General features: G+C 44.8%; 54 protein-coding genes and 1 tRNA gene (2 of these 55 running past the window's edge). 20 read left to right on the forward strand and 35 right to left on the reverse strand.

The annotated features are described in order from the left end of the window. Positions 1–421, forward strand: the end of a protein-coding gene (locus NWE92_07300; protein ID MCW4029436.1) for a right-handed parallel beta-helix repeat-containing protein. It extends 1,400 nt beyond the left edge of the window; the window shows 421 of its 1,821 coding nt (coding positions 1,401–1,821); the start codon falls outside the window, past its left edge; the stop codon is at positions 419–421. Next, entirely contained in the window at positions 418–1,464 is a 1,047-nt protein-coding gene (locus NWE92_07305) for a hypothetical protein (GenBank protein ID MCW4029437.1), read from the forward strand. The genes NWE92_07300 and NWE92_07305 overlap by 4 nt, the downstream gene beginning before the upstream one ends. A gap of 335 nt (positions 1,465–1,799) precedes the next feature. On the opposite strand, the gene NWE92_07310 is transcribed toward NWE92_07305, so the two are convergent. The 3 genes from NWE92_07310 to NWE92_07320 are packed head-to-tail and all read right to left on the reverse strand — an operon-like array spanning position 1,800 to position 5,169. Further along, positions 1,800–2,429, reverse strand: coding sequence for a hypothetical protein (locus tag NWE92_07310; GenBank protein ID MCW4029438.1), 630 nt, complete (start codon positions 2,427–2,429; stop codon positions 1,800–1,802). Beyond that, positions 2,426–3,253, reverse strand: a complete 828-nt coding sequence (locus NWE92_07315) for a hypothetical protein (GenBank protein MCW4029439.1) — start codon at positions 3,251–3,253, stop codon at positions 2,426–2,428. Before NWE92_07315 ends, NWE92_07310 begins: the two co-directional genes overlap by 4 nt. Next, positions 3,250–5,169, reverse strand: coding sequence for a hypothetical protein (locus tag NWE92_07320; GenBank protein MCW4029440.1), 1,920 nt, complete (start codon positions 5,167–5,169; stop codon positions 3,250–3,252). Before NWE92_07320 ends, NWE92_07315 begins: the two co-directional genes overlap by 4 nt. Before the next feature lie 225 nt (positions 5,170–5,394). Between NWE92_07320 and NWE92_07325 the strand changes: the two genes are divergently transcribed. From NWE92_07325 to NWE92_07340, 4 genes are all read left to right on the forward strand, one after another. Then, on the forward strand, positions 5,395–6,909 hold the full coding sequence (locus NWE92_07325; protein MCW4029441.1) for a LamG domain-containing protein: 1,515 nt from the start codon (positions 5,395–5,397) through the stop codon (positions 6,907–6,909). A 141-nt stretch (positions 6,910–7,050) separates the two neighbouring features. Continuing rightward, complete coding sequence (locus NWE92_07330) at positions 7,051–7,914, forward strand: glycosyltransferase family 2 protein (protein ID MCW4029442.1); 864 nt, start codon at positions 7,051–7,053, stop codon at positions 7,912–7,914. A 191-nt stretch (positions 7,915–8,105) separates the two neighbouring features. After that, positions 8,106–9,320: a glycosyltransferase gene (locus tag NWE92_07335; protein ID MCW4029443.1), complete on the forward strand. Its 1,215-nt coding sequence runs from the start codon at positions 8,106–8,108 to the stop codon at positions 9,318–9,320. 86 nt (positions 9,321–9,406) lie between these two features. Next, positions 9,407–9,619, forward strand: coding sequence for a C2H2-type zinc finger protein (locus NWE92_07340; GenBank protein ID MCW4029444.1), 213 nt, complete (start codon positions 9,407–9,409; stop codon positions 9,617–9,619). 183 nt (positions 9,620–9,802) lie between these two features. Here the strand turns inward: NWE92_07340 and NWE92_07345 are convergent, their stop codons facing one another. The 6 genes from NWE92_07345 to NWE92_07370 form a co-directional block, all read right to left on the reverse strand. Continuing rightward, positions 9,803–10,228, reverse strand: coding sequence for a NusA-like transcription termination signal-binding factor (locus NWE92_07345; GenBank protein MCW4029445.1), 426 nt, complete (start codon positions 10,226–10,228; stop codon positions 9,803–9,805). Positions 10,229–10,274: 46 nt separating this feature from the next. Further along, on the reverse strand, positions 10,275–10,592 hold the full coding sequence (locus NWE92_07350; GenBank protein ID MCW4029446.1) for a 50S ribosomal protein L30e: 318 nt from the start codon (positions 10,590–10,592) through the stop codon (positions 10,275–10,277). Further along, positions 10,589–14,425, reverse strand: coding sequence for a DNA-directed RNA polymerase subunit A' (locus tag NWE92_07355; protein MCW4029447.1), 3,837 nt, complete (start codon positions 14,423–14,425; stop codon positions 10,589–10,591). Before NWE92_07355 ends, NWE92_07350 begins: the two co-directional genes overlap by 4 nt. A 1-nt stretch (position 14,426) precedes the next feature. Further along, positions 14,427–17,783, reverse strand: a complete 3,357-nt coding sequence (locus NWE92_07360) for a DNA-directed RNA polymerase subunit B (protein MCW4029448.1) — start codon at positions 17,781–17,783, stop codon at positions 14,427–14,429. Between the two features lie 336 nt (positions 17,784–18,119). Continuing rightward, positions 18,120–18,434: a hypothetical protein gene (locus NWE92_07365; protein MCW4029449.1), complete on the reverse strand. Its 315-nt coding sequence runs from the start codon at positions 18,432–18,434 to the stop codon at positions 18,120–18,122. A 48-nt stretch (positions 18,435–18,482) separates the two neighbouring features. Further along, positions 18,483–19,370 (reverse strand): site-specific DNA-methyltransferase, encoded by an 888-nt coding sequence (locus NWE92_07370; protein MCW4029450.1) that lies wholly within the window; start codon positions 19,368–19,370, stop codon positions 18,483–18,485. Between the two features lie 734 nt (positions 19,371–20,104). Between NWE92_07370 and NWE92_07375 the strand changes: the two genes are divergently transcribed. The 4 genes from NWE92_07375 to NWE92_07390 all read left to right on the forward strand — a co-directional run bounded on the left by NWE92_07375 (position 20,105) and on the right by NWE92_07390 (position 23,086). Further along, a tRNA-Leu gene (locus NWE92_07375) sits at positions 20,105–20,229 on the forward strand. Positions 20,230–20,375: 146 nt separating this feature from the next. Next, positions 20,376–21,146, forward strand: coding sequence for a site-specific integrase (locus NWE92_07380; protein ID MCW4029451.1), 771 nt, complete (start codon positions 20,376–20,378; stop codon positions 21,144–21,146). Positions 21,147–21,227: 81 nt separating this feature from the next. Further along, on the forward strand, positions 21,228–21,995 hold the full coding sequence (locus NWE92_07385) for an FRG domain-containing protein (protein MCW4029452.1): 768 nt from the start codon (positions 21,228–21,230) through the stop codon (positions 21,993–21,995). Next, positions 21,992–23,086: a DUF262 domain-containing protein gene (locus NWE92_07390; protein ID MCW4029453.1), complete on the forward strand. Its 1,095-nt coding sequence runs from the start codon at positions 21,992–21,994 to the stop codon at positions 23,084–23,086. Before NWE92_07385 ends, NWE92_07390 begins: the two co-directional genes overlap by 4 nt. A gap of 159 nt (positions 23,087–23,245) precedes the next feature. Here NWE92_07390 and NWE92_07395 read toward each other — a convergent pair whose 3' ends face one another. From NWE92_07395 to NWE92_07405, 3 genes are read right to left on the reverse strand one after another with little or no spacing between them, the layout of a single operon-like run. Next, on the reverse strand, positions 23,246–23,602 hold the full coding sequence (locus tag NWE92_07395; GenBank protein ID MCW4029454.1) for a hypothetical protein: 357 nt from the start codon (positions 23,600–23,602) through the stop codon (positions 23,246–23,248). Then, positions 23,603–23,890: a hypothetical protein gene (locus NWE92_07400; protein MCW4029455.1), complete on the reverse strand. Its 288-nt coding sequence runs from the start codon at positions 23,888–23,890 to the stop codon at positions 23,603–23,605. After that, positions 23,883–24,833, reverse strand: coding sequence for a hypothetical protein (locus NWE92_07405; protein ID MCW4029456.1), 951 nt, complete (start codon positions 24,831–24,833; stop codon positions 23,883–23,885). Before NWE92_07405 ends, NWE92_07400 begins: the two co-directional genes overlap by 8 nt. A 118-nt stretch (positions 24,834–24,951) precedes the next feature. On the opposite strand from NWE92_07405, the gene NWE92_07410 reads away from it, so the two are divergent. Together NWE92_07410 and NWE92_07415 are read left to right on the forward strand one after the other, a co-directional pair. Next, entirely contained in the window at positions 24,952–25,950 is a 999-nt protein-coding gene (locus tag NWE92_07410) for a tyrosine-type recombinase/integrase (protein MCW4029457.1), read from the forward strand. A 227-nt stretch (positions 25,951–26,177) separates the two neighbouring features. Beyond that, positions 26,178–26,948, forward strand: a complete 771-nt coding sequence (locus NWE92_07415) for a hypothetical protein (protein MCW4029458.1) — start codon at positions 26,178–26,180, stop codon at positions 26,946–26,948. 29 nt (positions 26,949–26,977) lie between these two features. On the opposite strand, the gene NWE92_07420 is transcribed toward NWE92_07415, so the two are convergent. From NWE92_07420 to thsB, 3 genes are all read right to left on the reverse strand, one after another. Further along, entirely contained in the window at positions 26,978–27,526 is a 549-nt protein-coding gene (locus NWE92_07420) for a hypothetical protein (GenBank protein MCW4029459.1), read from the reverse strand. 309 nt (positions 27,527–27,835) lie between these two features. After that, positions 27,836–28,996: a CBS domain-containing protein gene (locus NWE92_07425; GenBank protein ID MCW4029460.1), complete on the reverse strand. Its 1,161-nt coding sequence runs from the start codon at positions 28,994–28,996 to the stop codon at positions 27,836–27,838. A gap of 104 nt (positions 28,997–29,100) precedes the next feature. After that, positions 29,101–30,741, reverse strand: a complete 1,641-nt coding sequence (thsB, locus tag NWE92_07430; protein MCW4029461.1) for a thermosome subunit beta — start codon at positions 30,739–30,741, stop codon at positions 29,101–29,103. Positions 30,742–31,193: 452 nt separating this feature from the next. Here thsB and NWE92_07435 point away from each other — a divergent pair, with 452 nt between their 5' ends. Next, entirely contained in the window at positions 31,194–31,550 is a 357-nt protein-coding gene (locus tag NWE92_07435; protein ID MCW4029462.1) for a hypothetical protein, read from the forward strand. Positions 31,551–31,657: 107 nt separating this feature from the next. Here the strand turns inward: NWE92_07435 and NWE92_07440 are convergent, their stop codons facing one another. The 5 genes from NWE92_07440 to NWE92_07460 all read right to left on the reverse strand — a co-directional run bounded on the left by NWE92_07440 (position 31,658) and on the right by NWE92_07460 (position 36,518). Further along, positions 31,658–32,593 carry a PTO1314 family radical SAM protein gene (locus tag NWE92_07440; GenBank protein ID MCW4029463.1) on the reverse strand — a complete coding sequence of 312 codons (936 nt, stop codon included), beginning with the start codon at positions 32,591–32,593 and terminating at the stop codon, positions 31,658–31,660. A gap of 118 nt (positions 32,594–32,711) precedes the next feature. Beyond that, entirely contained in the window at positions 32,712–33,020 is a 309-nt protein-coding gene (locus NWE92_07445; protein ID MCW4029464.1) for a hypothetical protein, read from the reverse strand. 83 nt (positions 33,021–33,103) lie between these two features. After that, positions 33,104–35,158, reverse strand: coding sequence for an alpha amylase C-terminal domain-containing protein (locus tag NWE92_07450; GenBank protein ID MCW4029465.1), 2,055 nt, complete (start codon positions 35,156–35,158; stop codon positions 33,104–33,106). Positions 35,159–35,314: 156 nt separating this feature from the next. Beyond that, positions 35,315–35,920, reverse strand: coding sequence for a hypothetical protein (locus NWE92_07455; protein ID MCW4029466.1), 606 nt, complete (start codon positions 35,918–35,920; stop codon positions 35,315–35,317). 454 nt (positions 35,921–36,374) lie between these two features. After that, positions 36,375–36,518, reverse strand: coding sequence for a ribbon-helix-helix domain-containing protein (locus NWE92_07460; GenBank protein MCW4029467.1), 144 nt, complete (start codon positions 36,516–36,518; stop codon positions 36,375–36,377). Positions 36,519–36,922: 404 nt separating this feature from the next. On the opposite strand from NWE92_07460, the gene NWE92_07465 reads away from it, so the two are divergent. Both NWE92_07465 and NWE92_07470 read left to right on the forward strand, forming a co-directional pair. Further along, positions 36,923–37,294 (forward strand): hypothetical protein, encoded by a 372-nt coding sequence (locus tag NWE92_07465; GenBank protein MCW4029468.1) that lies wholly within the window; start codon positions 36,923–36,925, stop codon positions 37,292–37,294. A gap of 442 nt (positions 37,295–37,736) precedes the next feature. Beyond that, positions 37,737–37,898, forward strand: a complete 162-nt coding sequence (locus tag NWE92_07470) for a hypothetical protein (GenBank protein ID MCW4029469.1) — start codon at positions 37,737–37,739, stop codon at positions 37,896–37,898. A 45-nt stretch (positions 37,899–37,943) separates the two neighbouring features. Here NWE92_07470 and NWE92_07475 read toward each other — a convergent pair whose 3' ends face one another. From NWE92_07475 to NWE92_07505, 7 genes are all read right to left on the reverse strand, one after another. Then, on the reverse strand, positions 37,944–38,312 hold the full coding sequence (locus NWE92_07475; protein ID MCW4029470.1) for a methylglyoxal synthase: 369 nt from the start codon (positions 38,310–38,312) through the stop codon (positions 37,944–37,946). 129 nt (positions 38,313–38,441) lie between these two features. Further along, a complete protein-coding gene (locus NWE92_07480; GenBank protein ID MCW4029471.1) occupies positions 38,442–38,654 on the reverse strand; it encodes a LuxR C-terminal-related transcriptional regulator in 213 nt (70 codons plus the stop codon). Between the two features lie 2 nt (positions 38,655–38,656). Beyond that, on the reverse strand, positions 38,657–39,214 hold the full coding sequence (locus tag NWE92_07485) for a hypothetical protein (GenBank protein MCW4029472.1): 558 nt from the start codon (positions 39,212–39,214) through the stop codon (positions 38,657–38,659). Between the two features lie 149 nt (positions 39,215–39,363). Next, on the reverse strand, positions 39,364–40,008 hold the full coding sequence (locus tag NWE92_07490) for a hypothetical protein (GenBank protein ID MCW4029473.1): 645 nt from the start codon (positions 40,006–40,008) through the stop codon (positions 39,364–39,366). Positions 40,009–40,765: 757 nt separating this feature from the next. Beyond that, positions 40,766–43,873, reverse strand: a complete 3,108-nt coding sequence (locus NWE92_07495) for a PAS domain S-box protein (protein MCW4029474.1) — start codon at positions 43,871–43,873, stop codon at positions 40,766–40,768. Between the two features lie 203 nt (positions 43,874–44,076). Further along, positions 44,077–44,784 carry a hypothetical protein gene (locus NWE92_07500; protein ID MCW4029475.1) on the reverse strand — a complete coding sequence of 236 codons (708 nt, stop codon included), beginning with the start codon at positions 44,782–44,784 and terminating at the stop codon, positions 44,077–44,079. A gap of 197 nt (positions 44,785–44,981) precedes the next feature. Further along, positions 44,982–45,110, reverse strand: a complete 129-nt coding sequence (locus NWE92_07505) for a hypothetical protein (GenBank protein MCW4029476.1) — start codon at positions 45,108–45,110, stop codon at positions 44,982–44,984. Positions 45,111–45,284: 174 nt separating this feature from the next. Here NWE92_07505 and NWE92_07510 point away from each other — a divergent pair, with 174 nt between their 5' ends. Next, complete coding sequence (locus NWE92_07510) at positions 45,285–45,527, forward strand: hypothetical protein (GenBank protein MCW4029477.1); 243 nt, start codon at positions 45,285–45,287, stop codon at positions 45,525–45,527. Here NWE92_07510 and NWE92_07515 read toward each other — a convergent pair. Both NWE92_07515 and NWE92_07520 read right to left on the reverse strand, forming a co-directional pair. Next, positions 45,514–46,194, reverse strand: coding sequence for an MBL fold metallo-hydrolase (locus tag NWE92_07515; GenBank protein ID MCW4029478.1), 681 nt, complete (start codon positions 46,192–46,194; stop codon positions 45,514–45,516). The two genes, NWE92_07510 and NWE92_07515, sit on opposite strands and share 14 nt — an antisense overlap. 76 nt (positions 46,195–46,270) lie before the next feature. Further along, the gene (locus NWE92_07520) at positions 46,271–47,191 is read right to left on the reverse strand and encodes a tRNA-dihydrouridine synthase family protein (GenBank protein ID MCW4029479.1); all 921 of its coding nucleotides are present in this window, start codon (positions 47,189–47,191) and stop codon (positions 46,271–46,273) included. A 194-nt stretch (positions 47,192–47,385) separates the two neighbouring features. On the opposite strand from NWE92_07520, the gene NWE92_07525 reads away from it, so the two are divergent. Beyond that, the gene (locus NWE92_07525) at positions 47,386–47,601 is read left to right on the forward strand and encodes a hypothetical protein (protein MCW4029480.1); all 216 of its coding nucleotides are present in this window, start codon (positions 47,386–47,388) and stop codon (positions 47,599–47,601) included. Here the strand turns inward: NWE92_07525 and NWE92_07530 are convergent. Beyond that, entirely contained in the window at positions 47,598–48,074 is a 477-nt protein-coding gene (locus NWE92_07530) for a hypothetical protein (GenBank protein MCW4029481.1), read from the reverse strand. The two genes, NWE92_07525 and NWE92_07530, sit on opposite strands and share 4 nt — an antisense overlap. A gap of 217 nt (positions 48,075–48,291) precedes the next feature. Here NWE92_07530 and NWE92_07535 point away from each other — a divergent pair, with 217 nt between their 5' ends. Beyond that, positions 48,292–48,483, forward strand: coding sequence for a lysine biosynthesis protein (locus NWE92_07535; protein MCW4029482.1), 192 nt, complete (start codon positions 48,292–48,294; stop codon positions 48,481–48,483). A 56-nt stretch (positions 48,484–48,539) separates the two neighbouring features. Here NWE92_07535 and NWE92_07540 read toward each other — a convergent pair whose 3' ends face one another. Beyond that, positions 48,540–49,361 (reverse strand): hypothetical protein, encoded by an 822-nt coding sequence (locus NWE92_07540; protein MCW4029483.1) that lies wholly within the window; start codon positions 49,359–49,361, stop codon positions 48,540–48,542. Positions 49,362–49,449: 88 nt separating this feature from the next. Further along, a complete protein-coding gene (locus tag NWE92_07545; protein ID MCW4029484.1) occupies positions 49,450–51,228 on the reverse strand; it encodes a hypothetical protein in 1,779 nt (592 codons plus the stop codon). Positions 51,229–51,369: 141 nt separating this feature from the next. Between NWE92_07545 and NWE92_07550 the strand changes: the two genes are divergently transcribed. Continuing rightward, complete coding sequence (locus tag NWE92_07550; protein MCW4029485.1) at positions 51,370–51,702, forward strand: hypothetical protein; 333 nt, start codon at positions 51,370–51,372, stop codon at positions 51,700–51,702. Positions 51,703–51,827: 125 nt separating this feature from the next. Here the strand turns inward: NWE92_07550 and NWE92_07555 are convergent, their stop codons facing one another. The 3 genes from NWE92_07555 to NWE92_07565 form a co-directional block, all read right to left on the reverse strand. Beyond that, on the reverse strand, positions 51,828–52,736 hold the full coding sequence (locus NWE92_07555) for an ABC transporter ATP-binding protein (protein MCW4029486.1): 909 nt from the start codon (positions 52,734–52,736) through the stop codon (positions 51,828–51,830). Beyond that, a complete protein-coding gene (locus tag NWE92_07560; protein MCW4029487.1) occupies positions 52,733–55,654 on the reverse strand; it encodes an FtsX-like permease family protein in 2,922 nt (973 codons plus the stop codon). Before NWE92_07560 ends, NWE92_07555 begins: the two co-directional genes overlap by 4 nt. 254 nt (positions 55,655–55,908) lie before the next feature. Then, positions 55,909–56,523 (reverse strand): hypothetical protein, encoded by a 615-nt coding sequence (locus NWE92_07565; GenBank protein MCW4029488.1) that lies wholly within the window; start codon positions 56,521–56,523, stop codon positions 55,909–55,911. A gap of 133 nt (positions 56,524–56,656) precedes the next feature. Here NWE92_07565 and NWE92_07570 point away from each other — a divergent pair, with 133 nt between their 5' ends. Continuing rightward, positions 56,657–57,671: the 5' portion of a nicotinate phosphoribosyltransferase gene (locus NWE92_07570; protein ID MCW4029489.1), read on the forward strand. Its footprint extends 389 nt past the window's final position; only the first 1,015 of its 1,404 coding nucleotides appear in the window; its start codon is at positions 56,657–56,659; the stop codon falls past the right edge of the window.

The raw sequence follows: 57,671 nt of genomic DNA on the forward strand, positions 1-57,671 counted from the left end.
CGATTTAAGCACAATTTCCGAGGAGGACCATCCGCCGCCCCAGCATGTAGCGGGGGCATACAACTCATGGGATAATGGGACAGTGGGTAACTATTGGAGCAATTACCATCTCCTCTATCCTTACGCCCAAGCGGTAGAAAACCAATCCTTTAGCAATGAACCATACGTCATTGACGATAACAACAAAGACAATTATCCTCTGTTACGACCAATCAAATTTAACACCATAGAAATGCCTTCAACCGATGCCCCCCCAGAAATGTACATCAGCCCAGTCAAACCAATCGAAGAGCAACATGAACCTATCGAGCCTTCTCCGACTACGCCAGTAACTGGAACTATTGTACTATCTATTTTGGGTGCCGCAGGGTTAGTTGTGGTTTTTCTAGTTTATTTCAGACATAGAAGGAAAGTCAAATGAAGAGAAAAACAGCATTAATCCTTTCAACAGCTTTATTGTTGTTTTCTCTTGTTGTGGGAGAATTTGTGGGGGTTACGTTAGCTGACCCTTTCATGCCTGCCAATTCATGGTCCAATCCGCCCACTCCACCTTCATTTAACGTGCAATCGCCATATGAAAAACTCAGCTATTGGGTTGATAGCGATGTTTGGCTGGATTTCACGGTTACGCCGCCGCTGACATATTGGTATAGTCCAGACAGGAGTTCCTACCCCAGCCATTACGCCACCTCTTTTGGCGAAATTACCTATGTCGGGTTTTCAGTTGATGGACAAACAGAAACCGCGGTCAACAAGGTTTCAGAATATCAAAGCGTTGAAACATATTCGGTTAATATTGGGCGGTTATCGGCGGGGCAACACACAATCCGCATCACTGCCCAAGGTTCTGGGCGATATGGCAACCTCACCCATGACCTCTACAGTGGCTCAAACCACAGTATCCAAGAGAGCACTAAAACCAAATTTCTCCAAAACAGCATAAAACTCAGCTTTACAGTGAACCAAGACCACCCAACCACGCCGCCCAACTTCACGTTAGTAAGCCCCTCGAACAAGACGTACTACTACTTCGTTAACTCCGTTTACTACCCAGATTCGGAACATGTGAATTATGTGGGTTTACGCTACCGATCCGACGATATTCACTTATCGGTTGGATACAGCTTCGACGATGACCCAAACATCATAGCCGCCACCAACGGCACTAAAATAAGCATACCAATCACCAGCCACAGCCTAACCCTCCACGCCAAAGACACCTTCGGAAACCAAGCCACCCAAACAGCATACTACAAAATATTACCCTACGAATCACCTACCCATCGTCCCCATACACCACAGCAACGATTAAACGGAACATTACGCCCAGAGGCACAACAACAAATCCAACATTTTGCTGTGAACGTGTTTGGGTTAATGGTTGCCTTTGTTGCCGTTGTTATCGGCACTGTTGTTTTGGTTTATTTCAAGACACGCAAAAAACGGCTACCAAAAAGTCAGTAACAGGCTGTTGCGTTTAGAGACCTCAGATAGTGGGTACATAGCTCCTCCTTATTTATCAGTAGATTAAAATTTTTGGTTTGTCTCTTTGTGTGGGTGCGGCGTTTTACGGCATGCCACAAGTTAGCAGTAGATCGCGTTTGTTTTTTGGGGTTACAGTGTGTTTTGGGGTCTGTTTGAGTGTGGCATAACCGAACCCTACCACACGCTCAACATAGAAGTATGTTGAAACCGCTGCAATGTGCGTGTAAAGTTATGTTTGGACGGTTTTTTTCTCCACAAAAACCACAACCCGCACACAAACAAAAAAAATTGATCTATTGGTAAAGTAAATAGGGTTAATCGTCTGGTTCTTCGGTTTCTTCATCAGGTTCAGCTTGCGAGATTGCGTCTTGGGCTTCTGCCTTCTGCTTCTCAGCCGAAAGCAACATGTCAATAAGGGCTTTTTGGTCCACTTCTGCCCTTGTTCGCCAATCCAGATACAACTGCCCCGCATCATCTTGCATAAGGTAGCCTGCGCGGATGTAGCGGTCCACGTTTAAGCTGACCTTCCAGTTAGGCATCTTCTCGGATAGCAGCTTTTCGACGTCTTTGCGTGCGGCTTGCCCCTTTTTGCTAACAACAAAGCTTATGGTAATAGCTAAACCTGCAAGGTCATCAATACGCCAACCCATCAACTTGTCCTTAGTCACTGACCCATTGCGCAGCGCCACAAAGAATCGTGCCTTGTCAAGCTCTTCGATAGTGGGCTTCTGGGGAGCAGTTTCCTCCTCAAACACCACTTTCACCTGCAAATCCATGGGCTCTAAATAATCCTCCAAAACATCCAGCACCTTGGGGTAATCAGCGCCAAGCGCCTTGTGGAGTTCCCAGCCTTTCACACCGGGCTTCTGGTGGCGTTTATAGAAGAGCATCTGTGTGGCTTTCTTTACTTTGCCTGCGTAGGCTCCTTTCTTTTTTGCACTCATGGCTGTTTTCCTTCCTTCCATTTTTGCCAGTCCTCCACCGACACAACAATCGGAACCGAGATAGATTGCACGTCTAAGGCGGCGGTGCGAGGCTGCGTGTAGGGAAGGATGAATATGGTTTCTTCGAGGCGGTCAATCTCCATTGTAGCGTAACCGTAGGTAACCAAGAAGCTGGTAAGAAACGCACGTTGTACGGTTTCCTCGTAGGTGTCGGCGCCGATGAAGTTCCAATAGGCAATTTTTTGGCTATCGCCTTTTTCGTTGACTGTGACTTTTAGTTCTTGCCAGTAGGTTTCTAATTCTTCGGAGAATTCTTTGTCGCTAAGCACCCGCTGCTTCACCAATTCTTCGCGGCTAACTGCGCCAGTGGCGACTTCTGAAACGTCTATGTCTTTCCAGCGGTCCCCCAATGGAGCCAACGCCTCCCAATACAGCAGTCCCTGTGCAATGTTAGGCAGACTAAGCTGCTCGAACTCTACCAGCGGACTCCACGCGCCAAGAAACACATCCACCATGCCTTCACGGCTGGTCTGGCGGATTTTTTCCTCCAGCAGAAACGGGTCGGTGTAGAGTGAGGTGGAGCGTTGTTTTACCCATTCGCTCTGCATCTTGATGACCGTGGCAAGGTGGCTGAGGGTTTCGGCGTCGAGTTTGAGTTCGTCGGGTTGTTGCCAGTTGGGGAAGTATTGCTTGACTATGCCGATGATTTCGTCGACGTTTAGGGTGAAGGGGTCAACTTGGTGGGTTTCGATGGCTAAGCACATTTCGATGATGCGTTCTAGGCGTTCTTTGCCCAGTTTTTTGCTTTCGTGAGGCGGAGTCATTTGGTGACCTCCCGTACGACGGATTTGCCCTCCAAATTCTGCACTGTAATTACGTTGGCGTCTTGCTGGGCAAACGTGATTTGGCTAGGCGTAATAACAACATACTGTGCCGCGGCGTCTTTTATGAGGGCTACTAGGACTTTGGCTATCATCTCGCGGTTTTTGGGGTCCATGTGGATGTCGTATTCGTCTACGGCGCGGAAAGGCGACCGCACATGCTGCTGTAGTGCTAACAAAAACGCCATCGTTGCGGTGGTTCGTTCGCCGCCGCTCTGCGTATAAGCATCTAACGCAACTGGTTTGCTGCCCTTGAAACCCACGAAGATATCCAGCCCCGCGGTTTCGATGTCCTGTGGGTTAGAAAGCTGCACTTCGCCTGTTGCAAGGGTTTGGCTCATGATACGCTGATACTCCATGTTGACACGGCTAAGCAGGTTTTCCATGACGCTACGCCAGGATTGTAGCCGCGTTTTGACTTCCTCAAGCGTTTTTTCGCGGTTCTCAGCCACTAACTGCGCTTTCTCTTTGAGTTCGAGATAGAGTTTAGAGTAGGATTCGTATTGTCGCTCAATCTCCTCTGACACAGAAGCTAACGCTGCAAGGTGACCCTCAGTTTGACCTATTTCATCTTGAATATCACTTGGGCTCTTGATGACGGCGATACGTTCGCCCAGCGCCAATGCTTTTTGGGTGGCGACGTTGAGGGCTTCTTGGGCTTCACGCAGAAGCTTCTCGATGTTTTTAAGGTCGTTTTGTGCTGTTGCCCGCTTAAACTCCAGCAACGCGAGGGTGACACGTTTGTCGATTGCGGCGTTAGAGTTTTGGTCGGTGGATTGCTCGAGTGTTAGATGTTTGGTTTGGTTTTCTTGCAGTTGTTGGGTGGCTTTTTGGATTTGTTGCTGCGCGGTTTGTAGGAGGGTTTTTAGGTTTTCTGTTCGCAGCAGCTTAAACTGGCTTTTTGCGGGGAGGGTTTCGAGTAGTTGGGCTTCAGTTAGCAGTTGACTGAGCAAGTCTTGGGCAGATTGGCTCTGCGCAACTTGCCGCTCATATTCAACCCGTGCATCAAAAATCGCTTTTAACTCGTCTCGAAGTGTCTGCTGCTTAGTTGCTTGCCCATCCAACTCGGCTATGAGGGCTTGGCGTTGGTCTTCGATTTTGCCCAGCGCCTGTTGATTCTTGTTATAGTTAGCTTGGAGATTTTTAACGGTGCTCTCGCGGCGTTCGACGTCTGCCCAGACGAGTTCGCGGTCGAGGAAGCGACGTTTTATTTGAAGCTGCTTTTTCTCTTGGAACTTCTCGTATTGTTCTCGCCAGTAGTTGAGGGTCTGTTCCGCCTGTTCGAGGAGTTTGCCCACTGATTCTTCTTGGCTGAGGATGCGGGTTAGTTTGGTTTTGGCTTCCACCACATTCACGCGGAAGGGTTCGAGCCCCACGGCGGCTTCCACCATGCGGAGCTTATCGACGTTGCTAAGGACGCTGAACTGTTCAACCATGTTTTGATGCATGATGATAAGCATGTTGTCTGGGTCAACGCCGAATTTGCCCAGCAGGCGCTCTACGTCTTGTTTGCTGGCGGCGCGGTTTTCGAGTTCAAACCAGTATTTGCCGTCTCGACGTAGGACGCGGGTAAGGAAAAGTTGATCTTTGCTGTATTTTGCGACGGGGCGGCGGTTGCCCTGTTTGCTGTTGTCTAAAATTAGGGTGACGCGGGCTTGGTCTTGTCCCCAGCGTATGAGGTCGCTGAGTTTGCGGCTGCGTTCGGTGTAGGTTTGCCCCAGCCCCACCGAGATGGCAAGGAGTAGGCTGGATTTTCCTGCGCCATTCGGACCGCCGATTACGTTAACGCCTTTTTTGAAGGGGACGCGGGCGTATTCGTAACTCATAAAGTTTTCAACGATAAGTTCCTGAATAAGCATAACTAACTATTTGCCTCTATTTGCGGAAAATAGTAGTGCAGAACTCTCTTATTTAACTAAAACGGATAGGTTTGTAACAAATATAGGGAGTTATGATTCTTTTCAATTCTGAAATTTTCAAGAAATGGAAGTAGTCAAGAAACTTTGACTAAACTAATCAAGAATCCTTTACGAACAGTCTTTTAAATGCACTCAAGCAATAACACTTTTGAAGGTAAAAAAATAATGAAGAAATCTCTTTCCGCCATGTTCATTATTGTTATCCTTTCAATTTCTATATTAGCCGCATGTACCCAAAACTTCATTGTAGAAGCTCAGGGCGTCTTGAACCCCCGCACTGATGGCTTGATGGCTTGGTGGAAACTTGATGAGGGCAGCGGAAGAACAGTGGCGGATTCTTCGGGCAATAATTATGACGGAACAATTACTGGATGTCAATGGGTGAAAAATGGAGGAATCACTTCTTTAGGTTTCAATGGCGCCCAATCAGATTTTGTCAGCCTTCCATCATTTGACCTACAAAACATAGATTCATTAACAGTAGTCTCTTGGATAAACTCAGATTTATCCAAAGTCGGGTTCATAGTATTTCTTGGTGATTCAGGGACCGCAGAAATGGGCAACGGGGATTTGAGTGAGGAAACACAAAGGTTAAACCTCAATCCAGACCATGCTGGCTTTAGCGTTAAATTATCTAATGGACACTGGGTAGGAGTTTCTTCTCCAGTCCCCATGCAACCTAATACGTGGCACCAAATTGTAGGAGTATGGGTTCGAGGAACTTCTTTGAAGGTTTATGTTGACGGCAGTTTAGCTGCCCAAACTGATGATGTAGCAAATTTGGGTCTGTTTAACTCAGGCTACGGATTTCCAAACTCACTTGGGATATATAGTCAAAATCTATGGAGTCAAATAGACTACTTCAAGGGACAAATGAGCAACGTCATGATTTATAGTAAGGCTTTGTCTGATCAGGAAATACAAACGCTCAACAGCCAGTTTGGTCAATCTTTGCATACACCATCGCTCACCCTTTCATGCACAAGTCAAACTTCACAGCAAGTCTTCAACGTTTTCAAGATTAGCGGCGACTTAACCTCTGATGGGATAGCAATTCCTAATGCGCCTGTTTATGTTTCATACAGTGTCACAAATGGAGAATCATGGCAAGACCTCACCTTGTTATACACCGACGCAGACGGCACTTACTCAGCACTTTGGCTACCAACGGTGACAAGCAATTATCAAATAAAAGCCATCTACAAAGGAGACGAAAACAACTTAGGCGCGGTCAACACCATCAACATTGCCATACAGCCATCCGCCGACCAAAATGTCTTCTCAATATCGTCAAACTCAACCATAACCGCTCTATCCTTTAACCCAGAAAGCAAACAACTAAAGTTCAATGTTACAGGAGACGGCGGAACTAGCGGCTACACCTATGTTTTCATTCCAAACGCTCTACTAACCCCCGGCAACGAATTAACCGTGCAATTGGACAATAGCCCAATTAACTATACCGTTAACCAGCAAGATAATGGGTGGCTTCTTTTCTTTGCATACCACCATAGCAGCCACGTGGTCACTATAAGTTTAGATTTAACATCAGCAGAACCTAAAGCTTTTGACTTCAGCGAAATCGAGAACTACGTGTTGCTGGTGGTCATCGCTTGCACTGCAGCAGCTATAACTGTTCTGTTAGCGGTTTTCAGAATGAGCAAAAAGAATACCCACTGAAACGTAAAGCGCACCTGTGGAGGAGTTTTGTCAGGGAAAACGAAGAAATCAACCGTTAACTACGTGGCAATTCACAAATTTTAAATAAAGATAATCGAAACAAACAAAGTGGAAGGTTGTTCTGGGCTAGGTTTGGCAGAGATGACACGAACCGTTGATCTTTGCATGTGGGCTAAAAATGGAGAAAGAACGCTGCCCTTTGTTTTAGAACGGATTAACTCGGTAATTCCACGCGAAATGATTCATCAAAAAATCATGATTGACGACCACAGCACTGACAACACACCCGCTATTGGAAAAAAGTTCGGCTGGAACGTGATTCCAAATGAGGGGCATGGAATAGGGCACGCAGCCAACCTTGCTCTTAAAAAGGTTAAAACAGATGTTTTCTGCTCTTTTGAACAAGACCTACTACTCGCGCCAAATTGGTTTGAAGGCGTCTATCCGTTGATATTTAAAGAAAACACGGTGGTAGCGTCTGGTCTTCGATTTCTCTCAGCACCACGAGCAGCAAGAGACTTAGAAATATATATTTACAATGATTTATGCTCAAATTACTCTAAGGGACTAATTGATACACGACATTTCCCCCGAACAATCGATAATACAATCTATCGAACGGCTTTTTTGACAAACATGGGGGGCTTTGATTTTCTTCGAAGTGGGGGAGGACAGGACAGCCGCTTAAGCCAAAAAATTCTAAGAACCGCCTATTCATGGAAAGTCAACTATAACGTGATTTCGGTGCATTTGCGACCTAACAGTTACCTCAATGAGCTACGACATCAAAAATGGTATGCAACCACCATGTCTGAGATTTTGCAGCCATTCAATATTGAACCGCCAATTGGTTCAACATTCTTCCGATTGGTTAAATCTCCCCTAACCTCTATCAAAATTGTTAAACGCACCAAAAATCCATCACTGACTATCTATTATCCAACTTTACTAGTTATCCAGTTAATAGGTTTCTTGCAGGGCAAAAAATTCGCTAACCCAGTCTAGCAAAGTGATTGAATCCATCACGCCAAAGGCCATTTTTGTTGGCTAATTGTTTTTGGGAACAACACCTTATTGAGGACGAAACGGAATATTATATTCTGTCTAACTTTTTGGGGATTCACCTGTCCTGAGGGTTACGTTTGTTAGAGGTTGATTTGAAAACAAGAATCAGACTTGAGGATTTTGAAGGCATTGTGCCGGAAGACCAAATTCAAAGCGTACACGCGTTAGGCGAAAAGCTAAAGGGCAAATCAGTCACGCACGTGAACTCAACCTCATTTGGCGGGGGAGTAGCAGAGATTTTGCAGAATATGATTCCGCTTATGCGGGAGGCAGGCTTGGATGTGAAGTGGGAAGTCATAGAAGCCGACCCCGATTTTTTTAATATAACAAAGAAAATTCACAACGCCTTACAAGGAGCCAACCTTGACCTCAGCAAAGAAGAAAAAAGGGCATATCTGGAGGTCAACAGGATGAACAGCGAGACAACGGAATTGGGCAGCGACATCGTCATGGTGCATGATGCTCAACCAGTTGCGCTTATTGCATTCTGCCCTAACAGAGACAACTGTTGGATTTGGCGGTGCCATGTTGACCTCTCCACGCCCAATCTATCTGTCTGGAACTTTCTAGAACCCTACGTCGCACGCTATGACGCCACGGTTTTTACATCCAAAGAATACGTCATGCCCAGCTTGGTTGTTCCTACGCTTTCTATAAGACCGCCATCCATTAACCCCCTTAACGAAAAAAACAGAGAACTAACCGAATCAGAGAAACTAGAGGTGTTAGAGCGGTTCGGGGTGAAACCTGACCAGCCAATCCTCACGCAGGTAGGACGATTCGACCCTTGGAAGGACCCTTGCGGCGCAATTGATGTTTACAGGCGCGTCAAAGAGCAGTTTGAAACGGTTCAGCTTTTGCTCATTGGGGGGATGGCAACGGATGACCCCGAAGGTATGCGATACTTCAAAGAAGCCCAACGCCATGCCGCCGGTGACCCAGACATTCACCTTATTTTGACGGATTCAAAAGGCATCAAAGATGTCGAGGTTAACGCTTTTCAACGCGCCTCGCAAGTGGCGCTTCAGATGTCCACGCGTGAAGGTTTCGGCTTAACAGTGGCTGAAGCCCTCTGGAAGGGTGTTCCGGTGGTGGGAAGAAGGGTTGGCGGAGTTCCACTTCAAATCGTGGACGGCGAGAATGGCTTTCTTGTCGGTAGTGTGGAGCAGGCTGCTGAGCGAACCTTGTACCTGTTGAAGAATAGGGAGAGGGCTAAGCAGATGGGTGCCAGCGGGAAAGAGAGGGTGCGGGAACACTTTTTGATTATTAGCCATATCCGCGATTACTTACTGCTGTTTAACAGCCTGCTAAGCGTCAAACAGCCATTTAGTGGTAAGACGCTGTAAGCTAAGACCACGGTTTTGTGTTGTTGTCTTTACGTAGCCACAAAGCCTTATGAAAACCAAGTTTTCTGTGAAAAGTGGTGTAATTGATGACTAAACCCGATTCGCCCGCTCCAAAAAAACCTCGTGACCCTAAAAGAGTTGCTGTTTCCCCCTCGTCGCCTGAAAATCCGCCTTCACCTAAACCATTAAACCGTCCTAACCCAGAAAAGTTTACATGTCTAACCTGCGGCGAAACCTTTAGCACCCGAGAAGAACTCAGTTTGCATATGGAGATGGCGCATCACACTCGGATGCGTTGAAGAGAATTGTCTACATAAAGATTATTCGCAAGTTTACTGACAAAAGAAGTCAAGAAAAATTGACTAAGAGAAGTAGAGGGAAGCTGGAGGCTAAACGGGCAACCCGTTACAGGACTATAGGTAACATTACGTATCGAATCAGCGACGGCTCATCGCCTAGTCAGCCGACAATGCGGCTATAACTTAGGTAATGCTCACGTTCTGAATGTCAAAGTAACGCTTTGCTAAAAAGCGCAAACGTTCGGCGTTTTTGCCGTTTTTACCTATTGCGACGCCCTTGTCTTTGGGGTTAACGGTTATGACAGCCATCTTTTTGCCGTCAGTACGTTCGGTGACGCGGATTTCGCGGACTGTGGCGGGTTTGAGAGCGTTTTTCATGAAGGTAACGGGATCTTCGCTGTATTCGATGATTTCGTGTTTTTTGCCGGTCATGCGTTCGAGGGTGTGGATGTTACGTCCGCCTTTTCCTATGGCGACGCCCACTTGGCCTTGGTTGACGATGAATATTGCCCGTTCTTGTTCTTCGTCTATGATGCAGTCTTTTACGCTTGCGCCGCTGATGCTTTCAAACAATGCTATGTACCGCATTTCGTCGCAGGTAATTTTTATGCCAGTTGTCAGTTTTTTTCCTCCAATATTATATTATCTTAAATTTTTATTCTTCTGTTGGTGCTGTCTCGACTATCTTGAGAATATCTGAGTCCCCAGTTTCGCGGATGCTAAGAGCAGAGATAATGAAGAGTTTGCTGCAGACTTCAGCGAGATCCATTGAGCCACCTTTGTAGGTTATCACGGGAACCTTTGAGATTTCTCCATAGTATTCGATTTCTTCTTTTATGTCTTGTGGACAGTTGTTGGCTAAAACAATCATTTTAGCCTTGCCAGTTTTGGCGTTCTGCAATGCAACATTGGCTCCGAAAGAGACTTTGCCAGTTTTCACTGCTGACGCTAATGCTTTATCTATGTCTATCATTCAGTTTTTCCTCCATCTTTTTCTTGTCTTTCGAAAGTTGACATGTACAATTCAACTAGGCCTGTGCCGATTGGTATAGATTGCCCAACTATAACGTTTTCTGTTACACCAGCCAAGGGGTCACTTTCGCCTTTAACGGCGGCTTCCACGATGTTGGGAACAGTGATTTCGAAAGCGGCGCGAGCAAGCACGCTGGCCTTTTTGCCGCTGATACCGTGGCGACCGATTTGCTGGACATCGCCTGTGGTGGTCATCATGTCTGCTACGAGCATAACGTGGCGGACGTCGACGTCTAAGCCTTGGTCTTCGAGCACGCCTTTGGCTTCGTTAACCAATGCGTTTCGGGAGGCTTCTACGCCCAGGGTTTTTGCGATTTCGTGGATGTTGTTGGTGGTTGTGCGTGAGGTATCGACGCCTTCGACTTCTAAGACTTTGCTGAGGTTTGAGCCATCAGTACGGATAACCCATTCACCGCTTTCCTCAGTTACGAGGACACGTTTGATGTCTGGGACACCTTTAACTTGGAAGTCAGGGATTTTGCCGAGCATACGTTTGATTTGTTCAGCTTTCTTGGGTTTAATTTCGACGGTCGTGTCGGTGACTGTGACGGTTGCGTTTTGTAGTTCGAGACGGTCTTTTAATTCGTCCATGGTTATGTTGCGGTCGTCCATCATTTGCTTGTTGAGTTCGATTATGATTTCTTCGCGCACGGGGTCTTCATAGATGGCTGAGGCGAGGTTTTCTACGCTGGTGTAAATGATGTTTCGGGCTACTTCGACGGCGCCTTCTTTGCTTTTCGCGTGGTCACCGGTCAAGTAGATGGTCATGATTGGGGTTGAGGGGATTCTGCGTGCGTCAACGATTTCGATTAACCGAGGCAAACCTAAGGTGACGTTTTGTTCTTTGACACCTGCATAGTGGAAGGTTCTAAGCGTCATCTGTGTACCAGGTTCACCGATAGATTGAGCTGCAACAATGCCGACTGCTTCACCGGGCTCCATTAGGGCACGTTTGTATTGTTCAGCGGTTATGGTGACTGCTTTTTTGACGCCCTTCTCAGATAGTTTTGTCTTGGCTAAGTTTGTTTTAAGCTGGTTTAGCAGGATAGGAGTGATTTGGTCCTCTACGCTCTTTAGTTGTTTCTTGATGTAATCAGCAGATGCGTTTTCCACGGTTTTTTCTTCACCGAGCCGAACTTGGTCGATTAGTCGGCTGACGTTGACGGCTTTACCGTGGTCACTTTTAGCGGGGTCCACGCCGTCTTCTCCGTAGCGGAACTGGATAATGTCACCAGCGGAGTCGCGTACGGTGCTGTCGTATTCAAGGCGGATGTGTTCAAGCGCGTTAATTAATCGACGCTGCATGTAACCGCTTTGTTGAGTACGCACGGCTGTGTCGACGAGACCTTCTCTGCCACCCATAGCGTGGAAGAAGAACTCGATTGCGTCAAGTCCAGTCTGGTAAGAGTTATAGACGAAGCCTCGGGCTCTTGGTGAGGGGTCGTTGGGTATGAAGTGGGGCAAAGCTCGGGCTGCGTAGCCTCTAAGGATACGTTTGCCTCGGACTGACTGTTGCCCAACGCAAGCTGCCATCTGACCGATGTTTAGGCTGCTGCCTCTTGCGCCAGTACGAGTCATAACGATGCCTGCGTTTTCCAGTGTGAAGTCGTCGTCTGCTATTTTGCCTGATTCGTCTCGGGCTACGGCGAGTTCGTGCATGACGTAGATTTCGAAGGATTCCTCCATGGTTTGACCTGGGAGGCGTGGGAGGGTTCCGTTGCGGTAGTTTTGGATGTGTTCGTCGATTTTCTTTTGGATGCGGTCCATGGTTTTTGCCATGCGGTTGCGAGCGCGTGGTGAGAGGACAAGTTGGTCGTAAGTGTAGCTGAAGCCTCTCATGGATATGTAGAGTTTGAGCAGGTGAGTAACGTTGTTGAGGAATTGTCGTCCTGCTTGGGTGCCGTAGTCTTTGATGATGCGGTGGAGTAAGCTTTCTGATTGTTCAGAGCCGATGCTTCTGCGGTCAATGATACCTGAAACCAGTTGACCATTGCGGACAACGACGTAGGCGTCGTGTTTGCATTCTTCTTCTTCACATTTTGCGCATCCTTGGCAAATGTTTGCCTTCAAGACGTAGTTGAGTGTCTTGGGTAAGAAGAGGCTGAAGATTTGTTTGCCGCTCCACATGGGTACGGGTTCTTTGATTTCTGGTTCAGGTAGGTCGCCTTGGTAGTTGGTTGTTGTGAGTAAGCGGTCGATTTGTCCTCGGGTGAGGTAGCTGCCTGTTCGAGTGAAGTAGTATGCACCGGTGATGAAGTCTCTGATGGCGCCAATGATGGGTCCGCCGAATCTGGGTGAAAGAATCTGGTCCTGCACCTGCATGAGCAGCAAGGATTCTGTGCGGGCTTCTTCGCTCTGTGGAACGTGGAGGTTCATTTCGTCGCCGTCAAAGTCTGCGTTGTAGGGTGGGCAGACACAGAGGTGCATACGGAAGGTCTTGTAGGGTAAGACGCGTACGTAGTGGGCCATGATGGACATGCGGTGGAGTGAGGGCTGTCGGTTAAAGATGGCGATGTCGCCGTTCTTGAGATGACGTTCTACGACGAAGCCTAATTCAACGGCTTCCGCGATTTTTGTGCGGTCCACGACGAATTCAAGGCGGATACGTTTGCCGTCGGGGCGAATAATGTAGAGTGCACCCGGATAGTTTTCGGGGCCGTTAACGACAAGTTTCTTCATTTCTTCAATGTTCCATGCCGTTACCTTTTCTGGTACGGATAGGCGCATGGCTACATCTTGGGGTACACCAACCTCGTTAATGTCAAGGTTAGGATCAGGTGAAATGACGGTACGCGCAGAGAAGTCTACACGTTTGCCTGAGAGGTTGCTTCGGAAACGACCTTCTTTACCTTTGAGTCGTTGGCTGAGGGTTTTTAGAGCTCTGCCACTGCGGTGCCTTGCAGGTGGAATGCCTGATGCCTCGTTGTTAAAGTAAGTAGTAACATGGTACTGCAAAAGTTCGGAGAGGTCTTGGATGATCAGGGTAGGTGCACCTGCTTCCATGTTTTCTTTTAGACGCTGGTTAATGCGGATAATGTCGACCAGTTTGTGGGTTAAGTCGTCTTCACTGCGGATACCTGATTCCAGAGTGATTGAGGGACGCACATACACTGGTGGGACAGGGAGAACTTGGAGAACCATCCATTCGGGGCGTGCAACTTTGGGGTTGAAACCCAAAATCTCAAGATCCTCATCAGAGACACGTTCGAGACGTTCACGTATCATGCTAGGTGTTAGGGGCTCGGAGCCTGCCTCGGTTTGTTCTATGAATTTGGTTGGTTTCTCGAAGGTGATTTTGAATTGAGGCGCCGCGCAGTAGGGACATTGTTTGGCTTTGATGTCTGCCATGATTTCTTTGTAGACTTCGTCGGGTATGGCGCCGAGGAGTTCGTTGAAGCGTTCGATTCTTTGGCGTGCTTTCTTGGATGCGTCTTCGCTTAGAAGTATGCGTCCGCAGGTGCGGCAGGTGGATTTGAGGAGGTCGAAGATGATTTTTGTGAATTCAATGTGGACAATTGGGACAGCTAATTCGATGTGCCCGAAGTGTCCTGGGCAGCGGATGGCGGTGTTGCCGCAGGTTTTGCAGCGTTGGCGGGGTTCAAGGGTGCCCAGTCTGCCGTCCATGAGTCCGGCGGTTATGGGTGCGCCGTCTTCGTCGTAGGTGTCTGGGGTTTGGATTTCTACGACAGATTGTTTTCTGAGGTCTTTGGGTGAGATAAGTCCGAATGAAATTTCATCTACTACTTTGTGGATTAATTCTTCCTGTTGTGCCATCTTAAGCCTTCTCCTTTAGTCTTAATTTTGGTGTAATACAGAGGCTTTGAAGCTCCTGTAACAGAAGCTTGAAAGCGTAAGACACGATAACTGGGGAAATCTTTGCTTTTTCATCGCAGATTTTGCATACGTAGCGGCGTTGTTTCATGTCGAAGTAAGCGATTTGTCCGCAGTTCTCGCAGATATAGAGCGTGTACTTGTCGGATTCTTCCAGCAACCTGTCTCGAAGTAGCATTGCAGCGCCGTGACCGATGAGGCAGTCTCGTTCCATTTCTCCGAAACGTAGACCACCACCGCGAGCGCGACCTTCAGTTGGCTGCCGAGTGAGCATCTGGACTTGACCGCGAGCACGAGCATGGATCTTGTCTGCAACCATGTGGTGTAGCTTCTGGTAGTAAACGATGCCTACGAAGACGTCGGCGACGAATTTTTCGCCTGATGCGCCGTTGTAGAAGACTTCACTGCCAGTGTGGCTAAAGCCGAGTTTGACGAGGTTTTTGCGGACTTCGTCGGGACCTTCGTTCGCGAAGGGTGTTCCGTCGCCGGGTTTGCCTCGTGCAGCTGCTGCTTTGCCGCAGAGTGATTCGATGAACTGGCCGATGGTCATACGGCTTGGGATAGCGTGTGGGTTAATGATGAGGTCGGGGACTATGCCGTCTTCAGTGAATGGGAGGTCTTCTTGGGGTACGATTAAGCCTATGACTCCTTTCTGTCCGTGGCGGCTTGCAAATTTGTCGCCGAGTTCAGGGACACGTTGGTCACGGACACGGACTTTGACGAGTTTGCTGCCTTCGCCTGATTCAGTGATAAAGATGCCGTCGACGATGCCTGTTTCGGATGGGCGCATGTCTACGGATGTGTCGCGCATGCTGGGTCCTTTGACTTCGAATTCTTTGTATTCTTCAAGGAATCTGGGCGGGCTGATTCTACCGATGAGGACGTCTCCGCCGATGACTTGTGATTCGAGTCCGATGATTCCGTCGGGTTCGAGAAGACGGTAATATTGTTCACCGCGGTAGCCACGTGTGCCAGGTTCGGGCACGGTGAAGCGGTCTTTTAAGCCTCCGAGGTATTGGCGGCATTCCGCTTCGTAAATGCGGTAGAAGGTGCTGCGTGCGAGTCCACGTTCGATGCTTGCTTTGTTGAATATGATGGCGTCTTCCATGTTATAGCCTTCAAAGCTCAAAACAGCGACAACACAGTTCTGTCCTGTGGGGCGTTGCTTGTAGCCCATGACATCCATGTTTTCGGTTTGCACAAGTGGAACTTGTGGGTAGTGCAGGATGTGGCTGCGGCTGTCAACGCGGTGGTGGAAGTTGGTGCCATAAACACCTAGTGCCTGTTTTGCCATAGCGGCTTGGTATGAGTTACGTGGTGACTGGTTGTGTTCGGGGTAGGGAATGGTTGAGGCGCAGATACCAAGGATAGTGTAGGTGGCGATTTCTACGTGGCTAGTTTGAGGTTTGATGTCGTCATAGTCGATAGCTATGTAGGCGTTTTCTTCTTCTTCCGCGTCAAGATACTCGACAAGGCCGTTTTTGACGAGGTCTTCCCAGGTCCATTCGCCTAAACCGATTTTCTCAAAGTGCTTGCTTTGGAGTTTAGGTATGCCGTTTTCTACGATGATAAGGGGTCGTCTGACGCGTCCTTCATCGCAGTTGGCGTGGACTTCTTCAGTTTCGGTTTGTTGCTTAGAGAAGTATGTTACGTTGACTTCGGTTGAGATTTCTCCGGCTCTGCGGCGTTGGCGGAAGGATTCCACCATTTCTTTGGCGTTGTTGCAGTAGCCGATGATGTTGCCGTCCACGAAGACTTTGGCGCCTGAAATGCGCAGGTCGGTGCTTGCTTCATATGCTGGGACGGTTCCCATCTCGAAAAGCAGTTGCCGTACGCGGTCAGGGTTTACGCCGACAGCGATGGATGCGGATAGAGCGAGGTTCTTTACGAGGCCACAGTTTGAGCCTTCAGGGGTTTCGTTTGGACAGAGTCTGCCCCAGTGGGTGGGGTGTAAGTCTCTGGCTTCGAAGTTGGGTTGGCTTCTGCTCAGGGGTGACTGGAGCCTGCGGAGGTGGCTAAGGGTGGAGATGTAGTTGGTGCGGTCGAGAAGTTGGGTGATGCCGACTCTGCCTCTGCCCCAGTTACCAGTTGCTAATGCATGCTGGAACCGTTCTGTGATGATGCCGGGGCGGACAGCTGCGGAGACGGTGATTATTGGGCCTTTAACGCCGATGCGTTCAAGCTGGTACTTGATGTCTCGGGTTAAGTTGCGGAATGAAACACGGAATAAGTCTGCGAGTAGGGGTCCACCGAGGCGTAGACGTTTGTTTTTGAAGTGGTCTTTGTCGTCTGGTTGGCGCCTGCCCATTTTGAGTTGGATAACGCGGTAGGCCATTTCGCCGAGGAATATGGCTTTTTCTTTTCGGTTTTTGTCGCTTCGGCCCAAGTGTGGAAGGAAGTTTTTGTCCAGCGCGGTTTCGGCTTTTTGGACACGGTATTCTTCAACTTGTCCGTGGGCAACGCGGTTGCCGATGAAGAGTATGGCGTCTTGGGGTGTATCAACGCCGATGGCTTTCTCGAATGAGGCGCCGAGGTGGGTTTGGATGTCGTTGTCAAGAGATACGGCTTCTGCGATGTCTTTGTCTTTTTCCATGCTTAATGCGCGCATGATGACGACGAAGGGGATTTCGGTGGGGACACCGGGCATGGTGACGTAGATTGCGTCGTCGGATTTGAGTTTAAGTTCTATTCTGGCGCGGAAGCCAACTGTTGTGGAGAAGATTTTTGCTTGATAAACTGGAGAGGTGCCTTTTTCGTCGATGTCTACGATGACGCGGTTGGGGGCAAGGTCTTCCATGGCGACGATGACGCGTTCGGAGCCGTTAACTACGAAGTATCCTCCTGCGTCGTCGGGGTCTTCGCCTGCTGCAATGAGTTCTTCGCGGCTTAGTTGACTTAGGAAGCAAAGTTTGCTCTTTAGCATAACGGGGATGTTGCCGATGTATACGAGTTCGGTGTCTTGTTCGCGTCCATCAATTATGGGAGTCATTTCCAACGCGATAGGCGCCGAATATGCTAAGTTTCTTAGGCGTGCTTCCATGGGGTAAATTTCATGTTTGGTCCCGTCCACTTCGGTGGCGTAGGGGCCGGTGATGCGTGATTGGGGGTCGATAACCCAGATTTGTCCGAGTTTGACTTTGTAGGGGCTTTCTGGAACCTCTATGGGGATTTCTGCGACTTCATCTACGACTTCTTGGAGTCCGTGGTCGATGAATTCGTTGTAACTGTCAAGATGCTGGCGTACTAGGCCTTTTTCGTTGAAGAATGTTTTGAGCAGGTTATGTATGTCGTCTTTTTGAATTTTTTGTGTGGTCGTCAAACTTTAATTCTCCCAAAATTCTTTGATGACTAATTGATAATTATAACTGTTATTTTTCAACTTGCAATTCCTCCAATATGAAGTGGCGCCAACTTGAAAAAGGACTTCTCCCAACTTTTCTAAGAGCACAAACACATGCTACGCATCTTGCATATAAACTTTTTTATGTGTATTGGGGCATAAGCAACAACTACCTAAACTTTCATAGAGCAAAACACCAAAAAACCGCTACAAATTCACAGGTCCACACCTAAAAAACCGAAAGCACCACAAGCAAAGCCCTAAACCGCCAAACCAATCAAACCAGCAAGTTTACAGTTAATATCGGACAATTTTGTGGCGACTCCGCCCTAACCGCCGCTTACGCTGCGTCTCCGCCTCAGTAACTTTGGAGTTCCCCGACTTAACGTCAACCACCTTCGCGTCGCCTACTGTATTGCCGAAAAAGTCACGTTCCTGCATCACAAAATCACCGCCCCGACGCAACTTCGAACAATCATTGCCTTTTACGGCTTGCTCGTAGGCGAAGCGGTCTTTGGCGATTTTTCCCTGCGTACGCCTGCCAGTTTGAGGAAACCTACGATTGGTGTTGCCAAATCCATAGGGCTTATCGGGCGAAGGTTTTTTGCTCAAATCTTTTCAGCTCTTCCATAAATTACGCAACAGTTACTATACATTAAATTACTGCCTAATTATCTCCACAACAGCTTCCTTTGAGGCAAGATTAGCGGTTTTTTTGGTGATGACCGCACACAAGTTGGAGTCCACTTCGTAACCGATGCTGTTTCGCCCATTCTTCATTGCAACCATGGTTGTTGTTCCGGAACCCAAGAAGGGGTCAAGCACGGTTTCGCCTTTTACACTAAACATTCTGATGAGGCGTCCAGCGACTTCTTCAGGATAAGCAGCGGTTCGACGTTGCAGCTCGTCTTCAGTTTGGCGGGTACCCTTGAAGCTCCAGATTTGGCTAAACCACTCATCCCGCTGGGTTTTCGTGAATGCGCTATCGTATCGGGCGGCGTCTTTTGGTTGAAACTTGCGCAGCTCACCCTTGCGGAAAAGCAGTATAAACTCACAATCCAACGTAACATATGCGTTTGGGGGAAGAAAGCCTGAGCCCAAAAAGGCGCCTTTACCCTTGTAGGCGGGTTTATTGGTGGGTTTCTTCCAGAGAATGTAGGGGAGTGTTGTGAAGCCGATTTTTTCGCAAACTTCGATGATGCGGCTGTGGTTGGGGAAAAGCTGGAATTTTCCGTTGATGCTGCGGGTGGCGTCGCCGACGTTGATGGCTGCAATGCCCCCGTCGCAGAGGACGCGGTAGGTTTCTGCCCAGACAGCCCCAAGATAGCTGTGCATAGCGTCATATATGGCGCGGACTGTTGCTTCGTTGGGGGTTTCTTTTTGTTTGTTCCACAACTCAGCGATGGCGGGGTCAACTCTGCAGAAGGCGTCATCCCACATGGCTATCAGGGGATAAGGCGGCGATGTAACCATCAGCTCTACCGAGCCATCTGTGAGTTCGCGCATGTTTTGGCTGTTGCCAAAGATAATCTTGTGGTAAGTCTGCATCGCCTCATACTATCGGTGAGTGGCATTTTTACCTTTGCGGTAAAAAACTGTGTATCCAGCGGTTTCTTAAGTACTGATTTTTAACATGTTACTGGGGAGTTTTTTGGTCAATACCGGCCTACCCCTCTTAGGAGTGCAAGGTTATTTTTAGTGACCTATAAGGGTGGGGAAGAAAGCTATTTAGGGGGATGTGTATTGGGTTTAGGGTTGAGCATTGGGGTGAGACTGTTCCTACTCAGCGATGTCTCTTTCTCATCACTTTCTCCGATGCTGGGAAGTAAGGCATGCTTCACAGGCGCTCTTCACCCCACAAAATATCTCAACTAGCAATATTTAAGACTTGGGTTATTGTACACGGTTCAATTTCGGTATTGGACGTGTGGAGAAAAAAACCAGACTATACATACCCCCACATGCACATGGCGGCGACATTAACATAGACCTATGTTGAGCATGTGGAAGAGTTCGGTTATGCCACACCCAAACAGACGCAAAAACACGTCGCAAACCCAAAAAACAACCCAAACCAACAACTAACTTGTGGCAGCCGTAAAACCGCCACACCCACACAAAGAGAAAAAACCAAAAAAGAAATACTGCCAAAAAAGAGAACCGGTACCGCCCATCAAAAAGAGGCACCCAACAAAATTTACCACACAGTCCATTCGACGCATAAGGAAGGGGTGGGAAATGATTAATAAGACAGAAGTAGACAGTTTTCTATCCCAACACGCGCTACGGTAACCAAGCCAGGTCAAAGGTGAAGGACTCAAGATCAACGTTTGGCCGGCAGGTCTGGCCCCACGGATGGGAAATCCTTTCCCGCAGGGGTTCGCAGGTTCGAATCCTGCCCGTAGCACTTTTACCGCTACCTGCCCCACTTTTAACATAGAACTCTTAACGGACATCCTGAAAGTGGAGCAGCACATGAGAGCCAACGGCAACGCTGAAAGCACGATCGAAAGCACCATTAGGCGTTTGAAATTTTTAGGCAAAAATACAAACTTGGGAATACCGCAAATCTGCAAAGATTACATAACAAATTACAACGCAAGCAACGCATACAAAGAAGGCTTAGCAATGGCATACAACCGTTATGCAGTATGCTTTAAGCTGAAATGGGAAATACCATATTTTCAAAAAGAGGAAAGATTGCCAAATGTTCCAAGTGTAGAAGAAGCCAACATAATCATATCATCATTTAGCAGAAAATGGGCAACAATATTCACTATACTAAAAGAAACAGGACTAAGACCAATAGAGTTACACAGAACCTCTCTCAAAAACATAGACTTAGAAAAAGGAACAATAAACGCAAAATCGTGCAAAAGAGGAAACGCAAGAATCCTAAAAATTACAGATTCAACCTTAGCAATGCTCAGAACATACATCACAGAAAACAAAAGCAAAAACCTATTTCCAAAACCACACGACCAATGTAAAATATGGACTTTAGGAAGAAACCGCACAGCAAAAAAACTAAACAGACCCGAACTAATCAAATACAGACTATACGACCTAAGACACCACTTCGCAACAATGCTATACCATAAGACCAAAGATATTTTATTGGTAAAACAGCAACTCGGACACAAAAAAATAGAGCATACCCTAATCTACACACACCTATTCAACTTCAAAACAGACGAATACATCTCAAGAACTGTGCAACTCGGAACACCAACAACCCTAAAAGAAATATGCGAACTCGCAGAAGCTGGCTTTACCAAATTCACTGAAATCGAAGGCTACCAAATATTTAAAAAGCCAAAATAGTTGTGTAGCCATCATAAAAGGCACCTATAAGAGAGTAAATTGCGAAAAAATTAATAGTACCTGTAATTAGTAACTTTTCTTGTGCCTTACAAACAAAATAGAAAAGTTACTAGTATTGCTCAAATTATCGATAAATTATCAGAGGATTTAGAAAATCAGGGCAAAATTGTCTGGTATAGAGGTCAATCGGATAAAAAATGGTCGCTTACTCCATCAATTTATAGAAACAATGTAAAACAAGACCTCAGCGAAATGCATTTATTAAAACATTTCAAACAGGATGCTATTTCGTTATTCAATAGAAACAACAATAATATGCAGCCACATGAATGGTTGTTTATTATGCGACATTATGGGGTGCCAACGCGCCTTCTAGATTGGACCGAGAGCGCGCTAGTGGCAACTCACTTCGCAACAGAGCAAGAAGAAGTTGATGGCTCATTATGGATGTTATTTCCAAAAAAATTGAATCAACAAGATGGAAGGCACTTCTCCAACGTTGAAACGAGTCTGCCGTCTTTCGAAGAAGATACTGAAGTTATGCGCGATTATGAACCTAGAGAGGCTCTCGAAAAACAGAGGAAACTTGACATTAACCCTATCGCGTTTATATGCCCACGAAATATTCCTCGCATGAGAGCGCAGAGAAGCGTTTACACCATCCACCATATCAAAAGTACCCCCATAGAGGAAATAGGTGATAAATCACATGTTTGGAGGTACATTATTCCAAAGGAGTCAAAAGCCAAAATAAGACGTGAGCTAGCAATTTTAGGATTCAGTGATTTCCAGATTTTTCCCGAAGCCAAATTTATCGGTCAAAAGTTGCAAAAAGAGTGTGAAAAATGAGCCTGAAAACTTACGCTATGCAAAACAATGCGATTTTGGGTTTAAATCTTATTACCGACCAGATCGAATTTACCCCGACTTATCAGCGAAATAGCGATGTTTGGGATAAAGAAAAAAGGCAATTATTCATTGACTCAATATTGAATCATTTTGATATTCCAAAAATATATTTCCATGACATAAGTGCTCAACATCGAAAACTTCCAAACGGGAAGGAACTAAAATACGCAATTATCGATGGAAAACAAAGGATGGAGACTATCCTTCAATTTATGGCTGACAGTTTCCCTCTCGCAGACGATTTCGTTTACTATGAAGAACCCAAAATCAAACCTTTAGGTTTGACGTATTCTGAAATAGCCAAGAAATATCCAGAAATCAAAACAAGATTTGATTGCTATACATTACCCATAATTATTGTTGAAACTGATGATACTGAACTCATCGATGAAATGTTTTCTCGGTTGAACGAAGCGGTAGCACTAAGTTCTGCTGAGAAGAGAAACGCTTTAGGTGGTCCAATACCGAAATTCATTAATGAGCTTGCAGGCCACCCCTTCTTTACAAGTAAAGTTAATTTTTCAAACAAGCGATATCAGCATAAAGAAACTGCTGCTAAGCTACTATTCCTTGAAGATACTATTTATTACCAAAGGAGAATAATCGATACCAAGAGAGCATTTCTTGATGCGTTTGTAAAAGAGTATAAAAGAAGACAAGTTAGAGCTCAACAAAAAATAGTAGCTAAAGACCCAAAAATATTACTTGATGCAGTCAGGGATAGGCTAGATAGACTTGACAAAGTGTTTCTAAATAAAGACCCATTACTCAGCCAGCAAGGCATCGTTATTATTTACTACCTGCTCATGAGGAAAGCCGATAAATGTCATAATTCTGAAATAATAACACGAGACAAGCTGGAGAACTTCAACCTCTTAGTATTTAATAACAAAATTGTGGCTGAACATGAGATCAGTGAGGCTGACTTTGACTACCTTGAATTCGACAGATTATCAATGCAAGGTTCAAATGATGCTAATTCAATAAAGGAAAGGCTTAGAATAATAAGTTCATTTTTTGGACTTGAGTAGGGACATTAGCTCAGTTCCAATCGCTTCGCTTGCGCATGCGCGCTCGCTCCGCTCTTGCCGTGCATCACGCAAAAGCCAAACGATACGCCAAAAAAAGAAAACCGCAGAAAAGTTCAGCCTAACCGTAAAAAGGGGAATAAAAATAGCCGTATCAAACAGTCATCGTTGACTATTCATAGATTGTTGAAAAGGCAAACCAGACGAAACCTTAACGTAAGGAATCAACGGCAGATTAGGGTAACGCTTCTGGACATCAAGGACTTTCTCGGCAGCTTTACGAATCTTTTTGTAGTCACCAGAAGTAACAGACATCGTAGTTAAGTCACCCTTCAAATCTATCACTTCAACCTCGTAGAGTTTGCTTGGTTTACCATTATAAGTGCTGTCCACAGGCTTTGGACGCTTCAAAACAATGAAAACCAACTCATTCTTAGGAAGGAAATTCTTCTCGCCCTCAAGCAGTGAACCGAACTCTTCAACACTCGCATCTAGGCTTTTAGCATCTTTAACGCTCATTCAAATTTCACCTCCCCTCTCCCGTAGTTCATTAGGTGAGCAAAATTCAATCTCAATTTCTAAATCAGCGCAGAAATGAAACTCTAAGAAATCCTGATAACAAACAGGCAAGACAGCTTTAGAGTAGTAGAACCGTTTAACCAAAAAAGTATGCCTAAATGCACCCTTCTTAAACGTCAACTCAAGAACAGGCGAATAAACATCATAATGAATAACCACCTCTAAATGAGTAAGTGAAAACACTTTCTCGCCCAGACAGTGAGCGTTGGAGAGGGAACACTCATTCATAGTGACCCCTCACTTTGGGCGCTTCAATCCACTTTACATTCCCGCCGCTATCATACAAGTCATCCTCATATTCCTCTACCCACCATTGAGCATCCAAGGGGTCGCCTAAACCAACGTACTTAACGGGAACTAAGTCGTGACCGCAGATAGGGCAGACATGCTTTTTCTTACGTTCCCCCGCTACAAGCTTATGTTTAGTATAAGCCATAACGCCAACCCATGAGCCAACGTGAGAACGAATCTTACCGTAAACTATGGTCGCATGGTTTAGCTGATAGTAGGCAGTTCCAAAAACGGTCTTACGAGCACCCTTAACCTTAACGATATAGCCATCCGTCAAGTTTAAGCGTCGCGTTAGACCTTCAAAGCCCGAGCAATTCCAGCATTCCAGCTTTGACTTTTTGCAGCGCCGACACGCACCATAACCGCCGTCTAAGAAGCCTAAAAAGTGGAAATGGGGCGCATAGAACCAATGTGCAGACTCACCGAAATATGTCTCGTTAGCTCTATGGTAGCGTTGGGCATGAAAAATCATAAAGCCCCCCAGAAAACCACGGTCTTTAGCAGCCTTTAGCGCTTTGACTTTGAGTTTATCGTAGGGCAAGCCATAGTCTGACACAGGACAAGAAACTATAATGTGCTCAGGGCAACCGAATTTGACGTAGAAGGGCTTAAACTGCTGCTCTACCCTGTCGGCTTGCTTGATTGCCCAACGCCTAAAACAAACTGGACACTCGGGACGGTCACAACTATGATAAACTCGTCTGATGAAAACCTTGCCAGCATGGTTAACGCCGTCCAGAGTCATTAAACGGTGTAAATCCTCACGCAGACAGCCGACATGACCCATGAATTGACCGCACTTATCATCCTTCTGTTTACCGTCACCAACACGGAGGTAACCGAGTTTTTGCATGAACTCAATTTCAGCAACAGCCGTCAATTTTCACAAGCTCCCATTTGTTATTCATATAGAACTCCACGCAAGCGTTAACCCGAAAGCGATATAAAGAAATTAATGAAACCTTTTACATTAAAAATGAAACTAATTAGGTGGGGTTATGCAAGCAGAAGGCATAGATAAAGAAGCCATCAATAAGATTACAAAACTCGCATCAATACGGGAAAAAGCATTTTTCACAATTATGCGTCAATCAGGATTAAACCCAAAAATGCTAATGCAACTCAAAATCAAAGACATAGAACAAGGCATGCCCATACCTTGTAAAATAAGCTTACCTAACGAACTAAGAAAGGACAAACGCCAAAAATATCCAATCTTCGTAGGAAAAGAAGCCGTAACCTACCTAAACCAATACTTAAAGACCAGAAATAACTTAACCTCTGAAAGCTTACTTTTTTCAAGCCATAATAACCCTGAAAAAGAAATCAACACCAAAGACGTAAGCAGAACCTTCAAACGAATAATAACCAAAAAAATAATCCCCACTTTAACAAACAAAGCTGAGAAAGATAAACTAAACAAGCTAACGTTATATGACCTGATTAATTTTTATAAAGAAAATACCAAGTCTTATGTTAAAACTCTGAAAAATACCGAAGGGTTTGAGACTGAGACTTTTTTCAAAACGATGTATAACGAGAAAGCATTACCCTTTTTGGAAATTCAAGAAGAGATTACAATAGAGGTCAGATACAATAAAAAAAGGCTCCAAAAAGAAATCAGAGAACTACATGCACAAAACAAATCAATGAAACAAACAATTGCAAGAGATTCCGATTTTATAAGTGAAATCCTAACTCTTCTCTACAATAATAAGGGTGACCCAGAGACACGCGAAAACGAAGACATAGGCGATGACTTTATCGCGCTTTGGAAAGAGACAAGTAACAAACAGTGGAATCTACCCACTTATGTGGGTTTTCACATGCCTTTTGAATGGTTAGATATAGTTGAAGAATTGACAAAAACACTTAAACAAATCAAAAAACCTTACGACGAATTTGAAGCCAAACATGGAATTAATTTAGATAAAGCTTTACAAGAGTTAGAGCCGAGCGAGAGGCAAGCAATTGAGGGGAAAATGCGGTTAGATTGACTCAAAGCAAACAGTGTATGCATATCGCTAAGGGGAATCGAACAAAGTATTTAGGAATCACGCCACCGCAGACATCAACCGCAAGGGTTGAGTCTCGCACCCCAATGACGAAACCTCTACACAGTAACAGCCAAAATCCATTCGTTAGTTAGTCAAGAAACCTTGACAGGGCTTAGTAGATGTGTAGACAAGAATGCTTTTAACCCCACTACCTCGTAATACTAAATATGGCTAATACTGGCAAAAGACACGCACTAACCCTAACCATAATTATCACATTTTCATGTTTCACCCTGTATGCCGCTAACCCTGCTAATGCTCAATCGATTCCTAAGCCTTCTGTGCCAGAATTTACTTTGAAATATGTCGATAATTCCTATGATGTCCCATCGACCTATAGCACAGACCCATACACTGGAAGAAATGTGCTTACTCAAACAGGTTATCACGTAGAAAACAAATCCATAGAAGTAATAATAAAAAATCAACCCTTCAACTCTTATCGTAATGTAAATAACTCCCTTGTAGAATTGCATTATTATATATTCGCTAAGGGACATTTCCAAGATTGGAGTGACGTTCCAAGTCCTGACAGCCGTGTCGATCGCTCTAACGGAGAATATACAGTCGTAACCTATGGCTTAGGTGGAAACAACGGTTCTGACATTTATAACCATCAATTGGGCGAGGTTTCTGATGGGGGCAAGATAGATTTTATAGTTCAAGCACTAACAGGCTATAGTACTCGAATTCAAAGAAGCCTCTATGAGAGCCAATTTGGTGAACATTATTACTGGGTTTTTACTGTTGTTGAAACAAGCGATTGGAGCAACGCACAAACAATAAGCATACCTGATGGGGTGGTTTCTTACTCTGCACCCAACCCATCTCCAACCGTTCCAGAGTTTCCCTTTGTCGTAGTCTTATCCTTGTTTGCAGTTATACCTCTGATTGCGACCTTTTTAAAGAAGAGGATTGGTCTAAAAGCTTATAACTAGAAACCAACAATAACACAAATCGGTTTGGACTATGAGCATAAAGATAAGAGAACCCACCAAAACAGTAAGCCGTAAGGCAGGTTCGAATCCTGCCCGTAGCACCATTCCCGATGAGCATTTGTACTGTCCGCTGTTTGGCGGATCAACTTCACTAACTCCTCAGTCAGCACGCCTACTTGGTGATCTTCAATATTTTGCTCGGTTATGTTGCCTCTGGTTAATGCTTCTCGTGTTAGTAGCTGCTCGGGGTTTTCGCCTAATGCCCGTATCATTTCTTTTATGGTGTCGATTTTGCTGATGGCTGTCTTTTTGCGTATTGCTAAGCCTGCTGCGGCGTAGATGGTGCGTAGTTTGTCGATGCCGAGGCTTTGGATGTCGTGGTAGGTGTCTACTGTGTGGCCCATAAAGTAGTCAGCGTAGTCTTCTTGAACGCCTAGTGCGATTAGTTGGGTTTTGAAGTATTTACGTATACTATGGACGCGGAGGTCGTACATTGCGCCTGTTTTGTTGGGTTTTATGAAGCCTGCTTTGACGTAGAGTTCGTGTACGAAGCCTAAACACGATATTATCGCAAACACGACATTTGCCTGTATCCCAAATATACGGGGCTATGCGATAGAGCTGATGTCTAGCTGACATCGAGGCACCATGTAGCTGAAGAGTCGCGTGCAAGCAGAGATTCAGAACCATTTATTTTTTGCTATTTTACTCTTTGATGTATCTTAATTGGATCCTGATGTTGAATACAAAAAATAGTTTTTTGTTTGCCTCACAAAAGAGACTTTTGATCAGCGTACTCACTGGTCTTCCTGTTCCGTATGGCGTACCAAATGTCAGGCAAAAGTTCGGGTTAACAGCGATTTTCTTTTGTGGACAACAGCTACCTGTTATATTGACGGAAATCTTCGCCTCAAATAGCCCTGTACAAAGTCATGGTCATTTGCTAATTCAGTGCTTTTCACAATTTGACCCTCAAGCCTATCTAATGCAATCTTAAACGTCTGTTCAACCCCATAGCCTTCACCTGAACTGAAAAACGCACCCTTCTTTGTTCTAAACTGCAGGCGACAATGAATTAACTGATCACCCTTGAAGTTAGTGCCATGCGTCTTCATGTAAACAAACAACGTGCCCGCCTCTAAGGTTCCTCCGTATCTGTGAGTGAAAGAGTCGAAGTCATCCATAACTGCGCCTCGCTGGATTTCATCAATTTCCACGCCTTTTACTGAAAACTCCACGGTAAGCCTTTCCACTGGTTTTTCCATTTGCGCGAGCGGCTCAAGAAAGTCACGTTTAGTTATGATGCCGACGGGTCTTCCCTTGCTGACGATCACCAAAGAGGAAATGTTGAATTTGTGCATCTGCTCCTCAGCATCTCGCAACTTGGATTCAGGCAAAACAGTGACTACAGGCTGAACCATAATGCCCGTCGCAGGAATACTCAGAGCAGAAACCTTCTGACCTACCCTTTCGCCAAACCTTTGCACATGTTTGGGCTGAAAAATATTATCAATAATATCGGATAGGCTCACAATTCCCACGAGTTTTCCCTCTTTGACTATGGGAACATGCGAGATTCCCTCACTTCTTAAAAGGCTTAATACTGCCCCTAATGATTCGTCTTCTTCGATGACAAACGGCTTCTTGGTCATTATTTCTTCAACATGCGTGTTGCCCCATTGATCCATTATAGCGCCATGAATAACATCCTCGTCGGTTACAAAACCTACGAGCTTATTTTCACTGTAGACTGGAAGTTGCCTGATTTCGCTCTGGATCATTAACTTAGCAACCTTGCTAAGAGTATCCTGTAGAGTAACGGCAGGCGCTGACTGCGTCAAAGTTTTAACTTTGGTTCCAGATGCATCTAAACTTGACCGTTTTATCGATTTTTGGGAAATAATCCCTTTGTAACTGCCTTTATCATCGAAGACTGCTAAAACAGGCGGCATCCCTTCTTTAAAACGTGATAAACAAGAAGAAAGCGTATCATTTTCCTGTACTTGTATGAAACCCTTTGAAAAAACATCTTCCACAATTTTAACCATAAAAACACTTCAGCACTGTTATTTATTATCCTTGAGTAATCTAAGCTTAAGAGACTTAGGGCACACTCTTACATTAGTTTCTTAACAAAATTAAAGGGAGAAAATTATTCTCCGCCCATGCCACCAGGCATTCCGCCGGGGCCGCCTCTGGGGGATTTAGCTGTTATAATGTCGTCTACGCGTAGGATCATGGCTGCTGATTCCGCTGCTGATTTGATGGCTTGCTCTTTGACGACTATGGGTTCGATGACGCCGTTATCGATGCTGTTTTGGAGTTTACCAGTGAATATGTTGATGCCCATGTATTTGCCGTCTTCTTTGTCATGTACTTGACGTAGCTCTATGAGTGTGTCAATTGATTCTAAGCCGCCGTTCTCTGCAAGCGTGCGTGGAATGACTTCGACTGCGTCAGCAAAGGCTTCCACGGCGAGTTGTTGTCTTCCGCCAATTTTGGTAGAGTAATTGCGTAGTTCTTTGGCGATTTCGATTTCGATGGCTCCGCCGCCAGCGACTATTTTGTTATTTTCCGTAACGTCTGAAATTACTGATAACGCATCGGTTATGACTCTTTCAGCTTCATCAACCATTCGCTCAAGCCCTGCTCTTATGAGGATAGCTACGCTATGAGGATCCTTGCATTTTTCGACGAAAATCATTTTGTCATCGCCAATCTTGCGCTCCTCCACGAGACCCGCAAAACCTAAGTCTGCCGCCTTTAAATCATTCAAATTAGAGCTCACTCGCCCTCCTGTAGCTCTCGCGAGTTTCTCCATGTCGGATTCTTTCACGCGGCGTGCTGCCAGGATACCTTCTTTTGAGAGAAAGTGTTGTACCATGTCGTCGATGCCTTTTTGGCAGAACACAACGTTTGCGCCTGAAGCTTTAATCTTGGTCACCATCTCTTTGAGTGTGCTATCCTCCTGGTCTAAGAAAGCTTTCATCTGGTTTGGTTCATGAATGCGTATTTCCGCAGTTATTTCGGTTTTTTCAATTTCTAGCGCTATATCTAAAAGGGCGATTTTTGCGTTTTCTATCTTTTTGGGCATTCCCGAATTAATGACTTCTTTGTCCACGATTATGCCTCTGACGAGTTGTGTCTCGATGAGGCTTTTTCCCGTCTTTTTCACCAGTTGTATGTTATCTATGTCGGCTATCGTCTGGTCTGCGGCCTTCTGGGTCACTTGTTTTACCGCTTCTAGGGCTATTTCTGCAAAGTGCTCTTTAGCACCACCCACAGCTTTGCTTCCCATAGCGGTCAAAGCGACTTTCAGCATCATTTTTTGATCCTCTACGTCAATGGGTACCGCGTTTTTTGCAATTATCTCGATTGCTTTCTGTGCTGCTTTACGGTATCCTGCGACAAGTATCATTGGGTGAACGTTTTGGTCTAGGAGCTGTTCGGCTTTTTTGAGCAATTCACTGGCTAACACTACAACGGTTGTTGTGCCGTCGCCCACCATGTCATCTTGAGTTTTGGCGATTTCAATCATCATTTTCGCGGCCGGGTGCTCCACATCCATTTCCTTAAGAATTGTGGCGCCGTCGTTGGTTATGGTGATATCGCCTAAGCTGTCAATCAGCATTTTATCCATGCCCCGCGGGCCCAGAGTGGTTTTAAGCACTTCACCGATGACTTGGGCGGCCATAATGTTGTTTCGTTGGGCTTCTTTGCCCCTACTTCTGGTGGTTCCTTCCTTTAGGATGAGGACCGGTTGACCACTTTGGGTTTGTGTTAAATATGCCATATTATTCTATCCTCAATATTATGTTCAAATAATATTCTTTAGCATCGTCAGCGTTTTAGGAATTCACGGGGCTCTCCCCTATCTATGAGTCATGCCGAAGAAGACGGGTTTGACCTGCAAGAGACTGAAGGCTTGATACTTTCAACTGTTAAAGAACCGCTGACTTTGTAAGTTATATATTGTCATACAGGGATTTAAACACGTTTAGAGAACAAGCGAGTACTAAGGTATTCACCATTATTGCTCTATTGGTTAATACCTAACTATTTGTGCCTCAAATTCCATATGTATTACTCGAAAAGAACTTGCAAAAAGACTGAAGCGTTTCAGTAACATTAAGTAATAGTGTGCTGTTTAACGTGAGCATAGGCAATTAGGGAATAAGGGCGCCGCCATAGAAGAAGCTTAATGTTTTATGGCAGCACCAATTTTCAGAGTTGAAAGGGATTAACTTGACAAAAACTGATGATATTTTATTGGAGTTGAATAGAACAGTCGCTAGGTATCTGCTGGGAGTTCGCCCGTTTCAATACAAGAAAAAGACATATCATTTAATCGACAATTACGTTGCAGTACCTTACATGAAGTGTGATGTGTGTGGGAATTATCCGACATACGAGGTTTCCGTTATTGAAAGCAAAGAGGGCACGACGCTACGCGTGGGAAACGATTGTATTGATAATTTGACAGGACAAAACGTTTCAGAATGGTTTAAAAGTTTCAGAAGAAAACGCGAAAGCATCATGACAAACAGAAAATACACTGACCAGCTACCACAAGAACAGGAACAAATAGCGGTTGCTACCTGAGCATAAGCGCCACGCATCACAGCTTAAGAGCTCGGCACAATAGACGTTTATTTAAAACGCTGTTGAATTTTGGGCAGTCAATTGTTTGTACGCTAACCATTCAAAAATTAAATGTTTACTCGAAAGGCCCAATTCATGTAAGCGCTAATATCTCTCGAAAGCACCAGTGAAGGCTCAACGTAACAGTGAAGGCTGCATTTTTGGCAGCTACCTATTTTTTTCCAATCAAAAGCTGAAACGCCATCTTTAACGCCTTTTTTAAAGACCGAGACACTGCTCGCGTAGTCGTTGTGGACATAGCAAGGCAAAACCAAGTTTCCATGGGGGTCAATATTTATCATTGCCCAAGGCTTGCATTGCCAGTTTTTCTCTTTAGCCAGAACTTTTAGATAACCAATTGAGTTAACAATGGGATAACCTTGCCGCTTCATTTCAATAAGCCTACGCGCCATTTTCGGTACCTTATCAATAGCAGCTGAGGATGCATTAGCATTGCAGTATTCATGTGCGACGGCTACGGAGATTTTTGTACCCAACGCTCGCGCTAACTCCACCAAACTTTCCGTTTCACCGATGTTCTCCGCCATCACAGTGGTGTTGATGGTTACTGAAACTTTTTCTTTCGCCGCCTCTATGCCTTGCACTGCTTTTCTAAAGCTTCCACTGACCCCTCGGATAGCATCATGAGTTTTCTCCAACCCATCCAAGGAAACATAGACGACACCATTAAGGTACTTGGCTATCTCGCCTATTTTGGCTTCAAGCAGCGTACCATTGGTTATCAAACTTGTATGCAAAGGCAGAGACCGGGAAAAAGCAAGAATATCCACCAAATCACGCCTAAGCAACGGTTCCCCACCTTCAAATGCTACCCCAACGGCGCCTGAATTGTATATCTGTTTCAGAACGGCTTTCGTTTGCGGTAAGCTTGGATCGGGGCTGGGTCTTTTCCAGAAAGGGCACATTTTGCAGCGAAGGTTGCAATTGTAAGTAAGCTTGTGCCCACAAAAGAAAGGAACCTTTGCACCAAGCATGTTTGAGATTAAGACACGGTAAACTCGAATTCCTAGCCAGAGGGGTTCTACATATTGGCGAATGGTTTTTTCGTCTACAGAATAATTAAAAACCTGCTTACAACTCCCACAATAAATGAAGGGTGCACTAACTTTTTAGTTCTCTATCTTCACTGTAGTCTCGGTCCTCATGAACTTCTTCCTCAGCCGAATCTTGCCTTTCTTGTTCACGCACGCTTTCAGCTTCTCCTTTGGCTTTTGCTATATCTTCGGCTTGACCTTTTTGTGGATAAAAAGTATCCAACCAAACTTCAAACTGTCCCTTATAATCGGCATTGGAAAAAGCCCAATCACATAATCCATTGATAACTTTGCCCATATCAATGTCGTGTTCTTCGGATAGACCCTTCAAAAATTCGCCCCACTTTGCAGATAACGTTATTGAGAAACTAACCATAAAATCTCCAACTCCTTATTAGGGCTAACCTATATTTTAAGTTTCGACGCCCTTGAACCCATATTGCCACCAAATATTGCGTTTTAATTAAAAAGAACACTAAACGGGGGATATTTTTTCAGTTCGGGCGCTTCAGGGCATAAGACAAAAGCCGAAAGAGCGGGCAAATAAAGGCTAAGCATATTTTTTTGGTTATTGTCGGAAGCAGTAAAGTGTGTCTGTGTTGGTAATAACCGACCGTATCCGCCGTACTTTGGTGCATCACTGTCAAGTATCATGTGATATTTTCCAGGGGACGCTTCAAATCGGTAGTCACTGAAGGATTGCGAAGGATTGAAATTGAAGACAAAAATCAGATTGGCTCTTTTGAAGATTAGTATTTTTTTCTGGGAGTCTTCATGAAGGAGTTGAGGGGTACTTGTTTCAAGCAGGTGTTTTGTCTTAGCTACTGCAATCATGTCTTGGTCAAATTGGGTTAGAAAATGGTACTTCAGGTGAACATCGTCTTCTAGATGCCATTGGCGATAAGCATGCTTAAAAGACCAGTTATTTCCAGCGCGGGGAAAATCTATCCAGTCGGGGTGACCGAATTCATTGCCCATAAAGCTCAGATAACCCTGACCAGCGGTAGCTAATGTTATTAAACGGATCATCTTATGCAGCGCTACCCCTTGGGCAACCTTAAAGTTGTCATCATCGACCCACATATGATTATACATGTCTTCACCGATTAGTCGAAAAATAAGAGTTTGATCGCCCACTAACGCTTGGTCGTGGGATTCAACGTAACTAATTGTTTTCTCGCCCCTTCGGTGGTTGTTAAGTTCAAACCAAAGATGACCAATAGGCCAGTCTTCCGTCTTGTAATCTTTTACTAGACGAATCCAGTAATCAGGCACCCCCATTGCAAAACGATAGTCAAAACCGAACCCGCCATCTGACTGTGAAACCGCTAGGCCCGGCATACCGCTGACATCTTCGGCTATAGTGACAGCATCTGGTCGAATATCATGAATTACCCGATTGGCTAGAGCCAAATAGGTCAAGGAATCTTCGTCCACAAAACCATCGAAATAGTCGTTGTATGAAGTAAACTCCCTCTTTAGACCGTGGTCTAAATAAAGCATGCTGGTGACACCGTCGAATCTAAAGCCGTCAAAGTGGAATTCGTCAAGCCAGTAGCGGCAATTGGACAACAAAAAATGCAAAACCTGCGGCTTGTGGTAATCAAAGAGCCGTGTATCCCATGCACTGTGTTTTCCACGTGATCCTTCATGAAAATACTGAAAGAACGTCCCGTCGAAACGGCCTAGTCCTTCCACCTCGTTGGACACGGAATGGGAATGAATTAGATCCATCAGAACGGTGAGGCCTTGAGCGTGGGCTGTGTCGATTAAAAGTTTTAGGTCCTCGGGGGTTCCGTACCGCGATGAAGGCGCAAAAAAACTCGACACTTGATATCCAAATGAGCCATAGTATGGATGCTCTTGAATCGCCATCAACTGTAGAGTATTGTACCCACCTTTGGTGACTCGTGGAAGGATATTGCGCGTAAATTCTTGGAATGAACCGATTTTTTCTTCTTCTTGGGCCATGCCAACATGGGCTTCATAGATTAAGGGAGCTTCTTTGGGTCGTTTGAAACTGGTTTTCCAATGATAAGGTTCGGGGGGCATCCATACTTGAGCGTTAAAGATCAGGGTTTTTTGATCCTGTACCACCCGTCGAGTGTAAGCTGGAATACGATCGCCTTCACCTCCTGGCCAATAAACACGGAGTCGATAAAGGTCACCATGCGCCAGTTTATCAGTAGTTAGGTGAATTTCCCAAACTCCGTAGTCAGTGATTTTTTTAAGCTTAAATTCTTCGCGCTCTTGCCAGTTACTTAAATCTCCGATCAAATAAATGGCTGTAGCGTTTTGCGCCCATTCACGAAAAACCCATTCGTCATTTTGGAGATGCAAACCAAAGTATTCGTGCCCGGAGGCAAACCCTGTAAGGCTAATTTTACTCTGAGTGAGGCGGTGCTCGGTTTGATCTATATTCTCCAATCGGTGCTTAATTTGATTCAAAAACGGCGCGAGGTATGAGTCTATTGTCAGCAGTCGGCGAAGGCGGGTTTCAGTTTCGCTAATCAAGACACCTCTTTCTGCTTTACGGCCCTTTTTTAAACAAGTTAAGAATACTCCACACTATACCTAAGACCTAACCAGAAAGTCTCTTTATATCAATGCGCCCATTTAGGGTGGTTTTAGCCCGAGACACCATATTTTTCATCGTTTAAGAGCTTTCCATTAGTCTTTTCTTATTAACATTTCAACAGCTTGGTTACACGTAACGTGTATTTTCGAGCTATCGCACTTATTTTGGGCAATATCCGTCGGCAAGGAGTTTTTTCTGATTCGTAAGTCTTTCTTTCTTTCAAGCAAGGTGGTAACTTCATCAAATTCACAGGTGTACTCTTTGTGTTCCTTAACCAATCTTTTAAGTCTACATTGGCTAAAGTAACCCTCGTATAATCCAAACAATAGTATCCCCAAGAAGCCTAAGATAAGAAAATCAGAGAACGCTTCCGCTCCACTCGTATAGACTGCAAGTATAATAGGGAACAAAATTCCAATAGCGCCTAAGTAGGATGAAATTGCGCCTATGAGAGCACCCATAACATCTATTTTGTTATCGTTGATGCTCTTAGCGAGGCTGGCTTTTCTTTCCCAAAGCGTTGAAGTATCATTTGATTCCACTGCACTGAACAGGTCGTCGAAAGCCTCGACCGACATATTGCCTGTTCTACTGAGAAACGCGCGGTTCATTTTCTGGTGATACGACTCGCGATTTTCTATATATTTCTCTTTTAGAGCGGTATTGTCAATGTAGGGCGTTTTTCGAACAACAGCCAATGCATACTTTGTGTTTTCAAGAAAACTCTTTCCTGATATTGAATCATTGAGCGTCAGGTTGAAACGTGTTTGTTTTTGGCTATTGATTATTTGTTTGAAGTTTTCGATTCTTTTTCACATAAATGAAATGGATCTACCTTTGTTCTTTTTGGAGCCTTAGTCGTGTTGCAATTTCTACTGAGATGCTTTTGACTCCTTTTGCTAACTCTTCGCTGTTAACCTCATCTAGGGATAGAATTTGCCGTCTGGGTCTATGAATACAAGCTCTAATTTTTTATCAGTCATGTCTTTCAGCTCGGGTGTTAATTACATACTACACATGTTATAAACCGGGGGGACCGCGACTACTTGTTCCTTACGCAATCTTGCCATGCGTTGAGGCTAGTCGGCTTCCCCTAATACCTTTCTTCGTTAGAAAGGGCACTAAAATGCAGTTAGTGTGAATTGTTGGCGCTTATTCTTTTTTGACGAGCCATGTTTTTATTGCATCTTCGACGGCACGGGATAGGTCGCCTTTTTTTCCGCCAAATTTTTGGACTGTCTTTATTCTGAGTTGCTTTTCGAGTTCGTCAGGTAAGTCTACGCTTATTCGACCCATAGTTCATCTTCGGCTTGTTTTTTGTGCACTGTGAGCCCGTAGCCCTTATTTTTCTGATCTATTTGAGTTCACTTATGTGCATATACTGTTATGTGCACAGTAGCTTATATACATATGCCAACAAGTGTTAAAGATTAAAAAATACTCCACACCCAATAGTATTCGTTTATCGTGGAATCCACAACTACTCTACAAAACCATGACAATTTAACACTTTGTCACTCGTGCAGTTTTTCGATTACGAAGAAGGGCGTTTGACTATATTGAAGAGTGATAAATTGAAAAAAGGCAACATAGAAATGCTTGTCTGCTATGCTGTTTATTGAGTGGAATTTTGTGAATCATCGCAGATATTTTGATTCTCCTAATTGTGGAATCTGCATATACAAAGGAAGCAGTTACGGTTGGGGACAATGCTCCTTAAACATCTGGAAGTTTTGATTATTTTGGAGGCACTTACAGGACAGACTAACAAGCTTATTGTACGAGTAGTTGACTGTCAAAAGAAACCAATCCCTGATGTAAAGGTTAATGTTTTCAAGATAGAAAAAGAGCCAATAACACCCGAGCAGTGGGTTGAGAATCTAAAAAATGGGGCTCTATTTAAAAGATTAGTTGTCTCGATGAACACCGATAATAATGGTGCCATAACCGCCGAGCTCCCCCAAGGGTCTTATGAAGCTAAAGTCGAAAGATACGGTTTTAATCAAACTTGCGATTTAACCCAAAATGTTGAAGTCCTCGTTGTAAAACCGAAAAAGCATTGGTGGTACTGACAAAAGACACCAGACTCTTCCGATTAATCATTGCAGTGAAATGAAAAGCTTAACTTCCCTTTTTCCATAGCTGTAAATGGATTATGGTTAATATGCAATACGACAATGTCATCTTTCCAAATTCCACAGACTTTCACTGTAGGAAATGCGGAATATGCTGCAGAAATCAACCGCCAGATATTAACTTCAAAGAACAAAAAAGAATACAAACTGCAGGTTACAAAAATTTCATGCAAGACCCATCCAACCCAAAGAACCGAAACATTCGCAGAAAAAAGACGGAAGCTGCTTCTTCTTCACCAAAGAAAATACTTGCAAGATTAACTCTATTAAACCATCAATATGCATTCTAGAACCGTTCATTATCGCGGACTTTGATTATAGCACAAACAAGATTTTTCTGAGCTTAAATCCGCTTGCAGTAAATGATTGTAAAGGTGTCATGACGGAGGAAAATGTAGCTTTAGAAGAAATTGGGAAAGCCGCTCAAACTATCGTTTCGGATTGTTTAGAAATAGTCGCTGAGAAAACAGGGCTCTTAGTAACCGATGAAAAAGTTGCTTTTTTAACGAGGCAACTATTTAATGATTCAAATCTCATCTAAAACAAGATAGGACTAATTGGTCCAAGAAATATACCGCTTTACAGCCTAAAACATGATGCTGGAAATCAGCATGTCGGCAGTTGCTCTGTTACAGGCTGTTGGGGTATTGTATAGCACCGCTATTCTAAGAACAGCTTTAACATCAACATCATGAGGCTGAGACTCAAGAGGATCCCAAAAAAATATTAAACAATCAAGTTTTCTATTGGCGATCATACTTCCAAGCTCCATATCACCGCCATAAGGACCACTATTTAGCAAATTTACATCCAACAGGGTTTTTTCGATAATTCTTTTTCCGGTTGTTCCTGTTGCATACAGACAGTATTTGGAAAGCGTTCCTTTGTTGAAGTCACACCATTCAACAATATCTTTTTTCTTGTTATCATGCGCTACAAGAGCAATACTCTTCATTGTTACTCACTCCTAAAAGTAATAGAGTACGAAGTATTCGTGCCCCCTATAAAAGCATGCTCGAACATTAACCAGTATCTCTTATAGAAGAACGATATTTATGGATCAAACTTCCGTAAGAAAAACGGGTCATGTATCTGAAGCAAGAAAGGCGGGCCGCTTGGATTTGAGTTTATCAACAAAGTCTAAATCCGCTTTCGCACGTTCCAGTTTCTTTAGAGCATTCTTTCTAGAGCGGGTCACGTTGGGCGTTTCCACCTTTAGTTTGCGAGCAATCCTATAATCAGACAACCCATCAACATTCAAACGTAAAATTGCCTTCTCCCGCTCAGTCAACGCCATAGCTATGTCTCCTCTTCAGAAGTGCCATGTAAAGTCACGCCTTCGGATAGCAAGTCCTTCTCTGATGCTTTGTAGGCGTCTACGCCAAAGCTTGTCATAGCCCAACACCAGCCGCGCCGCTCAACAACCGCTGAATCCAATTCTTTAGCCAGCCGCTTATTCATACGTACAATCCGACGGGTCACCTGATGGCGAGCAACCTTGAACTCAACCAATTTGGCGGCTATGTCTTTAGGCAGCATCCCAGAAGCGCCTGCTTCAAACAACAGTTGCAGAATAGCCCTGTCAACCTCGTCTTCACAGGCTGCCGCTTCAATAAGCGACTTCTCAAAATACAAAGAATCCTTCAGGCCAGCAAAGATAACACGGAGCATTAGTTTTATTTCGGCTACATCGCGGTCGAGTTTCTTGTCCTTGGCGAGCAGGTACTTGAGTTTTCCAACCTTGTCAGCTTGGCTACGCTTCTTTTTTGCTGCTTTTTGGGCTGAAAATGCCTTGTTTTGAATGGGTTCCTCGCTTGTTTCCATGTCAAAATGCACACTCCAAGGTTTTCGCTCCATGCAGGCACGGGACTTTTAGCACTCTGGCATCTACACCGATTAACTGTAGAAAAGTGACTTCTGAAAAGCATGGACTTTTCCCATGCCCTCGGCATAGTGCTAAAAAGGCTTTTGAACAGGTTTTAACAGCCAAAAACCTGAAACTACCGCTAAGAAACATAGCTTTTTCCTCCCTCTCCACCGGTCTTGGGCGCCTCTTGGGGACTGCCTTCCAAGTTTCCTACGAGCCTTCCCAAAGCATCCGCGACCTTAGCCAAGTCGCAACCCATCTTCTCCAGCTTTGCAAGACTGCCAGAAATCCGCTCCAAATCACCAAGCGCGGTTTCCACTTGACCTTCAAGTTTCTTGACCCGTTCAGGCATCAGCAAATACTCAACAGCAGCATCACGACCAAGATGATCCAGCTCGCCCTCGTCTTCGCCTGGGCTATCATCAATCAACCGCTTCGGTGTACTTACCTCAAAATAGCGGTTAAGCAAATTGGCTACTGGGTCGTCGATGCCTAACTCATGACGATTGTTAATTGTTCCCTGCCCCAAAACGCAACCATACTTACTCATTAATCCCTGAGCGACTCGGTCAGCCAAATTCTTAGCCAACGTCACCAGTTCCCCCGGGCTGCGACCATATAGCGTTTCCACATGCACAATCCAAGACGTCGTCGTATGCCTAACCTTAACACCCTGCTCCAACCCCAAAAGAGCCGTCCAATTCTGCATCTCAATCCGCTTAAAATCGCCCGAAGGATAAACGCCCTCACGCAGCACCGGATACTTGAAAAAACACCGATGCAACCGAAAAACACCACTACTGAAGAGGACTCCCTCACAGGATATGAGAAAATTTTGACCTCGCTCCGTCAACTCATAATCGATGATGTTACTGCGCTTTAATCTACGGATTAAGCCTGCTTTTTCCAGTTTCTTAACATAATAAGCAACATGTTGCCGCTTCCAGCCACGTATTCGCCCTATCTTGGCAGGGTACATCTTTACTTCAATACCTTTGAGTATGGGGATGACGCGGGAGCGGACGGTATTGAAGTCAAATTTGACTTTTGACTTTAAACGCGAAATATTTTGACTTCTATCTCCAGGCGGGGTTTTCAAAAAAATCAGTCTCTCTTCGCTTTCAAGAACCGCCCGCATGCTTCAGAAGAAGCGACACGATTAATGACTGCTCTGGTTCCTTTTAGAATTGGCTCGACGCAGCGCCCACACCAAAAGAGGCAGTCCATGCAGTAGAATAGTTGTTTTGAGAGAGAATTTGAAAGTGAAGAAACCGTTTGGGTAGAAAAAGAGGGGGAGGAGGCAGTACGAAAATGCTTCTGGCGGCGGGCATCCTGCCCGTAGCACTCATCCCGATAAGCATTTTTACGCCTCCGCTGCCTTGCGGAGTATATCCCTAAGCCGCATGCTATGTGGCAAGGTTGGATTGAATTGCATAGTCACAAGCAGCAGATTTTGCACTTTCAAAGGCAAAATTTTAGATATTAATGCCAAAGGGTGCATATCGCTAGTAGTTAACCTCTCTGTAAGGCTTTTGCTAATTTTAGTCCGTGACTTTTGGGATTGTAATTTCTATTTTTGCACCTTCGCCAAATACACCTGTTTCTTGGATAGACCAGCCATAGGCTTCAATCATCTTCTTAACCAACTTTAACCCTAAACCAGTACCGCCCGTAGTGAAACCTAAGAAAATCTTTTCTTTATTCTCTTGAGCGATACCTGCACCGTTGTCTTCGTAGATCAGTTTTAGAGCGTTATCGGCGTCGTAACTGTAGAGTTTTATTTGAGTAACCGTCTTCCCGTGTTTAAGCGAGTTATCAATTAAGTTGTAGAATAGTTGACTTAGCATAGAATCCGCGGTTACCGTTAATCCTTGGCAGTGGTTGATTATTTGCAGTGACAAATTGTTGTGCAACATGACTGCTTGGTTGAAGCTCTTAGCAACATCGATTTCTGATAGGTCTTCCGCGCCGATTTTTTCATATAAACGACTAAACTCAAACAACTGGTCCGACTGATCAATGGCTAAGTCTATGCCGTCAACGTATTTTTTTAACTCAGGGTTATTTATTCGTTTTTTGAGCAAGTACGCGTTGTTTTTTGCTACAAAAAGTTTGTTTTTCACATCATGACGGGTTAAGCTCTCGATAACCTGCATTTTTTCATTAAGATTTCTTAGTTTAAGGTTGGTAGAGTTAAGTTGCTTTAAAGTTTTCTCGACTTGCTGTTCACGTTCGCGAAGTGCTTTTAGGCTCCAACTGTTGTTTAAAGCAATAGCTGCATAATTCCCAAAAGAAGTAGCCATCAATGCATCTCTTTCAGTGAAATCAGACGGCTTATTCGCTAACCCAATCAACCCTACAACTTTATCTTTTACTATTATGGGCGAAAACATTGCGTTTGAAAGAGTAACATGACCAGCTGGCATGAGCTTTACCCATTCGCTTTTCATAAATTTATTTTCATAAACAGCTTTTCCTGTGCGGTATGCTGTTTCTCTTAATCCACGAATAGGCATCGGCAATTTCTTGTCAACAGTGCACCTCAGTCCGCCTGAGTCAAGGAATAGCACTTTATTTTCAGAGCCATCTTCAGATAATAAAGCCACATAACCCGCTGTGGCACCTGTTAATTTTTTGCAGGTATCAAATAGGTTCCGTGCAGCTTTTTTGAAAGATTGCTGCTTTAGCAAAGAACTAGCGCCCTCCAAGAGTATTTTACGTTCGTTGGCGATAATTTCAAGTTCTTGCTGTTCTTTTTTGCTTTCAGTTATATCGATAAACACTGTGGCAAACTGATTTTTTGATGGCGAGAAAACCGAGATTAAAAAGTGTTTTTTCATTGGTCCAAAATAAGTTTCAAACTGATTGCTTTTGCCTGATTTTGCGACCTTAGCGTAAATATCAAGGTATGGCGCAGGGTTAGTGCCGTAGACTGCGGAGGCTAATTTACCTACTACATTTTTACGAGCCAATCCAGTGATCCGTTCATATGAGTGGTTAACGTCTATGATTTTGTAATCAACTGTTTGACCTTGGGCGTCATTTACAATTTCATGGAGACATACGCCTTCAGACATTTCTGAGAAAAGCGATTGGTACTTCTGGTGGCTAAGGGCAACTTCCCGCTCTAAAGCACGCCGCGCGGTAATGTCACGGAAAATAAGTACAACACCCATAATTGCACCGTCCTCTTTGAAAATTGGTGCACCACTATCATCGATGGGAATCTCGGCGTTATTCTTCTTCACAAGCAGAGTGTGGTTAGCTAAACCAACAATGCAGCCTTTTTTTATCACTTTAGACACGGGGTCTTCAAGAGGTAAACGAGTTTTCTCGTTAACTATTCTAAAAACTTGCGCCAAAGGCTTGCCGTAGGCTTTCTCTATTGGCCAGCCAGTGAGAGTTTCAGCGACTTTATTCATGAAGTCAATGTTGCCTTTTTCATCGGTTGTAATAACAGCGTCGCCAATGCTTTTGAGAGTAGTTATCCACCGTTGTTCTTTGCAGTGCATCTCTATCTCGTTTTTGTTGCGTTCAGATATGTTTCGAGCAATGCTTAAAATTGCATTTTTCCCGAAGTAACTTGTAACAGATGAGCTGATTTCTACTGGAATTTCTACGCCAGATTTTGTTGTATGGACGGTTTCAAAAATTTGTGCTTTCTTTTTCTTTTTGGTTAGATTGTTAATTAGCTCTTCAATCTGTTTTTGAGTTAAATGTTTATCAATACCTGTCAGTCCAATTTCTTGCAATTCTTTTTTGGAATACCCCAGAAGGTTAACTGCGGCATCGTTTACTTCCAAGACGCGTCCATCGAAATCTATAACCCACGCTGTTTCAGTCATACCATTAATTAGACTTTGATAACTGTCTAAGGTCTCCTTGAGTATGTTTTCAGCTTTCTTTACATCTGTTATGTCGAAGATATAGTGAACATAGAGTGTTTCACTGTATGGAACCCATACGCCACGGTAATATTTGCCGCTATACTCGACTTCAATTGTTTGAGGTTGATTGGATTTCCAAAGTTCGGGAGCTAAACAAAAGTCACACGGACAATCCCGTTTTGCAAAGACAGAATAGCAGTGCTGCCCAATTGCTCCGCCGTTATCTTGAGCAATCTTGTTTAATGCAACAATCTTCCGTGTTTGCTTTTCAAGAACAACAGCTATGCAGGGAATATTGTCTAGAAGGATTTTACGCAGTTGCACTTCTTTCTGGTTTTCCTTCTGAGATATGTTCCTCAAATGTGAGAGACGAATTCCGTGATTTAACTCGCCATAGACGGTTTCGGGGTTGCCTTGTTTGTTAACATAGCGGTCGGCGCCTAAATTAATTGCTTGGATGGCGATTTCTTCTCTGCCCTTACCGGTTAATAATATGAATGGAATCTGGTTTTTTTGCTCTCTTAAAGTTTTTAGGAGGTCTAAACCGTTTTTTGTGGGCATCTCGTAGTCTGATACTACAACGTCAAAGTTTTCGGTTGAGAGACGCTTTAGGGCTTCATCAACGCTGCAGGCGGTTTGTATTCGTAGGTTGCTGTTGAGGTCAGTCAGTATTTGTTTTGAAACCTCTAAAAACGTTGCATCGTCATCCACATGCAAAACGTTAATCAGGGCATTATTCGAGAGCTGAATTGATTGACCCATACAAACGTTACCTTTGATAACCAAGCAATGTGGATATTAAAACTGTGTGTAATAGTAATCCATGTCCGCCGTCAATAAGCATTTACTTCAGATATGCTCATCCAACGATTAGCAAATGGCAAATCTTTGAAAAACCAGTTAAACAGGTATGAAATTGTTTGGTCGAGATACCGAGAACTCAACATCGATGACTTGTGCCACTTCTATGGCGCTGCGGTAGGCAATACGTACGCTGTTGATGGAGGGATAGCGATGGTTTGTGTTTTGCTCCACCCACTAGCTTGCCCTACATAGGCAAAAGACAGATTGTGGGGGGTAGAAGAGTTTGTCCTGATTGTATCGAAGTATTGGGTTAGCGATTGGCTGGTCGCGTTTATATGTCCGATGAATGCTTCAACTTGAAAGTCTAATAGCTCATTAAGAGACGGAAAGGCGAAGGATTCATTGTAGCAATATTTGAACTCATTTCCCTGATAAGTGAATAATACTTTTGTGTAACTCGAGTTATCGGCTACAAAATACAATTCAGGGTTGTTAACCGGGTAATAATACCAGTCGTCGGTGCCATGGCCCCTCACCCGAATATGATAGTACAGCTGTATATTATAGCCGTTATAGTCATAATACCCTTTGAATGGCTGGTTCTCAATGTTTACGCCGATGCTTCCATTTCTAACGAAATGGGCAGGATACTTGTCAAATTGTCCGGTGTTTAAGTCAACATGACCGAAGGCAGGCACATAATAAGAGTTGTCTGTAGCTGAAACATGAAATTCTGGTATGGAAGGATCGGGCGAAGTATCAGGTATTGAAAACGGACCTAGTTGTCTAGGCGACAGCAAAACTAAGCTACACACGGCAAGCAATAGCAGCAGGAAGATAGGTATCAGAATTTTGGCTAGCCTACCCATACATTTTACTTAACAGAAAAATGATAAATAGTTTACTTAGATGCATTAGAACAAATCTATACCCTAATAACTCTAAAGAAGGAAATGAAGATGTAAAAATACCCTTCTGGAGGGCAAATCCTGCACGGGGCACCAACACTAATTCAATAACTCAGGAGCGAGACGCAAAAGCGAAAAAACATTTTAATTATTCAAAATTATTTTCTGTTAAAACCTGGTTCAATAACTAATGATTTTATCACTTGGTTGTGGCTTTTGACATTCTTTTCTTTCATGATTTTGTTTAATATTTGCAGGGTTTCTTCGTCGACTTGAATGGTTGGCAAATTAACTCCTCATTGACTATTCCTATTGAAACAGATAAAAAACTTGCGGTTTTCAGAATTCCCCATAGAGGATTGCAAGTTCAAATCCTGCACATACCACCAACCAGCTTTTAGTCGCTTAATTTTAATACATCAAAACCCTTGATAAAGAGGCGTCTTGGCTTGGTGGCGCGTTTGACAAAAAATGTCCTAGCCGACGAAGAAAGAGCTTGCCTTAAAATCATAGCGATGGAGCTCCGTGAAATCCGCAAACGCATCAACATATTAGCCGAAACCATTGTGAAAATAAGCGACAAAGAATTCAGAAAATCGTTTAATGCAAGCCCCATGGGTATTTCTGAAAAACAGCTTGATAACTACCAGTTAGAGATAGAAAAGCAAGCAAGTTTTGCCGAGGACGAATTTAAAGGTCCTTAAACGCGAAGGGTTTCCCGTGACCTGGATAAGTGGTCGCTATCTTTAGTGTTTTTAGCTTCTCGATGCTTGCTTGAAAGGCTTTTTTGTCGGGCATCAAAGAGTTTTTAGCTGGAACCTTTTTGTTTTCTAGCAGGTCACCGCAGAAAAAGTCCCCTGACCCTGCGAGCACGCCGATGGAACCTAAAGAGTGCCCCGGGATATGGAGGACTTTCGCGTCCAACCCAAAGGCTGAAAGGTCAAAGCCGTCTTCTAAGTCTATGTCGGGGGTGAAGCGGTCTTCTTTTTTGAGATTTCCGCTGAGGAAAAACAGAATCAGTTTGCCCATAGCCTTCATCAAAAAGTTGGCTTTTCGGCTGTAGAAGAGGTCACCGGTTTCGACCATGCCTTTGTCTGCTGGGTGCAGTGCGATTTTTGCTCCAAACCTCTCACGTAGGTATGCGGCGTTGCCGACATGGTCAAAGTCGCCATGGGTAAGAACTATAAGCTTAAGCTGGTCAGGCATGCAGCCAGCCTTTTTTAGTGCAGCATCTATTTCGGCGCGGTTTTTGGCGAAGCCTGTGTCGATTAGGAAAAATCCCCGCGGATTTTGTATGAGATAGCAGTTTACGCCGGCATAGCTGAGGGTTGTGATTTCTTGCATGTTTACCCGCAGACTATCTGTAGACATTAGGTAATAAGAACTACACCTGTTTAATGATAGCTCAAGATTGTTTGAGAACTAAACGCACGGTAAATCAAAGGAGTTATTTTAGTTGGCGAACAAATGCCTCTATTTCCTTGATGTATCTGAGATTTAGGATAGCCCGGGTGTTTTGTTTAGTTTTGAAATCCTTAAGCATCCAAAACACGTGTTCACGGACCTCTTGCGAGGAGACCCGATTTTCATATTGATTATATAACTCGATGAAACGTAGCAGTTGTCTTTTTATGCCCTCATTATCGATTGAGGCGTTTTTTGGGTCAAAAATCCAAGGAGCGTCCCGCGCAGCCCTACCAATCATAACGAGATCACAGCCCGTCCGATCCAAAAGGCTAAGACCCTCCGCGTGACTGGTGACATCGCCGTTGGCCATAACGGGAACTTTGAGTTTTTGCTTGACTTGCTTCATGATTGTCCAGTTTACTTTCTTGCCGAGTTTTTGCTGCGCTGTCCGACCATGAATGCACACTGCGGCGACGCCAGCGTTTTCTAGAAGCTGGGCAACTTTGACGGCGTTTATGTTTTGGGCGTCGAGTCCGATACGCATTTTTACGGTTAGGGGTTTTTGAGTGGCGTTGACCATTTTTCTTGCAAGATTCTCCAAAGCGGCGGGATTGGATAATAGCGCGGCGCCGTAGCCTTTTGATAGGATTTCTTTTTCGCTACAGCCCACATTAAAATCTATGATGTCGGCGAAGTCTTCAACCATCTTGACACATTTTATTAAGGATTCTTCGTAGTTGCCTATTAGTTGGACGCTTACGGGTCTTTCGGGCTCTTGGATGTTGAGGAGTTCTTTGACTTCAGTTTTGGTTTTGTTTTTTATTGTGTCGACATCTATCATTTGAGTGTAGACTAGGCTGGCTTTGTTTTCTCTGCAGAGCACCCGAAACGCGGTGCAGTTAACGGCTGCCATGGGCGCCAGAACGAATTGGCCTGGGATGTCTACGTTTCCTATTTTCATGTCTAAGTTATGGTTTGGTGGTGTGTTTTAACGTTATGATTGGATGCGGTGGCGAGTGGGTCAATCAATCTTGTTCAACTCACATTTAGATGAAGCCTCAAAAATTCTGCTCAAAACATCAACCAATCGCTAAGCAGCCATTTTAGGAAAAACAAATATGCGGGCGTCAGATGCTGATTTGTAGGTGACTTATAGTGACTTGTTGGAAATGGTTTAACAGCCTAGCAAAAGAGGCAGGCATAGAAATCAACGAAACAAACAAAGAACAAATCGACTCGGTCATACACAAATACATAGGCGAAAAATCAAGCTATGGACGCTGCTCAGCAGACTGGAAAAAAGCCAAAAAAGAAATTGCAGCCGACCCAAACATGAAACAAGAACTGATAGCCGAACTCAAAAAAATTTAACGCTCCAATTCAATTTTTTTAAATTTATCTGCTGACCTTGCAGAGAGCACTAACTCCCTAATCTGCAGGGGCAAATGCTCATCTTGCCAACGCCGTTCTTCTTTGACGGATTTGTTGGCGCTTTTGGTAGCCTTCAAAGCGTACCATGCCGCGCCTAAAGAGTGGTCAGCCATGTGAGCAGTGGCTACGGCATGCCCAAAGGAGCGCGCCACAAAAATCGCCGTGGAATCCTTCAGTTCATGGGCTAAGGCGATGATGCCGTAGGCGGCGTTTCTTGCATCCCCTACCGAGGCTTGCCCTAGGCGCCATTGCTCAGCCACCTGCTGCGCGGTTTTTATTCGGGGGTCTACTTTTTCTCCGAAAAGAGGCAACACATGCTCGGCGCAGTCGCAAGCCCATCTGATTAGTTGTTGGTGTTGCGGCTTTTTTAGGGGTCCACCGCGGTGTTCTGCTATGAATCGTTTGTCCCGCAAGCCTGTCACTTCTGTATCTAATCATCGGGGTGGTTATTGAAGTATTTTTAGTCACCACAAACATGGTGAAAAAAAGTAGTTTTTGTTTACGGAAACAGATATACGGAGGCGGCTCTATTATATTTGGTAATACAAGTAAGCTGTTTCTCAGTAGTTGTCACAAACTATTCTCACACACGCTTAATTGGATGAAAAAACTATCCCTGAAGGAAACAAAATGAACAAACCACTACACGCCATAGTATTTAGGTGCCCCACATGCCATGAAAACTTTGAATTTGACGCTGTGGGCGAACACGAATACGTCGCATGCCCCCTCTGCGGAATGGGTTACGTTACCGTAAAGAAGGGCGGCAAAATGAAACTCGAAACCTTCGAATCCCAACCTGAAGAATCAATTTTGGCTTAACGCCAAAACCGTTTTCTTCTCCTTTTTAATCAATGCTCCACATGACCGGCGAGTATTCATCGCCGCATTTTTTTCCGATAATAAATAACTAAACTCACAGCGGCAACAACCGCCAAAGCAGCAACCGTGACAGACACATTAATCGGCACTGCACCAACCGCTTCCCGTTCAATCTCTGGGGGTGAAACAGTAGGTGTGGCAGCCGCATACTGTTTTGTATCGATAACAAAAGAGGTGTCCGCAGAGTAACTGTTCCCAAAATCATCCTCTGCAAAAACCGTGACATGATGTGTGCCTTCTGTTTGATTAGCTAAGGGGTACCAGGTTAATTCTTCGGGAAACTCGGGTGGATAAGGATGAAGAACCCTCACCGTAACATTTCCTGTATCATCTAAATTATATGTCACATAGACAACGGATTCGTCGAGTAACGAGAAATGCAGGGGAACCGTTGAAGTGTTGTATACGCGATTTTCGGGGGACACTAAAGAAACGAAGGGAACGGAGGTATTCACTGTAAAATACACGTCAGCACAGGAAGTCAACATGTTACCTGTTCTAAGATGGATATGGTGGACCCCATCCGTGAAGTTAACTGAAGTTCTAAAAGTTGCACTCTGCCCTATGTTTTCGTTAATTACCACCTCAGGACCACCGTCGATGCTGTAGTAACCTGTTGAAAGAAAAACATGACACCCAGTTACAAGTGTTATAGGGATAACATTGGTAATGTATGTCTTGCTTTGAGGCGACTCAATTATAGCTACAGTCAAATCGCCCCGCTCATAGATGGGGTTTGCCTGCGCCAAATTACCAAAAGAAACCATAACTACCACCGCTAAGGTTAAACAAAAAATTGAAACCTTGCTTTGCGGCATATACATCAATTCATTACTGATTTTTTCTTTTTATAACATTTACGACATGATAAGAAAAAAGTCCTGAAAAAACTCAAAGAAAGAGAGGTTATCTGCCTGTCTTTTTAGCTATATACATCAAAGGTATCCCAAGCAGCGGCAACGAGAGCATCCACAGGTCGAGGTTGTGACCAAGGAACCATCGGTACCAGTCGCTCCAGACGCCGCCAAAAAATATCCAAGACAGATAATTCCACAGGAAAAACAGTCCCAGCAAGCTGATGATGACGCCGGCGCCGCGTAAGTTTAGTTCCGTCCAGTTTTGGACTGGTGTGTTTTTCTTGGTGTAGTATGCAGCGTATATTAGCAGCCCTAATAAGCCCACAACTGTCACGGTGAAACTGAGGAGTTGTTGGGGGTAATTGGTGAGGTATGCGGTTCCTTGTTGTTGCACGGTCTGCATCCAACTGCCCATGTTGGTTAACCAGAATACCAAGACGTAGACGGTGCCTGTGATTAGCCCCCATTTGATGGCGGGATTTTGGGGCTTGTTGGGGCTCAGCTTTTTGGCTAAGATGAGCAGCGTGATGGTTGGCACGATGGATTCTACTAGGGTTGGCAAGGTAGTCCAGGCGAAGTAGCTGAGGGGGTCATACCATGTGGTGGTTAGATTGAAGTAGACGTTTATGCCTGCCATGGGCAAAAGCGAGAGCCAATAGATGGCTTCCAAAACCAAAATCCACTGCAAAATGCGACAGGTCTTCTGCGGTGTTGGGGCGCCTTTTTTGAAGTAGAAAATCAGCGCGGCAAAGGCGATGACGCCGCCAATGAAGCGGGTGATTATGCCGACAAAATTGGTTATGTCTTGGATAAAAACAGACATCGAAAAGCCGCCGCCGATTCGGTTCCATTCGCCGACCCACTCCAGTGTGAAGAGGCCGTGTAGGTTAAAGAGGAAGTATGCAGCGGCGACGATGGCTAAGCCGATTTTAACGGCAAAGAAGCTGTTGGAGGGGTTTTTTTGTTTTAGGGCTGCGAGAGTGTTTGTTAGTATGAGGACTAGCAGGGCGGCGCCGAAGACGTAGAGGACTGCGTGGAAGACGGGGTCGGAGTGGAGCACAGTGGTGGAGGGCGTCATGAACATGCCTCCAAGGTAAGCTGCTAAGAATACGGCAGTAAATATGGCGCCAACTGCTTCTAGGGCAAGTTGAAGGAGACGTGTTTTTTGTTGGCGTATCCAAAAAGCAGAAACCACAACCATAGCTATAGCAACTATGGCTACGACGACTATTAATCCGTAGAATACTGATTGTGAGAAACCCAAGATTTCGGTGGGTTGAGTGGGTTGATCTGGTTGCCAGATGTTTGTTGCTTCGGTATTGGTTATCATGACATACTCGGGTTCGATGGATTCAGCAGCCACCAGCGTCCCTGTTTGTTGATCCCAGACATAACTGGTGTAGGTGGTTGAACCCAAAACCACGCTTCGCGTTGCGCCAGCGATGGTTTGCTGCTCCACGCTGGATATGGTGACGTTTCCTTGGTAGACGTCATAGAATTGGTCTCCGACGTCAAGGTTGGGTGGGATGAAGAAGTCGTCGCCTAAAAAGCCAGTGGCGAGGTTTAATGTGATATGCTCCTCGAATAGAGTTCCATTGCTGAAGCGGGTTTGGATGTCAAGAACTATTTGGGAACCTTCTACGTCAGTGACGTTCATGGATGCCCACTGAATGTTGTGGTCGCCGGGGGGGTTGCCGGTTACGTTGACGTTGTAGCTTATCCAGTCACCTTCTTTGACGCCGGGAGTTACTTCGCCTAAAACCGATCCGACGGGCACTATTATACTGAATACAATTAAGACAATTGCTACCAAGACAAATCTATGCATGCTTATCAATTGTCTGTTTGTTGGTTTTGTTTATAAACGTATCAGTTACAAAGCTTACCTGCAGCTAAATGTTGCGTGGTGGTGCAGTCACATAGCCTTAAGTGTAGCAGAAGTCTGTGTGTTTTTTTGGAGGTGTATGTTTTGGTCAAAGAAGACGAGGAAATCCTCACAACCACCACCAGTGCCGGCGACACCAGCTTTATTGTCTGCAAAACCAACGAAGAAAACAAGGACCAAAAAGTCTGCGTTGACCTCAACGTTTCAACGTCTTCGGAGAGGCGTATGCTTGACAATAACACGTATGACTTGATGGAGCAATTACTCATCGAGTGCAGGAGTTTGTGGCATATAAGAAACAACTATAAAGCGGATGCTGCTGCCGACAACGAAACTCGGCAACTCTGGGAAAGCATCGAGAAAGAGAAAGAAACGATTGCGCAGAGGCTCTCAGAAAAACTCAGAGAACGCCTCTAAGTGCTTGGCTCAAAATTTTCTTCTGTGGTGGCTTAGCGGTGTGTTGAGGGCACTAGCTGTAGCTCTAAGACGACCACGCCCTTATTTGATGTAAATAAAAAAGAATATTGAATTTCTAAAAAAGGTTAAACTGGAGGTATAACGCCCATACGTGAAAGTTCCTCTTTGAGGCTGTCACGAATGTGTTTGAGGGTTTGGCGTTTATCCACGTATTCGTCCCCGTTGAGTCTGCCGCTGCGGAATTCTGTGTCTATCAATTGCAGTTGGGTGCCAAGTTCGTTTATGCGGTCTTTGATTTGGTCCACGTAAGAGTGGGCTTTTTCCTGCACGATGACTTCTGAGGGTGCGAGAGCGTTTTTTATAATGCCGTCTTCGATACGCAGAATGCGACTTGAGACGCGTGCAACGCTGGGGTCGTGAGTAACCATGACTATGGTTTTGCCAAGTTCCTTGTTTATTTTTACAAGATATTCCGCTATGAGTCGGGCGTTTGCTGTGTCTAATTCGCCTGTGGGTTCATCCGCAAGCAGAATTGGGGCATCGTTAGCGAGGGCAGAAGCGATGGCAATGCGTTGTTGTTCACCGCCGCTTAATTCTTCGGGTTTATGGTGAGCACGGGATTCTAAGCCGACCACGTTTAGGAGGTTTTGGACGCGTTCTTTGCGTTTGCCCCGTTTGACGCCTGAGGCAACCATGGCGAATTCAATGTTTTCTCGAGCGGTTAGGGTTGGGATGAGGTTGAGGTTTTGGAATATGTGACCAACGGTTTTGCGCCGATAATCAACGAGTTGGCGAACAGACAAGGAGGTAACGGTTTTTTCGCCGACGGTTACGGTGCCTGCGGTCGCTTTGTCTAGACCGCCTATGATGTTTAGCAGAGTGGATTTGCCGCTTCCACTGGGACCAATTATGGATACTAGTTCACCTGCCCAGATGTCGAGGTTTAGGCCACGGAGGGCTTGGACCTCGATTTTTCCGGTATGGTGGATTTTTACTAGGTCACGGATTTTTATATTCTGATTATTTGTGCTCATCTTGTTCTAACCATCTTTTCTAATTTTGTGACGTATTGAATTGACATGATTATTATGGCCCCAATAGTTGAGGCATAGATTAAGGCGGCGTAGGTGCCGATTGTAGCAACTGCATCAGCAGGGAAGATTAGTCGTTGAGAGACCAATGACATCGTGTACATGGAGTTGTTTGCGATTGCTACTGTGCCATAGACAATGATAACACCTACAACGATACCAAGGATAGCTGCAAAGGTGATGATTGACATGCTTTCTGTGATGAACATCCAGATTAGTTGCCGCAACGATAGTCCCCGGACGCTCATGAGAGTGGCTTCTCGGCTACGTTCTTTTAGGCTAACTATGGCGATCAGGGCTGTTCCAACGGAAGCAGAGATCACAGCGAATATTAGCCCAAAGCTTTGGAAATCAAGTGTTTGTAGGCTAGTGTATGTCGAGAGGTTATTCATCTCTGTGGAACTCTGCCATTCTTCGTCGAAAGAGACAACAGTGTTTATGTCGAGGTCTAAGTCTCGAATTTGTTGAGCAACTACAGCTCCATCGACCCCGGGTTTAAGTTTTATGAGGATGTTGGTGGAGAAGCTTTCTATTTGATAGATATCACTGTCTGCACCTGTTACGTTAAAGAGGTCTCTTGGTGCAAAGCAGTCAGTAGCTAGATCGTAGCTGCCTCCATAGTAGTAAGACGGCACAAATTGTGAACCAATAACGCTTTTCCCGCTCGCATCCTGGAATATTGTTGTTGTCCCTGACGTCCGGTAGGGTATTACAGTATTGTCTCCTGTGGGTTCAGGTCCAAAGAACCCGACAATCTTTAACATACGCGGAACAGACTCGAAATTAATGGTCACTTTGTCGTAGAGTTTCCAATCATACTGCTTGGCAAAAGTGCGGCTTACAACGATGGTGTTGTTGTCAGCTTTCATCATTTTGAGTATGTCTTGTAGGTTGTTTCCGCTAAACCAGCCGTCCTCATAATAGGCAGATAACGCCCAACTGGTCGGGTCTATGGTTCTTAATCGTATCGTGGATGAATAATAACCGTTGCTGCCGCCATCGATTGGAGGATTAAGGATGCGTTCTACAGTAGCATTTTGGATGCTTGAAACGTTAGCTAATAATTGGTTAAGGACAATTTGACCTTCGGTAGCATTAGCCAAATTAACAAAAATATCAGCGCCAACATCCGCCCGCAAATCTCTCACAATATAATCCTCTTGGCTTGCTATCTGGCCACTGACTTGAACACCAAGAGCCATAACCAAGGCAACAATGAAGGCTAAAGCCGCCAAACGGGCAGGATTTCTTCGCACGTTCTTAGCAGCCAAGGCACCCAAATCACCCATAACGGATGCAATTTTGGTTACGGCTGTTTGAAACTTTGTTGAATCACGAATAACCAGTTTAGTGAATCCCCACAAGAAAAAGAAAATCCCGAAGAACTTCAAGCCGTCGTCAATGATTGAAATGGGGTTGGATAATTCCATGAGGAAAACGTTACCTGACGTGTATAGCCACTGATCAAATGCAGTAGGAACGTCGATAGCAAACAGGTATATCACAATCGGATAGCAGCCTATAATTAACGCTATTGCGGGAAATATTTTGCGGGGAGGTTTTTCGCTCAAAGACATATCGTTTCGTAATGCCTCAACCGCAGGAATTCTTGAAGCTTTGCGAGAAGAAAAGAACACTGAAAGAAGCGACAGAATTACAGCAAAGATAATCGTGTATAGGGCAATTTCAGGACTGAATAATTGGCTTGTGAAGAGACTGTTGACATTGACTGAGCCGGCATAGTACTGGTTAAGAAGTAAACCGCCGACAACCCCGAGTAAGCCGCCGACTAAACCAATCACTATTGCTTCAGAGAGAAACATCCGCTGAATCTGCCCATTAGACAGCCCCTTAGTGGAGAGAAGACCAATCTCTCTTCTTCGAATATTATAGGATACATCTGAGACAGTCATGCCCAGATACCATGATAAAAATAAAATAGGGATTGCAACGAAGGCAAAATTCATTATGAACCCCGATATGTTGCTCTGATAGCCTGAAAGGGAATTGCCCAATTGGTTGTTTACCCATCCCCAAGCAAGATATTTACCTAAAACCTGGTTTTGGATTTTATCAGCGATTTGCTGAATTTTAGTTACTGAAGCCTGCACATTCCAGGGGCTAATGAGCCCTTCGCGATCAACATCTATGTAAAATTGGATGTTAACGGTACTGCTATCAAGAGCCTTCGACCAAAGGGGCACAAGGGTATTATCCCAGTCGACAACCAAAATGTCACTTTTGTAAGAACCGTAATATGAGTCTTCATAATAGTAGGTGTTACCGGTAAGTAATGAATAGCCTTTATCAGTTAACTCAATGAACCCGGCCACAGTCAAATTCATGTAAAAAGTAGTTTGATTATAATATTTGGGGCTATCAAAAGTAACCATTGTTGTGATGATGTCGCCAATCTTGACGTTTTTAGCAAGGTCACTACCAGCCATCACATAGGTGTAATTTGTTGGCAACGGATCAGATGGTTTGTTGAGCCATTCGCCAAGAATTCGTGAATTATTCGGAAAACTAACCATCTGCGCGTAATAACCCATACGGGAATAGTTATCTGAAGGCAACCCAACCGGTGAAAAGACACTCGCTATATAATCAGCGTGTGTGACGCCCTCTACACCTAGAATGTCGCGGTAGGCAAGATTGAGGTTTGACAGGTTAAGCTGAACCTGAGAACTCATGTCAACCAGAACGGAACTAATCTGTTTATCTAGGGACTGCTCAGAAGCCACATTTGCTTTCACGCCGATGCCGGCAAAAAATGTTGCAGCAAGCGCAATTCCAATTAAAAGTGCAGCGAAAAGTTTCCAGTTGCGAAAGACATGTTTTATGGGGTAGAGTAGCGGCATTAGTATTCACTCGCTTCCTTTTGGAGTAAAATGCATTTAAATCTACGTATTAGAACAACCAAACAAGCGCCTTTTGAAGCTAAACGGCAACAAGAAAACAATCCATTACGGACTGGAAGGGCGGTTGACGCACAGATTAGGGGACAAAGGAGGCAACTTGGAAGTCGCGAAACCGTAGAGACGCACATAGCCGCCGTTTTGTTTCGTTTTAGTTAAAAGCGTTTCCGTCAAGATTTCTTGACTAATGAACGCGATCAAACTTTCTTTTGACTAGGAGGCAGGGCACTGCATTTTTTTAGGGGAAAAAAACCAAACACCGTCAAGCACACCACAAGTGTCCCAATCGCGGCAATACAGATTACTAGTAGGAAGTTTGATGAAGACGAGGTTAAAGGGGAAGGCGTTGGCTCCGCAGTTGGCGTTTCTAGTGTGAAGAACATTTTGCCAGAACAGCCATCTTTATAACAATCGCGGAGCTCCGGAGTAGGAAAAGCGAGAAGATAATGAATTGTCACATTAACTTCTGTGTAATGTAAGCCTTCACGTAAATCAGTTATTTTAAATTGGTAGGAATAATTTTCAGCTTCAGAGTTTTTGAGGTTCCTTGTGTCCTTCTTTAAACCATCTACATAGCAGTCAAGCGTCACCGACTTCACCTCTAACTCTAAAACGACTCTTACAGAAAAGTTGAATTTGACCTGTGTTGAGCTGTGCAAAACTTCAATTCTTGAATCATTAGCAAAATTAGCAGTGACATAAACTTCAGGTCCTCTAAAACAAAAATTTGCCTTAGCTAAATTCCCCCTTGGAACTACCAATAGCATAAGCAAAAGAAGAAGGAAAAGTACAACGGCTAACCTTTTGACCATAGTAATCCTTTTTGAGCATATGCTTAAGATTTTTTTCGTCAAGGTTTCTTGACTACCAGCCAAATAGGCTCAGTCAAACTTTCTTGACCCACGTCTGGAAAGCTTAAATCTGCAAATCGCCCCCTACGTAGTCATGAAAGATTTCTTAGGCTTCCTAAAAACCCAAAACATGAGCCTCTTCACCGACTACTACGAACTCACTATGTGCGCCGCCTACTTCGACAACCAAAACTTCGAACCCGCAACCTTTGACCTCTTCATCCGCCGCCTCCCCGAAAACCGCAGCTACTTCCTATTCGCCGGACTAGAAGAAGCCTTAGAGTATCTGCAAACCCTAAAATTCACCGAGGAACAACTGGGCTACCTCACAAAACAGGGCTTCCGACCCGACTTCCTCGATTATCTTCGAGACTTCAAGTTTACGGGGGAAGTGTGGGCAATGCCCGAAGGAACCATAGCCTTCCCCAACGAGCCCCTCCTCCGCGTTACTGCCCCAATCATCGAAGCACAACTCGCCGAAACCTTTCTCCTCAACTCCATAAACCTCCAAACCATGATAGCCACCAAAGCCTCACGTGTAGTACAGGCAGCAAAAGGCAAAACAGTCATAGAGTTTGGGCTACGCCGCGAACCCGGAATCGACGCAGGCATGAAGGTCGCGCGGTCCAGCTACATCGCTGGCTGCCAAGGAACAAGCAACGTCTTAGCAGGTATGGCTTATGGCATCCCTGTCTTTGGAACCATGGCGCACAGCTTCATCATGTCCTACCCAAAAGAAATCGACGCCTTCCGCGCATTCTCCAAAACCTTCCCCAACAAAACCACACTACTCATCGACACCTACGACGATATAGTAGGAGCCGAAAAAGCCGCAACCGTAGCCAAAGAACTCGAAGCCAAAGGCCACCGACTGGGCGGGGTGCGATTGGACAGCGGCGACTTAGCCGAAGTCAGCCGAAAAGTCCGCAAACTCCTCGACGCCAAAGGCTTAAACTATGTGAACATTTTTGCCAGCGGCGACTTAGAAGAATTCAAAATCGCTCAGCTACTCGAAGACGGCGCACCCATCGACGCGTTTGGCGTAGGAACAAAGATGGGTACCTCTGCCGACCGACCCTACCTTGACGGCATCTATAAACTCTGCGAAA

It is taken from the genome of Candidatus Bathyarchaeota archaeon (assembly GCA_026014745.1).
Lineage (GTDB): Archaea > Thermoproteota > Bathyarchaeia > Bathyarchaeales > Bathycorpusculaceae > Bathycorpusculum.

Excerpts from the sequence above, each read along its gene's own strand:
- NWE92_07305 (MCW4029437.1), top strand. The coding sequence starts at position 418 with ATGAAGAGAAAAACAGCATTAATCCTTTCAACAGCTTTATTGTTGTTT.
- NWE92_07310 (MCW4029438.1), bottom strand. The coding sequence starts at position 2,429 with ATGAGTGCAAAAAAGAAAGGAGCCTACGCAGGCAAAGTAAAGAAAGCC.
- NWE92_07315 (MCW4029439.1), bottom strand. The coding sequence starts at position 3,253 with ATGACTCCGCCTCACGAAAGCAAAAAACTGGGCAAAGAACGCCTAGAA.
- NWE92_07320 (MCW4029440.1), bottom strand. The coding sequence starts at position 5,169 with ATGCTTATTCAGGAACTTATCGTTGAAAACTTTATGAGTTACGAATAC.
- NWE92_07325 (MCW4029441.1), top strand. The coding sequence starts at position 5,395 with ATGAAGAAATCTCTTTCCGCCATGTTCATTATTGTTATCCTTTCAATT.
- NWE92_07330 (MCW4029442.1), top strand. The coding sequence starts at position 7,051 with ATGACACGAACCGTTGATCTTTGCATGTGGGCTAAAAATGGAGAAAGA.
- NWE92_07340 (MCW4029444.1), top strand. The coding sequence starts at position 9,407 with ATGACTAAACCCGATTCGCCCGCTCCAAAAAAACCTCGTGACCCTAAA.
- NWE92_07350 (MCW4029446.1), bottom strand. The coding sequence starts at position 10,592 with ATGATAGACATAGATAAAGCATTAGCGTCAGCAGTGAAAACTGGCAAA.
- NWE92_07355 (MCW4029447.1), bottom strand. The coding sequence starts at position 14,425 with ATGGCACAACAGGAAGAATTAATCCACAAAGTAGTAGATGAAATTTCA.
- NWE92_07370 (MCW4029450.1), bottom strand. The coding sequence starts at position 19,370 with ATGCAGACTTACCACAAGATTATCTTTGGCAACAGCCAAAACATGCGC.
- NWE92_07390 (MCW4029453.1), top strand. The coding sequence starts at position 21,992 with ATGAGCCTGAAAACTTACGCTATGCAAAACAATGCGATTTTGGGTTTA.
- NWE92_07395 (MCW4029454.1), bottom strand. The coding sequence starts at position 23,602 with ATGAGCGTTAAAGATGCTAAAAGCCTAGATGCGAGTGTTGAAGAGTTC.
- NWE92_07400 (MCW4029455.1), bottom strand. The coding sequence starts at position 23,890 with ATGAATGAGTGTTCCCTCTCCAACGCTCACTGTCTGGGCGAGAAAGTG.
- NWE92_07410 (MCW4029457.1), top strand. The coding sequence starts at position 24,952 with ATGCAAGCAGAAGGCATAGATAAAGAAGCCATCAATAAGATTACAAAA.
- NWE92_07415 (MCW4029458.1), top strand. The coding sequence starts at position 26,178 with ATGGCTAATACTGGCAAAAGACACGCACTAACCCTAACCATAATTATC.
- NWE92_07425 (MCW4029460.1), bottom strand. The coding sequence starts at position 28,996 with ATGGTTAAAATTGTGGAAGATGTTTTTTCAAAGGGTTTCATACAAGTA.
- thsB (MCW4029461.1), bottom strand. The coding sequence starts at position 30,741 with ATGGCATATTTAACACAAACCCAAAGTGGTCAACCGGTCCTCATCCTA.
- NWE92_07445 (MCW4029464.1), bottom strand. The coding sequence starts at position 33,020 with ATGGTTAGTTTCTCAATAACGTTATCTGCAAAGTGGGGCGAATTTTTG.
- NWE92_07460 (MCW4029467.1), bottom strand. The coding sequence starts at position 36,518 with ATGGGTCGAATAAGCGTAGACTTACCTGACGAACTCGAAAAGCAACTC.
- NWE92_07470 (MCW4029469.1), top strand. The coding sequence starts at position 37,737 with ATGACGGAGGAAAATGTAGCTTTAGAAGAAATTGGGAAAGCCGCTCAA.
- NWE92_07475 (MCW4029470.1), bottom strand. The coding sequence starts at position 38,312 with ATGAAGAGTATTGCTCTTGTAGCGCATGATAACAAGAAAAAAGATATT.
- NWE92_07480 (MCW4029471.1), bottom strand. The coding sequence starts at position 38,654 with ATGGCGTTGACTGAGCGGGAGAAGGCAATTTTACGTTTGAATGTTGAT.
- NWE92_07485 (MCW4029472.1), bottom strand. The coding sequence starts at position 39,214 with ATGGAGCGAAAACCTTGGAGTGTGCATTTTGACATGGAAACAAGCGAG.
- NWE92_07495 (MCW4029474.1), bottom strand. The coding sequence starts at position 43,873 with ATGGGTCAATCAATTCAGCTCTCGAATAATGCCCTGATTAACGTTTTG.
- NWE92_07500 (MCW4029475.1), bottom strand. The coding sequence starts at position 44,784 with ATGGGTAGGCTAGCCAAAATTCTGATACCTATCTTCCTGCTGCTATTG.
- NWE92_07515 (MCW4029478.1), bottom strand. The coding sequence starts at position 46,194 with ATGTCTACAGATAGTCTGCGGGTAAACATGCAAGAAATCACAACCCTC.
- NWE92_07520 (MCW4029479.1), bottom strand. The coding sequence starts at position 47,191 with ATGAAAATAGGAAACGTAGACATCCCAGGCCAATTCGTTCTGGCGCCC.
- NWE92_07535 (MCW4029482.1), top strand. The coding sequence starts at position 48,292 with ATGAACAAACCACTACACGCCATAGTATTTAGGTGCCCCACATGCCAT.
- NWE92_07540 (MCW4029483.1), bottom strand. The coding sequence starts at position 49,361 with ATGCCGCAAAGCAAGGTTTCAATTTTTTGTTTAACCTTAGCGGTGGTA.
- NWE92_07545 (MCW4029484.1), bottom strand. The coding sequence starts at position 51,228 with ATGCATAGATTTGTCTTGGTAGCAATTGTCTTAATTGTATTCAGTATA.
- NWE92_07555 (MCW4029486.1), bottom strand. The coding sequence starts at position 52,736 with ATGAGCACAAATAATCAGAATATAAAAATCCGTGACCTAGTAAAAATC.
- NWE92_07560 (MCW4029487.1), bottom strand. The coding sequence starts at position 55,654 with ATGCCGCTACTCTACCCCATAAAACATGTCTTTCGCAACTGGAAACTT.
- NWE92_07565 (MCW4029488.1), bottom strand. The coding sequence starts at position 56,523 with ATGGTCAAAAGGTTAGCCGTTGTACTTTTCCTTCTTCTTTTGCTTATG.